The 54,810-nt window shown below is 64.2% G+C and carries 57 protein-coding genes and 1 riboswitch (2 of these 58 cut by a window edge); of the genes, 28 read left to right on the top strand and 29 right to left on the bottom strand.

Annotation, left to right across the window (positions count from 1 at the left end):
- The 3 genes from argH to lysA all read left to right on the top strand — a co-directional run.
- A protein-coding gene (gene argH, locus EJ070_RS12905; RefSeq protein ID WP_126091708.1) for an argininosuccinate lyase crosses the window boundary here: on the top strand, positions 1-1,216 show its 3' portion. The gene continues 185 nt to the left of window position 1, outside the view; the window shows 1,216 of its 1,401 coding nt (coding positions 186-1,401); the start codon falls outside the window, past its left edge; the stop codon is at positions 1,214-1,216.
- 70 nt (positions 1,217-1,286) lie between these two features.
- Positions 1,287-1,493: a hypothetical protein gene (locus EJ070_RS12900; RefSeq protein ID WP_126091707.1), complete on the top strand. Its 207-nt coding sequence runs from the start codon at positions 1,287-1,289 to the stop codon at positions 1,491-1,493.
- A gap of 52 nt (positions 1,494-1,545) precedes the next feature.
- Positions 1,546-2,814, top strand: a complete 1,269-nt coding sequence (gene lysA / locus EJ070_RS12895; protein ID WP_126091706.1) for a diaminopimelate decarboxylase — start codon at positions 1,546-1,548, stop codon at positions 2,812-2,814.
- A gap of 135 nt (positions 2,815-2,949) precedes the next feature.
- Here the strand turns inward: lysA and EJ070_RS12890 are convergent, their stop codons facing one another.
- Positions 2,950-3,252 carry a metalloregulator ArsR/SmtB family transcription factor gene (locus EJ070_RS12890; RefSeq protein ID WP_126091705.1) on the bottom strand — a complete coding sequence of 101 codons (303 nt, stop codon included), beginning with the start codon at positions 3,250-3,252 and terminating at the stop codon, positions 2,950-2,952.
- Positions 3,253-3,302: 50 nt separating this feature from the next.
- Between EJ070_RS12890 and EJ070_RS12885 the strand changes: the two genes are divergently transcribed.
- Positions 3,303-4,259, top strand: coding sequence for a threonine/serine dehydratase (locus tag EJ070_RS12885; RefSeq protein ID WP_126091704.1), 957 nt, complete (start codon positions 3,303-3,305; stop codon positions 4,257-4,259).
- Between the two features lie 111 nt (positions 4,260-4,370).
- Positions 4,371-6,974, top strand: a complete 2,604-nt coding sequence (locus EJ070_RS12880) for a TIGR02302 family protein (RefSeq protein ID WP_126091703.1) — start codon at positions 4,371-4,373, stop codon at positions 6,972-6,974.
- Positions 6,975-7,005: 31 nt separating this feature from the next.
- On the opposite strand, the gene EJ070_RS12875 is transcribed toward EJ070_RS12880, so the two are convergent.
- Entirely contained in the window at positions 7,006-7,884 is an 879-nt protein-coding gene (locus EJ070_RS12875) for a LysR substrate-binding domain-containing protein (RefSeq protein ID WP_126091702.1), read from the bottom strand.
- Between the two features lie 189 nt (positions 7,885-8,073).
- Here EJ070_RS12875 and EJ070_RS12870 point away from each other — a divergent pair, with 189 nt between their 5' ends.
- Complete coding sequence (locus EJ070_RS12870; protein WP_126091701.1) at positions 8,074-9,024, top strand: DMT family transporter; 951 nt, start codon at positions 8,074-8,076, stop codon at positions 9,022-9,024.
- 4 nt (positions 9,025-9,028) lie between these two features.
- Here EJ070_RS12870 and EJ070_RS12865 read toward each other — a convergent pair whose 3' ends face one another.
- The 3 genes from EJ070_RS12865 to EJ070_RS12855 all read right to left on the bottom strand — a co-directional run bounded on the left by EJ070_RS12865 (position 9,029) and on the right by EJ070_RS12855 (position 10,923).
- Positions 9,029-9,400, bottom strand: a complete 372-nt coding sequence (locus EJ070_RS12865; RefSeq protein ID WP_126091700.1) for a response regulator — start codon at positions 9,398-9,400, stop codon at positions 9,029-9,031.
- Between the two features lie 82 nt (positions 9,401-9,482).
- The gene (hpt, locus tag EJ070_RS12860) at positions 9,483-10,025 is read right to left on the bottom strand and encodes a hypoxanthine phosphoribosyltransferase (RefSeq protein WP_126091699.1); all 543 of its coding nucleotides are present in this window, start codon (positions 10,023-10,025) and stop codon (positions 9,483-9,485) included.
- 250 nt (positions 10,026-10,275) lie between these two features.
- Positions 10,276-10,923 (bottom strand): hypothetical protein, encoded by a 648-nt coding sequence (locus EJ070_RS12855; RefSeq protein ID WP_126091698.1) that lies wholly within the window; start codon positions 10,921-10,923, stop codon positions 10,276-10,278.
- Between the two features lie 180 nt (positions 10,924-11,103).
- On the opposite strand from EJ070_RS12855, the gene ftsE reads away from it, so the two are divergent.
- The 3 genes from ftsE (at position 11,104) to EJ070_RS12840 (ending at position 13,657) form a co-directional block, all read left to right on the top strand.
- Complete coding sequence (ftsE, locus tag EJ070_RS12850) at positions 11,104-11,763, top strand: cell division ATP-binding protein FtsE (RefSeq protein WP_126091697.1); 660 nt, start codon at positions 11,104-11,106, stop codon at positions 11,761-11,763.
- Positions 11,756-12,745 carry an ABC transporter permease gene (locus tag EJ070_RS12845; protein ID WP_126095729.1) on the top strand — a complete coding sequence of 330 codons (990 nt, stop codon included), beginning with the start codon at positions 11,756-11,758 and terminating at the stop codon, positions 12,743-12,745. Before ftsE ends, EJ070_RS12845 begins: the two co-directional genes overlap by 8 nt.
- A gap of 159 nt (positions 12,746-12,904) precedes the next feature.
- A complete protein-coding gene (locus EJ070_RS12840; RefSeq protein WP_126091696.1) occupies positions 12,905-13,657 on the top strand; it encodes a YdcF family protein in 753 nt (250 codons plus the stop codon).
- Here the strand turns inward: EJ070_RS12840 and EJ070_RS12835 are convergent.
- Positions 13,647-14,264 (bottom strand): pyridoxamine 5'-phosphate oxidase family protein, encoded by a 618-nt coding sequence (locus tag EJ070_RS12835; protein WP_126091695.1) that lies wholly within the window; start codon positions 14,262-14,264, stop codon positions 13,647-13,649. The two genes, EJ070_RS12840 and EJ070_RS12835, sit on opposite strands and share 11 nt — an antisense overlap.
- A 101-nt stretch (positions 14,265-14,365) precedes the next feature.
- Here EJ070_RS12835 and EJ070_RS12830 point away from each other — a divergent pair, with 101 nt between their 5' ends.
- Together EJ070_RS12830 and EJ070_RS12825 are read left to right on the top strand one after the other, a co-directional pair.
- On the top strand, positions 14,366-15,268 hold the full coding sequence (locus tag EJ070_RS12830) for a LysR family transcriptional regulator (protein ID WP_126091694.1): 903 nt from the start codon (positions 14,366-14,368) through the stop codon (positions 15,266-15,268).
- An 80-nt stretch (positions 15,269-15,348) separates the two neighbouring features.
- Entirely contained in the window at positions 15,349-16,149 is an 801-nt protein-coding gene (locus EJ070_RS12825; protein WP_126091693.1) for a 1-acyl-sn-glycerol-3-phosphate acyltransferase, read from the top strand.
- 3 nt (positions 16,150-16,152) lie between these two features.
- On the opposite strand, the gene EJ070_RS12820 is transcribed toward EJ070_RS12825, so the two are convergent.
- The 3 genes from EJ070_RS12820 to EJ070_RS12810 all read right to left on the bottom strand — a co-directional run bounded on the left by EJ070_RS12820 (position 16,153) and on the right by EJ070_RS12810 (position 18,709).
- Positions 16,153-16,773 carry a LysE family translocator gene (locus EJ070_RS12820; protein WP_126091692.1) on the bottom strand — a complete coding sequence of 207 codons (621 nt, stop codon included), beginning with the start codon at positions 16,771-16,773 and terminating at the stop codon, positions 16,153-16,155.
- Positions 16,774-17,102: 329 nt separating this feature from the next.
- Positions 17,103-18,050, bottom strand: coding sequence for an aldo/keto reductase (locus EJ070_RS12815; RefSeq protein WP_126091691.1), 948 nt, complete (start codon positions 18,048-18,050; stop codon positions 17,103-17,105).
- 122 nt (positions 18,051-18,172) lie between these two features.
- Positions 18,173-18,709: a gamma-glutamylcyclotransferase gene (locus EJ070_RS12810; RefSeq protein ID WP_126091690.1), complete on the bottom strand. Its 537-nt coding sequence runs from the start codon at positions 18,707-18,709 to the stop codon at positions 18,173-18,175.
- Positions 18,710-18,831: 122 nt separating this feature from the next.
- Between EJ070_RS12810 and EJ070_RS12805 the strand changes: the two genes are divergently transcribed.
- Positions 18,832-19,830, top strand: a complete 999-nt coding sequence (locus tag EJ070_RS12805) for a DUF2125 domain-containing protein (RefSeq protein ID WP_126091689.1) — start codon at positions 18,832-18,834, stop codon at positions 19,828-19,830.
- An 8-nt stretch (positions 19,831-19,838) separates the two neighbouring features.
- Positions 19,839-20,786, top strand: coding sequence for a sugar kinase (locus tag EJ070_RS12800; RefSeq protein WP_126091688.1), 948 nt, complete (start codon positions 19,839-19,841; stop codon positions 20,784-20,786).
- 3 nt (positions 20,787-20,789) lie between these two features.
- On the opposite strand, the gene EJ070_RS12795 is transcribed toward EJ070_RS12800, so the two are convergent.
- From EJ070_RS12795 to EJ070_RS12780, 4 genes are all read right to left on the bottom strand, one after another.
- A complete protein-coding gene (locus EJ070_RS12795) occupies positions 20,790-21,728 on the bottom strand; it encodes a prephenate/arogenate dehydrogenase family protein (RefSeq protein ID WP_189350515.1) in 939 nt (312 codons plus the stop codon).
- Positions 21,729-21,734: 6 nt separating this feature from the next.
- Positions 21,735-22,838: a histidinol-phosphate transaminase gene (gene hisC, locus EJ070_RS12790; RefSeq protein ID WP_126091686.1), complete on the bottom strand. Its 1,104-nt coding sequence runs from the start codon at positions 22,836-22,838 to the stop codon at positions 21,735-21,737.
- Positions 22,839-23,036: 198 nt separating this feature from the next.
- Positions 23,037-23,468, bottom strand: coding sequence for a hypothetical protein (locus EJ070_RS12785; RefSeq protein ID WP_126091685.1), 432 nt, complete (start codon positions 23,466-23,468; stop codon positions 23,037-23,039).
- On the bottom strand, positions 23,465-23,719 hold the full coding sequence (locus tag EJ070_RS12780; RefSeq protein WP_126091684.1) for a hypothetical protein: 255 nt from the start codon (positions 23,717-23,719) through the stop codon (positions 23,465-23,467). The genes EJ070_RS12785 and EJ070_RS12780 overlap by 4 nt, the downstream gene beginning before the upstream one ends.
- 155 nt (positions 23,720-23,874) lie before the next feature.
- A riboswitch (SAM riboswitch) is annotated at positions 23,875-23,952 on the top strand.
- A gap of 92 nt (positions 23,953-24,044) precedes the next feature.
- Here EJ070_RS12780 and EJ070_RS12775 point away from each other — a divergent pair.
- The 4 genes from EJ070_RS12775 to EJ070_RS12755 all read left to right on the top strand — a co-directional run bounded on the left by EJ070_RS12775 (position 24,045) and on the right by EJ070_RS12755 (position 28,115).
- Complete coding sequence (locus EJ070_RS12775) at positions 24,045-25,214, top strand: homoserine O-acetyltransferase (protein WP_126091683.1); 1,170 nt, start codon at positions 24,045-24,047, stop codon at positions 25,212-25,214.
- A gap of 91 nt (positions 25,215-25,305) precedes the next feature.
- A complete protein-coding gene (gene metW / locus EJ070_RS12765) occupies positions 25,306-25,920 on the top strand; it encodes a methionine biosynthesis protein MetW (protein WP_126091682.1) in 615 nt (204 codons plus the stop codon).
- A 67-nt stretch (positions 25,921-25,987) separates the two neighbouring features.
- Positions 25,988-26,980: a glycosyltransferase family 2 protein gene (locus tag EJ070_RS12760; RefSeq protein ID WP_126091681.1), complete on the top strand. Its 993-nt coding sequence runs from the start codon at positions 25,988-25,990 to the stop codon at positions 26,978-26,980.
- Positions 26,981-27,179: 199 nt separating this feature from the next.
- Complete coding sequence (locus tag EJ070_RS12755) at positions 27,180-28,115, top strand: glycosyltransferase family A protein (protein ID WP_126091680.1); 936 nt, start codon at positions 27,180-27,182, stop codon at positions 28,113-28,115.
- Positions 28,116-28,137: 22 nt separating this feature from the next.
- Here the strand turns inward: EJ070_RS12755 and EJ070_RS12750 are convergent, their stop codons facing one another.
- From EJ070_RS12750 to EJ070_RS12740, 3 genes are all read right to left on the bottom strand, one after another.
- Positions 28,138-28,938, bottom strand: a complete 801-nt coding sequence (locus EJ070_RS12750; protein WP_126091679.1) for a DUF1194 domain-containing protein — start codon at positions 28,936-28,938, stop codon at positions 28,138-28,140.
- A 52-nt stretch (positions 28,939-28,990) separates the two neighbouring features.
- Positions 28,991-30,814, bottom strand: a complete 1,824-nt coding sequence (locus EJ070_RS12745) for an ABC transporter ATP-binding protein/permease (RefSeq protein ID WP_126091678.1) — start codon at positions 30,812-30,814, stop codon at positions 28,991-28,993.
- A 107-nt stretch (positions 30,815-30,921) separates the two neighbouring features.
- Positions 30,922-31,701 carry a methyltransferase domain-containing protein gene (locus tag EJ070_RS12740; protein WP_126091677.1) on the bottom strand — a complete coding sequence of 260 codons (780 nt, stop codon included), beginning with the start codon at positions 31,699-31,701 and terminating at the stop codon, positions 30,922-30,924.
- A 99-nt stretch (positions 31,702-31,800) separates the two neighbouring features.
- Here EJ070_RS12740 and gloB point away from each other — a divergent pair, with 99 nt between their 5' ends.
- Positions 31,801-32,568, top strand: a complete 768-nt coding sequence (gloB, locus tag EJ070_RS12735) for a hydroxyacylglutathione hydrolase (protein ID WP_126091676.1) — start codon at positions 31,801-31,803, stop codon at positions 32,566-32,568.
- A 67-nt stretch (positions 32,569-32,635) separates the two neighbouring features.
- Entirely contained in the window at positions 32,636-33,067 is a 432-nt protein-coding gene (locus EJ070_RS12730; protein WP_126091675.1) for a cupin domain-containing protein, read from the top strand.
- Here EJ070_RS12730 and EJ070_RS12725 read toward each other — a convergent pair.
- The 3 genes from EJ070_RS12725 to EJ070_RS12715 form a co-directional block, all read right to left on the bottom strand.
- Positions 33,064-33,732 carry a lysoplasmalogenase gene (locus EJ070_RS12725; protein WP_126091674.1) on the bottom strand — a complete coding sequence of 223 codons (669 nt, stop codon included), beginning with the start codon at positions 33,730-33,732 and terminating at the stop codon, positions 33,064-33,066. The genes EJ070_RS12730 and EJ070_RS12725 overlap by 4 nt on opposite strands.
- Positions 33,729-34,616: an EamA family transporter gene (locus EJ070_RS12720; RefSeq protein WP_126091673.1), complete on the bottom strand. Its 888-nt coding sequence runs from the start codon at positions 34,614-34,616 to the stop codon at positions 33,729-33,731. The genes EJ070_RS12725 and EJ070_RS12720 overlap by 4 nt, the downstream gene beginning before the upstream one ends.
- 91 nt (positions 34,617-34,707) lie before the next feature.
- On the bottom strand, positions 34,708-35,499 hold the full coding sequence (locus EJ070_RS12715) for a DUF3108 domain-containing protein (protein ID WP_126091672.1): 792 nt from the start codon (positions 35,497-35,499) through the stop codon (positions 34,708-34,710).
- Positions 35,500-35,753: 254 nt separating this feature from the next.
- Between EJ070_RS12715 and rpmB the strand changes: the two genes are divergently transcribed.
- The 4 genes from rpmB to EJ070_RS12695 all read left to right on the top strand — a co-directional run bounded on the left by rpmB (position 35,754) and on the right by EJ070_RS12695 (position 39,494).
- Positions 35,754-36,050 (top strand): 50S ribosomal protein L28, encoded by a 297-nt coding sequence (gene rpmB / locus EJ070_RS12710; RefSeq protein ID WP_126091671.1) that lies wholly within the window; start codon positions 35,754-35,756, stop codon positions 36,048-36,050.
- Positions 36,051-36,165: 115 nt separating this feature from the next.
- Positions 36,166-36,846, top strand: coding sequence for a queuosine precursor transporter (locus tag EJ070_RS12705; protein ID WP_126091670.1), 681 nt, complete (start codon positions 36,166-36,168; stop codon positions 36,844-36,846).
- Positions 36,847-36,911: 65 nt separating this feature from the next.
- Positions 36,912-37,586 carry a hypothetical protein gene (locus EJ070_RS12700; protein ID WP_126091669.1) on the top strand — a complete coding sequence of 225 codons (675 nt, stop codon included), beginning with the start codon at positions 36,912-36,914 and terminating at the stop codon, positions 37,584-37,586.
- A gap of 129 nt (positions 37,587-37,715) precedes the next feature.
- Complete coding sequence (locus EJ070_RS12695; protein WP_126091668.1) at positions 37,716-39,494, top strand: GtrA family protein; 1,779 nt, start codon at positions 37,716-37,718, stop codon at positions 39,492-39,494.
- A 13-nt stretch (positions 39,495-39,507) separates the two neighbouring features.
- On the opposite strand, the gene EJ070_RS12690 is transcribed toward EJ070_RS12695, so the two are convergent.
- From EJ070_RS12690 to EJ070_RS12665, 6 genes are all read right to left on the bottom strand, one after another.
- The gene (locus EJ070_RS12690; protein WP_126091667.1) at positions 39,508-39,993 is read right to left on the bottom strand and encodes an SRPBCC family protein; all 486 of its coding nucleotides are present in this window, start codon (positions 39,991-39,993) and stop codon (positions 39,508-39,510) included.
- A complete protein-coding gene (locus EJ070_RS12685) occupies positions 39,990-40,346 on the bottom strand; it encodes a metalloregulator ArsR/SmtB family transcription factor (RefSeq protein WP_126095728.1) in 357 nt (118 codons plus the stop codon). The genes EJ070_RS12690 and EJ070_RS12685 overlap by 4 nt, the downstream gene beginning before the upstream one ends.
- 244 nt (positions 40,347-40,590) lie before the next feature.
- Positions 40,591-41,613, bottom strand: coding sequence for an esterase-like activity of phytase family protein (locus EJ070_RS12680; RefSeq protein ID WP_126091666.1), 1,023 nt, complete (start codon positions 41,611-41,613; stop codon positions 40,591-40,593).
- A complete protein-coding gene (gene cobT / locus EJ070_RS12675; RefSeq protein ID WP_126091665.1) occupies positions 41,610-43,508 on the bottom strand; it encodes a cobaltochelatase subunit CobT in 1,899 nt (632 codons plus the stop codon). The genes EJ070_RS12680 and cobT overlap by 4 nt, the downstream gene beginning before the upstream one ends.
- Positions 43,509-43,543: 35 nt before the next feature.
- Complete coding sequence (gene cobS, locus EJ070_RS12670) at positions 43,544-44,530, bottom strand: cobaltochelatase subunit CobS (protein WP_126091664.1); 987 nt, start codon at positions 44,528-44,530, stop codon at positions 43,544-43,546.
- Between the two features lie 124 nt (positions 44,531-44,654).
- Positions 44,655-45,278, bottom strand: a complete 624-nt coding sequence (locus EJ070_RS12665) for a J domain-containing protein (RefSeq protein WP_126091663.1) — start codon at positions 45,276-45,278, stop codon at positions 44,655-44,657.
- A 135-nt stretch (positions 45,279-45,413) separates the two neighbouring features.
- Between EJ070_RS12665 and EJ070_RS12660 the strand changes: the two genes are divergently transcribed.
- Entirely contained in the window at positions 45,414-45,716 is a 303-nt protein-coding gene (locus tag EJ070_RS12660) for a BolA family protein (protein ID WP_126091662.1), read from the top strand.
- Positions 45,717-45,719: 3 nt separating this feature from the next.
- Here the strand turns inward: EJ070_RS12660 and EJ070_RS12655 are convergent, their stop codons facing one another.
- Positions 45,720-46,532: an alpha/beta hydrolase gene (locus EJ070_RS12655; protein WP_126091661.1), complete on the bottom strand. Its 813-nt coding sequence runs from the start codon at positions 46,530-46,532 to the stop codon at positions 45,720-45,722.
- Positions 46,533-46,846: 314 nt separating this feature from the next.
- On the opposite strand from EJ070_RS12655, the gene EJ070_RS12650 reads away from it, so the two are divergent.
- The 4 genes from EJ070_RS12650 (at position 46,847) to EJ070_RS12635 (ending at position 52,504) form a co-directional block, all read left to right on the top strand.
- The gene (locus EJ070_RS12650; RefSeq protein ID WP_126091660.1) at positions 46,847-47,212 is read left to right on the top strand and encodes a hypothetical protein; all 366 of its coding nucleotides are present in this window, start codon (positions 46,847-46,849) and stop codon (positions 47,210-47,212) included.
- A gap of 440 nt (positions 47,213-47,652) precedes the next feature.
- Positions 47,653-49,602: a PrkA family serine protein kinase gene (locus tag EJ070_RS12645; RefSeq protein ID WP_126091659.1), complete on the top strand. Its 1,950-nt coding sequence runs from the start codon at positions 47,653-47,655 to the stop codon at positions 49,600-49,602.
- A 19-nt stretch (positions 49,603-49,621) separates the two neighbouring features.
- Positions 49,622-50,932 (top strand): YeaH/YhbH family protein, encoded by a 1,311-nt coding sequence (locus EJ070_RS12640; RefSeq protein WP_126091658.1) that lies wholly within the window; start codon positions 49,622-49,624, stop codon positions 50,930-50,932.
- A 27-nt stretch (positions 50,933-50,959) separates the two neighbouring features.
- Positions 50,960-52,504 carry a SpoVR family protein gene (locus EJ070_RS12635; protein WP_126091657.1) on the top strand — a complete coding sequence of 515 codons (1,545 nt, stop codon included), beginning with the start codon at positions 50,960-50,962 and terminating at the stop codon, positions 52,502-52,504.
- Between the two features lie 51 nt (positions 52,505-52,555).
- Here the strand turns inward: EJ070_RS12635 and EJ070_RS12630 are convergent, their stop codons facing one another.
- The 3 genes in view from EJ070_RS12630 to EJ070_RS12620 are tightly spaced (each overlapping or abutting the next) and all read right to left on the bottom strand, a layout consistent with a single transcriptional unit that may run on beyond the window.
- Positions 52,556-53,446 (bottom strand): transporter associated domain-containing protein, encoded by an 891-nt coding sequence (locus EJ070_RS12630; RefSeq protein ID WP_126095727.1) that lies wholly within the window; start codon positions 53,444-53,446, stop codon positions 52,556-52,558.
- Complete coding sequence (gene aroB / locus EJ070_RS12625) at positions 53,443-54,588, bottom strand: 3-dehydroquinate synthase (RefSeq protein ID WP_126091656.1); 1,146 nt, start codon at positions 54,586-54,588, stop codon at positions 53,443-53,445. Before aroB ends, EJ070_RS12630 begins: the two co-directional genes overlap by 4 nt.
- A protein-coding gene (locus tag EJ070_RS12620) for a shikimate kinase (protein ID WP_126091655.1) crosses the window boundary here: on the bottom strand, positions 54,585-54,810 show its 3' portion. Its footprint extends 386 nt past the window's final position; the window shows 226 of its 612 coding nt (coding positions 387-612); its start codon lies off the right edge, out of view; it ends in the stop codon at positions 54,585-54,587. The genes aroB and EJ070_RS12620 overlap by 4 nt, the downstream gene beginning before the upstream one ends.

The raw sequence follows: 54,810 nt of genomic DNA, 5'->3' as shown, positions 1-54,810 counted from the left end.
AGAAAAAATCGCTCACGGGCTGAACACGGTTCTGAAAGAGATCGAGGCCGGCAAGTTCGAATTCTCGACCCGGCTGGAAGACATCCACATGAATGTCGAGGCGCGGCTTGCCGACCTGATCGGCTCGGCTGCGGGGCGCCTGCACACCGCCCGCTCGCGCAACGACCAGGTGGCCGTCGACCTCAGGCTGTGGGTCAAGGAAGAATGCCAGCGCGTCGCTGAGGCGCTGAAGGGCCTGATCGCCGCTTTCCTGGAGCGCGCCGAGGAGCACGCCGCGACGGTGATGCCCGGCTTCACCCATATGCAGGCCGCGCAGCCGGTGACCTTCGGGCACCATTGCATGGCCTATGTCGAGATGTTCGGTCGCGACCTCTCGCGCGTCCGCGATGCCATCGAGCGGATGGACGAAAGCCCGCTGGGCGCCGCCGCTCTTGCCGGCACCAGCTTCGGCATCGACCGTCACATGACGGCCAAGGCTCTCGGCTTCCGCGAGCCGATGCGCAATTCCCTCGACAGCGTGTCGGACCGCGACTTCGCGCTCGAGTTCCTCTCGATCGCCGCGATCTGCGGCACGCATCTGTCGCGGCTCGCCGAGGAGATCATCATCTGGTCGACCCCGCAATTCGGCTTCATCCGGCTCTCGGATTCGTTCTCCACCGGCTCCTCGATCATGCCGCAGAAGAAGAACCCCGACGCCGCCGAACTGGTGCGCGGCAAGACCGGCCGCATCAACGGCCATCTCGTCGGCCTGCTGACCGTCATGAAGGGCATGCCGCTGACCTACGGCAAGGACATGCAGGAAGACAAGGAATCGGTCTTCGACGCCGCCGAGACGCTCGACCTGATGCTGGCCGCGACCACCGGCATGGTGCGCGACATGACCGTGAACGCAGCGGCCATGAAGAAAGCCGCCGGCGCCGGCCATGCCACCGCCACCGACCTTGCCGACTGGCTGGTTCGCAATCTGGGCCTCCCCTTCCGCGAGGCCCACCATGTCACTGGCCGCGCCGTGGCGCTGGCCGAGGACAAGAAGGTCAGCCTGGAGAAGCTGTCGCTGAAGGACTTGCAGTCGATCCATCCCGGCATCACCGACGGCATCTTCTCGGTGCTTGCGGTGCAGAATTCGGTGAAGAGCCGCACAAGTTTCGGCGGCACCGCGCCGTCCGAGGTGAAGAAGCAGATCCGCTATTGGAAAAAGCGGCTCGCCAAGGCGTAATGCCGGGATGCAATACGCCGAAAACTCGGATAAAAGCGCAGCACGCAAACAGTTTCGGACGGATGGATCGATGACCGGAAGCAGGATTTTGGTGACGCTCGCGCTGCTCGCGGCGATGGTTGCCGTCACGGCCTGCGGCCGAAGGACCGGCCTCGACACGCCTTACGAGGCGGCCGTGCAGGCGCGCAAGGATGCGGAGAAGGCGAAACAGCCGCTGCCGCCGGAGCCGGAGAAACCGGTCAAGGACAAGAAGTTCATTCTCGATCCTTTGCTCTAGAGCCGATGAGATCGTCCGATCTCATCGTGCTCCAATTTCGGAACCACCGCACGTGAACCATTTCGATTACCGCGACGGCGTGCTTCACGCCGAGGACGTCGCAATCCCCGACATCGCCAGGCAGGTCGGCACGCCCTTCTACTGCTATTCGACCGCGACGCTGACCAGGCATTTTCGCGTCTTCAAGGAGGCTTTCAGCGACCTCGACGCACTCGTCTGCTACGCCATGAAGGCGAACTCCAACCAGGCCGTGCTGAAGACGCTGGCCAGGCAAGGCGCCGGCGCCGACGTGGTGTCGGAAGGCGAATTGCGCCGCGCCTTGGCCGCCGGCATCCCGGCCGACAAGATCCTGTTTTCGGGCGTCGGCAAGACCGCGCGCGAGATGGACTTCGCGCTCGCCGCCGGCATCCTCTGCTTCAACGTCGAGTCCGAGCCGGAGCTGGAATTGCTTTCTCAGCGCGCGACCGCGCTCGGCAAGGTGGCGCCGATTTCACTGCGCATCAATCCCGATGTCGACGCCAAGACCCACAAGAAGATCTCGACCGGCAAGGCGGAGAACAAGTTCGGCATTCCCTGGCAGCGGGCACGCCAGGTCTATGCCCGCGCGGCCGAGCTGCCCGGCATCAGGGTGACCGGTATCGACACCCATATCGGCAGCCAGATCACCGAGTTGCAGCCCTTCGACGACGCCTTTGCGCTGCTGGTGGAACTGGTCGGAACGCTGCGCGCCGATGGGCATAGGATCGAGCATGTCGATCTTGGCGGCGGTCTCGGCATCCCTTACCGCGTCGACAACAGCCCGCCGCCGCTGCCCGATGCCTATGCCGAGATCGTGCGCAAGCACGTCACCAAGCTCGGCCTGAAGGTGATGTTCGAGCCTGGCCGACTGATCGTCGGCAATGCCGGCATCCTGGTCTCCGAGGTGATCTTCGTGAAGGAAGGCGACGCCAAGAACTTCCTCGTCGTCGACGCCGCCATGAACGACCTGATCAGGCCGACGCTCTATGACGCATTCCACGACATCAAGCCGGTGGTGCAGCCGCCGGCCGCAACGCCGCGCATGAAGGTCGACGTGGTCGGCCAGGTTTGTGAGACCGGCGACTATCTCGGACACGACCGCGACCTGCCCAGGTTGAAGGCCGGCGATCTCATCGCCGTCGCTACCGCCGGCGCCTATGGCGCGGTGCAGGCCGGCACCTACAACACCCGGCTCCTGGTGCCCGAAGTGCTGGTCGACGGCGACCGTTTCCACGTCGTGCGGCCGCGCCAGACCTATGAGGAGCTGATCGGGCTCGATTCGATCCCGGATTGGCTGACGTAGCCGCGAGCCGCTAGAGCAATCCAGGAAAAGTGTGTAACGGTTAGGCTCGGCGACTTCGCCGTAGCCTTCCGCCCGGAATTGCGTGAAAACAAAGAGATAAAGCGGTTCGCCGTTTCCGTGAAACGGTGAAACGCACTAGATTTTTCGCAGAATGAGCGCCTTGGCTTCGGCGATCCTGTCCTCGTCGCGGCGATAGAAAATCCACTGCCTGGTGCGCTTGGCGCTGAGCAGGCCGGCCTGCGTCAAGACGCGCATATGCTCGCTGAGCGTCGCCTGTGTGATGCCGAGCTTTTCGGCGATCAGCAGGGCGCAGACACCGTCCTGCACCAGATCGCCATCGGCCTGGCGCGGGAAATGCGCGCGTGGGTCCTTCAGCCAATCGAGGATTTGCAGCCGGCGCTCGTTGGCGATCGCCTTGAAAATATCGACCTCTTGCATTTAGCCATTTTGCTAAGTTACTAATTGAAGTCAACCCCAGGGAGCCGCGCATGCTGAACACAAGCCCATTGGACAAAGGGACGATCACACGCGAACGCATTGCCGCCGTGGAGCCGCGCATTCGCCCTTATGTGCGCCACACGCCGGTGATGCGCGTCGACATGGCGGATTTCGGCCGGCCGGCCTTTCCGGTCGACCTGAAGCTCGAATGCCTGCAGCATTCCGGCTCGTTCAAGGCGCGCGGCGCCTTCACCAATCTGCTCGAGCGGCAGGTGCCGGAAGCAGGCGTCGTCGCCGCCTCCGGCGGCAATCATGGCGCGGCGGTTGGCTATGCCGCCATGAAGCTCGGGCACAAGGCCACCATCTTCGTGCCCGAGGTCAGCCCGCCGGCGAAGCTCGAGCGCATCCGCGGCTACGGCGCCCAGCTGATCGTCGGCGGCGAGCGCTATGCCGAAGCGCTGGCCGCCAGCGAGGATTTTGCCGAAAAGACCGGTGCCCTGCAGATCCATGCCTTCAATCAGGAAGAAACGCTCATCGGCCAGGGCACGGTCGGCCTCGAGATCGAAGCCGACCTGCCCGGGATCGACACGCTTCTGGTCGCCGTCGGCGGCGGCGGTCTGATCGGCGGCATCGCAGCCTGGTTCGCTGGCCGCATCCGTATCATCGCCATCGAACCCGAGGGAGCGCCGACGCTTTACCGCGCGTTCGAGGCCGGCAAGCCGGTCGATGCGCCGGCCGAGGGAATTGCCGCCGATTCGTTGGCGCCGAAGCGTGTCGGCGAAATGATGTTCCCGATCGCCGAGGCCTTTGTCGAGCGCTCGATCCTGGTCGGCGACGACGACATCGTGGCGGCGCAGAAAGCGCTCTGGGACCGCGCGCGAATCATTGCCGAGCCCGGCGGCGCCGCCGCCTTCGCGGCGATGCTTTCGGGCCGCTACGAGCCGTCGCCGGACGAGCGCGTTGCCGTTCTGGTCTGCGGCTCCAACACAAATCCCGCGAATTTCTGACCATAACGGGGGCTAACCTCTTCACGATTTTGGAACCCGCCTCGCCTTTGCCGTGTTTGCTGGTATTCTGCTCATGAGGTCCGGGCCATCCCGCCCGGGCAGGAAGGGCCGATGACGGAACGACCCATTTCCAGCGAACGCGGTCTGGCCGGGCGTCTGGCGCTCAGCCGGCTGGCGACGCGAACCTCGATGATCTTCGAGCGTGGCTGGCCGTTGCTGCTGCCGCTGGCAGTCGTCGCCGGCCTGTTCCTCAGCGTCTCGTGGTTGGGCCTGTTCCAGCGCCTGCCGGATCCTGCGCGGATCGGTCTCCTGATCCTTTTTGGCGTATCGGCGCTGGCGGCGCTCTATCCGCTGCGCTTCTTCCGCATGCCGTCCTCCGCCGAGGTCGACCGGCGCATCGAGGCCGCGAACGAGTTGCTGCACAGCCCCGTGCAGGTGCAGACCGACCGGCCGAGCGGCGCGGAGAGTGTTTTCTCGCAGGCGCTCTGGCGTGAGCACCAGAAACGCATGGCGGAGCGGCTCTCCAGCCTCGGCGCCGACAGGCCGCGCACACGCGTGCCGGACTACGATCGCTGGGGCCTGCGAGCACTGGTGGGACTGCTCTTCGTCACCGCCTTCGCCTTCTCGTTCGGGCCTTTCGGCGGCCGGATCAGCGACGGCTTCGTCGCCGGAGCAGCGCGCGATACCGTGCCGCCGCGCATCGATGCCTGGGTGACGCCGCCCGCCTATACCGGCAAGCCGCCGCTGTTTCTGACCGCCGACGCCAATCAGGCCGCACAGACCTTCAGCATCCCGCAAGGCAGCGACGTGTCGCTGCGCGTCACCGGCGGCTCCGGCGAGGAAACGCTGAACTATGCCGATGTGAGCGGCAATGCCCGCGCCATCGAGCCGGCCGCGCCGAAGGGTGTCACGCCCGCCGCCGCCCAGCCGGCGCCCCCAGCCGCTGCCCAGCTCAAAGCGCGCCAGTTCTCCGGCAAGCTGAGCACCGATGGCGTGCTGACGCTGAAGTCCGGTGAGGACGATCTCGGCCACTGGGCGTTTGCCATCATCCCGGACAAGCCTCCGACGATCCGTTTCGTCGGCGAACCGAAGCGCGCCGTCAATGGCGCCATCGAGCTCAACTACCAGATCGATGACGACTATGGCGCGGCTTCTGCCAAGGCTGTCTTCGAGCTGTTGGATCCGCCGCCGGCCGATGCCCATCCGCTCTATGGCCCGCCCGACATGCCGCTGACGCTGCCGCGCCGCGGCGGCAAGGCGAACGCGGCCAAGACGACCAAGGATCTGACCGAGCATGTCTGGGCCGGCAGCACCATAAAGCTGACGCTCACCGCCACGGACGATGCCGGCCACACCGCCACCAGCGAAACCAAGACGCTGGTGATGCCGGAGCGGCCCTTCTCCAATCCGCTGGCCCGCGCCGTGATCGAGCAGCGCCGGCTGCTGGCGCTCGACACCAACGCCAGGCCGCGCGTGCTCGACCTGATGGACGCGATCACGCTGCGCCCCGAGGATACTTTCGACAACATGTCGCATTATCTCGCGATCATGAGCGCGAGGAGCCGGCTGAAGCTCGCAGGCAGCGATGACCAGTTGCGCAACGAGGTGGCCTATCTGTGGGAGATCGCGCTCGGCATCGAGGAAGGCAACCTGTCGGCCGCCGAGCGGCGGCTGCGCCAGGCGCAGCAGGCGCTGCAGGACGCCATCAAGAACGGCGCCAGCGACGAAGAGCTCGACAAGGCGATGAAGGAACTGCGCGAAGCGATGAACCAATTCCTGCAGGAGTTCGCCCAGCGCGCGAAGCAGAACCCGAACGCGCCGCAGATGCAGCAGAACGGCCGGGAACTGCGCCAGAGCGATATCGACCGGATGATGGACGAGATCGAAAACCTCGCCAAATCCGGTGACCGCGACAGGGCCCAGCAGCTTCTGTCGGAGCTGCAGGACATGATGAACAACCTGCAGGCCGGCCGCCAGCAGCAGGGCGGCGAGCAGGACAGCGAGATGCGCCAGCAGATGGACAAGCTGGGCGAGATCATGCGGCGCCAGCAGGAGATGATGAACGACACTTTCCGCCTCGACCAGATGCAGCGCGGCCAGCGTGGCCAAAACGGCGACCAGCAGATGGGCGAGGATGGCGAGCAGGGCCAGTCTCAGGACGGGCAGAAGCCCGGCCCCGGCGACGACCGCGATCCGCTCGGCCGGCCGGGGATGTCGCCAAAGGATCTGGCCGACGCGCTGAAGCAGCTGCAGGAGGGCCAGGGCCAGCTGCAGAGCGACCTCGACAAGCTGAAGAAGGGCCTCGAAGGCATGGGCATGCAGCCCAATGAGGGCTTTGGCGAGGCCGGCAAATCCATGGGCGATGCCGAGCAGTCGCTTGGCGAGGGCAACGGCGACGAGGCCGTCGGCCACCAGGGCCGCGCGCTGGAGGCGCTGCGCCGAGGCGCCAAGGACATGATGAAGCAGATGCAGGCCATGCAGGGCGACCAGGGCGGCAGCGAGCAGGGCGGGCGCCAGCAGGACGCCGACCGCGATCCGCTCGGCCGGCCGCGCGCCACCAAGGGTTCCGACGACGGCAACTCCGTCAAGGTACCGGACGAGATCGACGTGCAGCGCGCCCGCCAGATTCTCGAAGCGATCCGCAAGCGCCTCGGCAACGCGCTGAGCCCGGACATAGAGCGCAGTTATCTCGAGCGGCTGCTCGAACTGAAATAGGCGGTCCCCCCAGATCGCCCGCAGCCGGCATCTATGCTGCCGGCGCGGTTTGCCTGGTCAGCATGAAAGCCTCGCGGATCGCGTTCTCCATGCCGTCGATCGCTTCGCCCGCCGCCAGCGGATTGCGGTGCAGCACCACATTGGAGGAATCGATGTCGCCGAAGCCGTCGGCGGCCGTCAGCTCGCGGCAGTCGGGCGGGATGTTGCTGCGCGAGATCGGCGCGATCGCCAAACCGGAAGTGACCGCGAGCGTCAGGCCGCCATTGGTGTCGCTGGTATAGGCGACGCGGTAGTCGAGACCGCGCTGCTGCAACGATTTGATCGCAAAGTCGCGGCACCAGCCGTCGCGGCTGTAGAGCGCGATCGGCACCGGCCGCTCCTCATGCATATGGTGCAGCATCGATGTCACCCACACCGTCGGATCGTGCATCAGCACCTCGCCGCCGGAAAAACCTTCCCATTCGAACACCACGGCGAGGTCGAGCTCCCCCGCCGCCAGCGCTTTCACCTGCGAGGCCGAATGGGCGTAGCGCACAGTGACTTCCACGCGCGGATGACGCTTGGCGAACTCGCCGAGCGCCCGCGACAGGATCGAGCGGCCATATTCGGCGGGTATCCCGATGCGCACCAGCCCGCCGAGCGGTGGCGCCACCAGCGACGCCGCCGTCTCGTCGAGCAGCGAGACGATGCGGCGGGCATTGGCGATGAGCTCGCCGCCGCGGCGCGTCAGCGCCACGCCGCGCGAGCCGCGCTCGAACAGGCTGTCGCCGACCATGTCCTCCAGCTTCTTCATCTGCATGGAAACTGCCGATTGGGTGCGTCCGGCCTTCTCGGCGGCCTTGGTGAAATTGCCCGTCTCGGCCACCGCCACGAAGGTGCGCAGGAGGTCGCTGTCGAGGGTGGGCTTCATAGGCATCGCCATAAGAAATTTTGATCGCTGATATCATTCCAATTCGTTTGCAACATGTCAAACGCCGCAGGATAGTCACCGCACCCATTGGATATGCGGCCGCGAAATCGGCCGCGGACCAATTCGAAGAGTCCTCACTCGTGCCCGCTGCCCGAAAACGGTGGCGGGCTCTTTTTCGCTGGAACGTCGATGCAGAACCGGATGGTGCTTGGCATCTTGAGCCTCTGCCTGGGCGTTCTGGTGTTTTCGCTGCAGGACCCGCTGGTGAAGGCAGTGTCGGGCGGCTATCCGGTGACGGAGGTGATGGCGATCCGCGCCATCGTCGCGCTGCCGATCCTGATCGTTGTCGTCCATGCCGATGTCGGCCTGAAGGCGCTGCTGTCGAAGCGAGCGGGCATGCTGACGCTGCGCGCCTTCACCCAGTTCTCGTCCTACACGGTCTATTACCTGGCGATCGCCGCCTTATCGCTGGCCGACGCGATAGCGCTTTATTTCATGGCACCGCTCTTCATCATGGCGCTCGCCGGGCCCTATCTCGGCGAGCACGTCTCCTGGCGGACGCTGACGACTGTGCTGATCGGCCTTGTCGGGGTCGTCGTGATGCTGCGTCCGGGCGCCGGAGTGTTCGACTGGGCGGCGCTGCTGTCGCTCGGCTCGGCATTCCTCTACGGCTTCTCGCAGTTGATGGCGCGCCGGATCGGCGACACCGAATCATCGACGGTCATGGCCTTCTACCAGAATGGCGCCTACCTCACCGGCGCTGTGGCGGTCGCCGCCATATTTCATCTTGCCGGCATCACCCACGCGGGCCATCCGAGCCTCGACTTCCTGGTGCGTCCATGGGTGTGGCCGACCATGCCGGACTTCCTCAAGATGGCCGCCTGCGGCCTCGTCGCCTCCGCCGGCATGATTTTGTTGTCGCAGGCTTATCGGATGGCCCCCGCCAACCGCGTCGCCACCTTCGAATATACCGGCATTCTCTGGTCGCCGCTCTGGGGCTTCCTGTTCTTCGCCGAGGTACCGCGCGTGACAACCGTGCTCGGCGCTGCGCTGATCATCGGCGCCGGCCTGCTCGCGCTCAACGGCGAGCGGCACAGGAGCGCCGTACCGACACTCGCGGCAACCGGTGATGCCGTCTAGATGGTCAAGCGAAGCAGCTTAAGGCCCGGCCGACACGGGCGCGTATCTCGGCAAGCGTGAACGGCTTCTGCACCACGTCGAGGATGATGCCGTTCAATTCCTCGGCGCGCTCGCGCTGGTCGGCATAGCCGGTCATCAGCATGATCTTCATCGCCGGGAACTGTTTCGCCGCCGCCGTCGCCATCTCGATGCCATCCATTTCCGGCATGCGGATGTCGGACACCACGAGATCGTAGCCGCCATGCGCCTGCCCGATCAGCGCCAGCCCTTGCGCGCCGTCGGCGGCGATAGTCACGTTGTGCCCGTCGCGCTCCAGCGCGCGGGCGGCGAGGGTGCGGACGGACTCATCGTCCTCGACGATCAGAAGCTTTGCCATGCCGAGATACATGGCGCGGAAACGTTGACTTTTTCTGAAAATTCGAACGGTCGACGGGTCGTCACGGATTCCGCTTCGAGAGTCAGGCGTCGCCCTTGACCACGCCGACGAACGGCAGTTCCCGGAACGCGTGCGCGACATCCATGCCGTAGCCGACGACGAAATAGTCGGGGCAGTCGAAGCCGACATAGTCGGCGTTGAGCGTGGTCTGGCGGCGCATGCGCTTGTCGAGCAGCACCGCGATGGCGCAGCTTTTGGCGCCGCGCGACAGCATGAGGTCGCGGGTGAAGGAAAGCGTCTTGCCGGATTCCAGGATGTCGTCGATCAAAAGCACGTCGCGTCCGACGACCTCGTTGTCGATGTCGCGCAGCACCCTGACCTCGCCGCTGGTGGTGCCGGCGCCGTAGCTGGAAATGAAGATGAACTCGACCTCGGGCGACAGGCCGACATCATGCATGGCGCGGATGAGATCGGCCGCGAAAACGAACGAGCCCTTCAGGATCGAGATCACCAGCAAGTCGTGGTAGTCGCGCCCGGCGATCTCCTTGGCGAGTTCGAGATTGCGGCGGGCAATCGCCGACGCCGAAAACAGGACCTCGATGTCCTTGCCGCGCACAACTGGCATACTTTTTTCCTTCGAAATCGCCCGCATCATCGATCGGTTTAGGTGTGTCGAGATTCAGGTCAGGCCGAGCCGAAAATAGTGGGCTCCGAGAACCGGAGCGGAGCGTACTTTTAGGTACGTGAGCACCGGCCTACGCCGGCCGTAGCCTTAATTTAACTGCCACGCCACTCCTAAGTGCTTCGACCGGCGAGTACCGGAAGCGCAGGAAACCGCCATTTGCAGGCCGGCATCACCTGAATATCAATAGACCCTAGCTGGCGAAGGTGACCGATACGGCCCTCACGCCGTTTCTAGGCACTTCGAGCCGGCTGGAAAAGCCGAATCTTTCGCCGGGCGCCAGCGAGCGGTTGGATGTCCCCAGCCTGTAGCGGATGACATTGCTGGCATTGTCGGTGACTCGGATCTCGAGCGGCGGCAGCGACTGTGCGCTTACCCCGTCATTGGCAGCCTCGCCGTCGACGAACAGGACCGGTTTAAGCCCCGAGGCGTCGATACGCGAGGTGACGCCGGAAATGCTGAACGCGCCTGCGGGCTGCGGGGTCGTCCAGAACGGGCTCTGGCGCACCAGGGCATGTCCGCCCGACACCCAGAAGGCGGCGAGCGCCATGCCGATGCCAGCGATCCAGAAGATCGGGCCGCCGCGCGAGAACCGCGCCGGCGCAGCCTCCGGCTTACGCAGCATGCCCATGCCTTCGATCGGTGGCGTCGAGGAGGTTTGTAGCGGTGCCGACGGCGCCACAGTCGGTTCCGGACGAACAGCGAGACGCGGCAGCACCACATAGTCGGCATCGACGATGTCGGCCGGCGTATCGTGCATGACGCGCTCCGGCGCCGCATTTGCCGCCCGAGCGGTCATGATTTCGCCGGAAACAGGGCGCGCGGTTCGTTTCTCAGCCATTACGGCCCCTGTGAGTCTTGGTAGCTTTTGGGTAAACGGAAATGGTTAACGCTTCCCCACCGGAACAGCCGTGAAACGTCGAAAACGAACCGAAATTAACCGGCGATTAACCATGCCGGCCGATGGTCTTTGTAGAGAACAGGCTGGCAGGACGCCGCCCAAGGTTTCAGGTCGCCGAACGTGATCCGCTTTGAAAATGTCGGCCTCCGCTATGGCATGGGTCCGGAGATCCTCCGCGACATTTCCCTGCACATTCCGGAGCGTTCCTTTCAGTTCCTGAGCGGCCCCTCCGGCGCCGGCAAGACGACCTTGCTGCGCCTGCTCTTCATGTCGCTGAAGCCGACGCGCGGCCTGATCACCATTTTCGGCAAGGACCGCTCGCGCATCTCACGCGGCGAACTGCCGCTGCTTAGGCGCCGCATCGGCGTGGTGTTTCAGGATTTCCGCCTGCTCGACCACATGACGACCTATGAGAACGTCGCGCTGCCTTTGCGCGTGCGCGGGCGCGAGGAGGCAGGCTATCGCACCGACGTGACCGAACTGCTGAAATGGGTCGGCCTCGGCGACCGCATGCATGTGCTGCCGCCGGTCTTGTCCGGCGGCGAGAAGCAGCGCGCGGCGATCGCGCGGGCGTTGATCGAGCAGCCGGAAATCCTGCTGGCTGACGAGCCGACCGGCAATGTCGATCCGCCGCTGGCGCGCCGGCTGCTGAGGCTGTTCATCGAGCTCAACCGGCTGGGCACGGCCGTGGTGATCGCCACTCACGACCTTGGCCTGATGGAGCAGGTCGATGCGCGACGCATGATTCTCGCCGGCGGAAGGCTGGATGTCTATGACTGATCTTCCGGCCGATCACCTGCACGAGGAAGCCGTCGAGACGATGCCGACTATGCGACGCGTCCAGCGCAAGATGGCGCCGATCGTGCCGGCGCAGAACATCGCCGGCCGGGCGCTGGTGCTGGTCATCGCCATCATGACCTTCCTGTCCTGCCTGACCTTCGGCGCCGTGACGCTGGTGCGCGACACCGCCTCGGTGTGGGAGAACCAGATCTCGCGCGAGGCGACGATCCAGATCAAGCCGGTCGAAGGCCTCGACATGGAGGCAGCCCTCGCGCAGGCCTCGCAGATCGCAGGCGAATTCCCTGGTGTGAAGGGCACGAAGATCGTCGACCGCGATGCGACGGCGCGCCTTTTGGAGCCGTGGCTGGGCACCGGCCTCAACATCGATGAGCTGCCGGTGCCGCGCCTCATCGTCGTCACCATCGACGAGGCCAGCCCGCCCGACTTCGCCGCCATGCGCGCCGCGATCACCCCCAAGCTGCCGAGCGCTGCGCTCGACGACCATCGCACCTGGGTCGACCGTTTGGTCGCCATGGCACATACGACGGTAACGATCGGCTTTGCCGTTCTGGCGCTGATATTGTCGGCGACCGTGCTGACGGTGGTGTTCGCCACGCGCGGCGCTATGGCCGGCAACGGGCACATCATCGAAGTGCTGCATTTCGTCGGCGCCGAGGCCCGCTTCATCGCGCGTGAATTCCGCTGGCACTTCCTGGTCACCGGCATGAAGGGCGCCGCCGCCGGAGGCGCTGCCGCCATTCTCGTCTTCATCGTCTTTTCCTGGTGGTCGTCGCGCAACATGGCAACGCCTGAGGCCGATCAGGCGACCGCGCTGTTCGGCAATTTCGCCATCGGCTCCACCGGCTATCTCGGCGTCGGCCTGATGGTGCTGGTGATCGGCGCGCTGACGGCGGCGACCTCGCATGTCACGGTCGTCACCTATCTCAGCGACATCGACATCCGCCAGCCGGAGGCGGGCTGATCATGATCCGACCGGTAGGACAAAACGAAAGCCGGTTTGAAAGCACAGGCAGGACAGCGATCACAGAGTGGGCAACTGCCGTAACGCAATGTGCGCCGCCTTATCTATCAAAGGCCGCATTTCAGGGTTAACCATAGGATGTTTCAGGATTAACCTGGGATGATGGACGCGCGGGACTCGACCGGGACGGCTGGACGGATGCCAGCGGCGCTTGCGCGCGCCGCCGTGCCCGCCAGGCCCGGTCGTCTCAGGTTTGCGCTTCGTATCTGCTGCTTCTTCGTGCTTGCCCTGTTGGCGCTTTTTGCCGGCGGCTTCGGGTGGTTTGCCGACAAGGTCTCCAACATGACGACGCCGGCCAATCCGGCCAAGGCCGATGCCATCATCGTGCTTACCGGCGGCCAGTCGCGGCTCGACGCCGCGATGGATCTCTTAGCGTCGGGCAAGGGCGAGCGGCTCTTGATCAGCGGCGTCCACCCCTCGGCCAGCCGCCGTCAGTTGCAGGCGGCGATGGGCGGTGACAAGCAGTTGTTCTCCTGCTGCGTCGACATCGACCGAGCCGCGCTCGACACGGTCGGCAACGCCGAGGAAAGCGCCAAATGGGTGGAAAGCCACGCCTATGGCAGCGTCATCCTCGTCACCAACAATTATCACATGCCGCGAAGCCTGCTCGAGATGGGCCGACTGCTGCATGGCGCCAGGCTCGAACCCTATCCGGTGGTCAACACCAATCTCGGCAAGGGCGGCTGGCTGACCAAGCCGGAGGCGTTGCGCGTGCTGCTCACCGAATACAGCAAATATGTGCTGGCGCTGGCGCGCGGCATCGTTCCGCTGCGCCCAAGCGCCGAGGGCATCACGCTCGCGGAAGCCTCGGTGGCCAAGGACGAAAAGCAGCCGAGCCACGTTATCCCGTAGCTGCTCCTCCACGCAGGCGCGCGACTTCCTGCTCGAGGCTTGCAATGCGCCGGTCGCGTTCGGCAAGGGCCGCAGCCACGTCCGCCGCCTCGAAGCGCTGCGGAATATGCTGGGGGCAATTGGCATCCCAGGCGCTGACCGTGAACAGGATCGCCTGTTCCGGTCGCGCTTTGTAGTCTGCCGGCATCAGCCTTGCCGTCAGCGCCGCATCGTCCTCGACGACGCGCGCCTTACCCCAGATCTTGATGCGCTGCCGAAGCATGTAGTCGATCAGGAACAGGAAGGCCTGGCCATTGTCCTGCAAATTGCCCTGAGTGATGAACTGGCGGTTGCCGGAAAAATCGGCAAAGCCGATCGTGTGCTCGTCCAGCACCTTGAGGAAGCCGGCAGGGCCGCCGCGGTGCTGGATATAGGGCTGGCCCTCGCCATTGGCCGTCGCCAGGAACACGCTGGTCTGCGCCTCGATGAAGGCAGCGAGATCGGGCGTGATTGTAGCGCGCCAGCCGCCGCGCTCCTCGACGCGCGCATAGGCCTCGCGTGACCCCTTGCGGGACTGGATCGCCTTGACGGTGGGCGTGAAGGCCACATCGCTGGTAAAGGCATTCATGGCGGCGCTCCTCGGACGAACTGGCATGGCATTTAGCTACTTCCACGATCCGGATGCAGAGGGCATACTTGCAATCCATCTTTCCATTTTATGGAAGAATCATGGATCGCCTCGACGCCATGTCCCTGTTCGTCGCCACAGTGGAGGCCGGCAGTCTTTCCGCCGCCGCGCGGCGCGCCGGCATGCCGCTGGCGACCGTCAGCCGCAGGCTTTCCGATCTGGAGAAGCACCTCAAGACGCGCCTGCTCAACCGCTCGACGCGCCGGCTCGCTTTGACTGACGCCGGCCAGTCCTATCTGGCCGCTTGTCGCCGCATCCTTGGCGAGGTGAGCGAGGCCGAGCGCGCCGCCGCCGGCGAATATACGAACCCGACCGGCGAACTGGTCGTCACCGCGCCGGTCGTCTTCGGCCGCCTGCATGTGCTGCCTGTCGTCACTGCTTTTCTGGACGCCTATCCCGACGTCGACATCCGCCTGACGCTGTCCGACCGGATCATCCAATTGGTCGAGGAACATGTCGACCTCGCCGTGCGCATAGGCGAGCTGCCGGATTCAGCCATGGTCGCAAAGCGCATCGGCTCGATCCGCCGCATCGTCTGCGCCAGTCCGGCCTATCTCGCCGGAAACCGCACGCCGATCGAACCGCGCGATCTCGCGGGCCACAACTGCATAACCTTCGAAGGGCTTGCCTCCCCCGCGACATGGAGTTTCGTCAGCGGCAAAAGCGAAATCGCGGTCCCGGTCCGCTCACGGCTGCGGGTCAACACCGCCGAGGCGGCAATCGACGCGGCGATCGCCGGTCTCGGCCTGACGAAGGTGCTGTCCTATCAGGCGGATGCCGCCGTCCGCGCGGGCACGCTTCGTGTGGTGCTGGAGTCGTTCGAGCCGCCGCCATGGCCGGTCAATCTCGTGCATGCCGGCCAGGGCCTGCTGCCGGTGAAGCTGCGCGCCTTCCTCGATTTCGCAGCGCCGCGCCTGAAGGAGCGGCTGGCGCGGTCATTGTAGAGACGCGACCGCCGCGCCGTTTCCTTTTTGCCCGCGCTTGGTGTAACCAACGCACACTTCCACACCGGGCCCTTTCCCGCATGCTTTACATCCGCTCGCTGGCGTTCAACCTCGCCTTCTATCTCAGCCTGGTCGTCCAGATGATCTTCTGGACGCCCTTCTATTTCCTGTCGCCGCGCCACCGCGCCTGGTTCGTGCCGAAATTCTGGTCGCGCACGTCGATGTGGCTCTACGACAAGATCGCCGGCACCAGGAGCGAAATCACGGGCGTCGAGAACCTGCCCGACGGGTCTTTCATCCTGGCGCCGAAGCATCAGTCCTTCTGGGACGCGATCGCCTTTTTTCCTTATCTCGACGACGCGTTGTACATCCTGAAGCGGGAGCTGACCTGGATCCCCTTCTTCGGCTGGTACATCATGAAGATGCGCATGATCCCGGTCGACCGCGGCAACCGCTCGAAGGCGCTGAAGGCGGTCGTTGCCGCCACGAAGGCGGAGATGGCGCGCAATCCCCGCCAGCTCATCATCTACCCCGAAGGCACCCGCCGCCCGCCGGGCGCCGAGCCCTCCTACAAATACGGCATCGTCGAGCTCTATACCCAGCTCGGCGTCCCGGTGGTGCCGGTCGCCCATGTCGCCGGCCTCTACTGGCCGCGCCGCAAATTCCTGCGTTTCCCCGGCACCATCAAGGCCCGCTTCCTGCCGCCGATCCCGCCCGGGCTCGACAAGGAGGAATTCATGCAGCGGCTGATCGGCGAGACGGAAGCCGCCTGCGACGAGCTGCTGGTCGAAGCCTCGCGCGCGCCGAACCCGCCGCCTCTGCCGCCGACGGCGGTGAAGCGGCTGGCGGAACTTGGCACCGCGGCAACGACGAAAGCCTGACCCTCACGGCATCGCCGCCAAGGCGGTGGTCAGCACCAGCGTCGCCGCGAAAACCAGGTTGATAGCCCGCGACGCCAGCGGATTGCGCAGCAGCCGCGCGAAAACCGTTCCGGCGAGAAGCCACACGACATGGATGGCGACGATCATCGCTGCCAGTACCAGCAGCCTGGCCGGCAGGCCGAGCACATCGCCTTGCGCCGAAGCGCCGGCGAACACGGCGCCGATCGCCACATAGGCTTTCGGGTTGGCGACGGCGAGCATGAAGCCGCCAGCGAAGGTGGGACGCGCCGCCTTGTTTCCTCCTTCGGCAAGCGGCGGCGCCGTCGCGATCCTGAAGGCAAGGTAGAGGATGTAGGCGGCCGAAGCGGCTGTCAGCAAAGGCGTCAGCCCCGGCATCGAGGCGAGCACGCCGACCAGGCCGACAGCCACCATGAGAAGCACGGCGACCGTACCAAGAACCACGCCCGAGGTGTAGCGCAGCGAGCGCCGCAGCCCGAAGGCGGCCCCAATGGCGGTGACGCTGATCGTCGCCGGACCGGGACTGCCCATGACGACGGCGGCCGCAACCACCAGAGCCAGCAATTGCTGCCAGGGCTGCGCTCCAGACAGATTTACTCCGGCCATGCCGAACCCCAATTCCTGCCGCGATACGGCAGGAATTATCGCGGGGTTCCCCGCAAGGTCTTGGATGATCGTGCGTCGCCTTACGGTCCTAAGGGTTAAGGCGTGTTGAGATTCAGGTCAGGCCGAGCCGGAGTCGAAGACGGGCGCGAAGCGACCAAACTGGGCGGGTTCCGAGAACCGGAGCGGAGCGTACTTGAAGTACGTGAGCACCGGCCTACGCCGGCCGTAGCCTTAACTGCCACACCACTCACGAGTGCTTCGGCCGGCGAAGGCCGGAAGCGCAGGAAGCCGGCATTTGCAGGCCGGCATCACCTGAATATCAGCACGCCTTAGGCGCTGGCCCGGTCGAGCGCGGCGATGTCATCGGCGGAAAGCTTGAGCGACGCGGCGCGGATCAGGCTGTCCATCTGGGCGGATGTCGTGGCGCTGGCGATCGGCGCGGTGATGCCTGGGCGCGCCATGATCCAGGCAAGCGCCACTTCCGCCTGCTTGGCCGAGTGGCGCCCGGCCGCGGCATCGAGCGCGGAGAGGATGCGCATGCCGCGCTCGTTGAGATATTCGGCCACGTCTTCGCCGCGCTCGCTCTGGCCGAGATCGGCCTTGCCGCGGTATTTGCCGCTCAGGAACCCCTTGGCGAGGCTGAAATAGGTGATGACGCCCAGGCCCTCCGCCTTGCAGAGGTCGAGCAGCGCGCCGTCCAGCGAGGAGCGGTCGTACAAATTGTATTCGGGCTGCAGCACCTCATAACGAGGCAGGCCCCGCAAGCTGGCGACGTCGAGCGCCGCGCGCAATTGCCCGGCATCGAGGTTGGAGCAGCCCGGATAGCGGATCTTGCCCTTTTCGAGCAGGCGCTGATAGGCGCCGAGCGTTTCCTCGTAAGGCGTGGCCGGGTCCGGCCAATGCGACAAATAGAGGTCGATGACATCGGTCTGCAGCCGCTTCAGCGATTGATCGACCGCCTTCTCGATATAGGCCGCGGACAAATCCCGCCTGCCCTGCCCCATGTCGGAACCGACCTTGGTGATGACGACTATTCTGTCGCGGTTGCCGCGGCTCTTCATCCAGTTGCCGATGATGGTTTCGGATTCGCCGCCCTTGTTGCCCGGAGCCCAGCGCGAATAGGCGTCGGCGGTGTCGACGGCATTGAAGCCGGCCTCGGCAAAGCGGTCGAGGAGGTCGAAGGACGTCTTCTCGTCGGCGGTCCAGCCGAACACGTTGCCCCCCAGAACCAGCGGCGCGATGGAAAGGTCGGTGTGACCGAGACGGCGTTTCTGCAAGATTGATCTCCGTGATGCTGGGATGGGCCGGAACGCCCAAGGGGGGAATGGATTGCCGATAAGCTAGGTCGTGCCCTGCCGAGGTCAAAGGCATGGTTTTGCTTTTTGATCGGGCCAGGCCGTCACGAAGGCGCTACCCGCCGCCCCACCTGCTCCAGCCAGTGGTCGCGAATGCCAAGCGCCTCCAGGTGTTCGAGCGTGCTCAAGACATAGTCTTCGTTCCTGCCCGATTGACCGACGGCGCCGCGCACGACTGCCGCGGCATGGCTGGCGTCGAGGCCGCCGGCATATTGCTCATGCGCGCGATCGACGATGTAGGCGACCGCCTCGACCGTTCGGCCTCCTCCCGCCGCGTTCCCATCGAGCCGGACATCGAGCATGCGTTCGAGATAGACGTTGGTCACCAGCTCGCGTTCGCGCAGATAGGAAAGCACTTCGTTCCGCAAGTCGCCGGGCACGCGAAAGGCGAGGCCGATGCAGGAGCCGCCTCGGTCGAGGCCCAGCACCAGGCCCGGTCTTTCACGCGTGCCGCGATGCACGAAGGAATAGACGCAAAGCGACCGGCGATAGCCGTAAAGACGGGCGCGCCGCGTCTCGACATGTGCGAATCCCGGCCGCCAGATCAGCGACCCATAGCCAAAAACCCAAAAATCGCCCATATCGCCAAGCCTGATCGCACTCGAGTGACGACATCGCACCAGTAAGGTGCTTCTTCTGTCCCCGCTGTTGTGCGTGGAATTAACAGCCCGCTCGCTGCACGAGGGGTAACGAGAGCCGCAGCATGACGTCAAGTGACGAGCGATCGCGCAAACCTCGCCGCCGGCTGTTCTGGCTTGCCGCGTTCATCCTGGTGCTGTTCGCGCTCTACAGCGCCGGCTGGTTCTACCTCGCCGGCCGGGTCAAGACCGAGGCCGACCAGGCATCGGCTAAACTCGAGGCCAAAGGCATCGCCGCCGGCTGCGCCAACCTTGCCGTCAGCGGTTATCCGCTGAGCTTCACTGTCTCCTGCGACAGCCTGGCCTATCAGGATGACGCCAAGAACATCGCCGCCTCCACCGGCAACTTCAATGCCGTCGCCCAGATCACGCAGCCATTGTCGCCGGCGGCCGATGTCAGGGGACCACTCAGAACCTTGGCGCCAGGCATGCCGCCGCTTTGGATCGACTGGGACAAGCTGCACGCGACGGTCAGGCTGTCCTGGCCCCTGCCCCGACGCGTTTCGCTGCAGGCCGAAGGATTGTCGGGCCAGACCGACCCGGCAGATGATTCCGATCCGGCCGAGCTGTTCTATGCGGCAAGGGCCGCCGGGCAGTTGGAACCCAAGGGCCAGGATGTGACCTATACCGGCAGTTTCGCCGATCTCGAGATCGACGCCGACGCGATCGGCGGGCGAGCGCTGCCGGCGCTTGACGGCGGCGGCGAGGCGACAGTGAAGAATGGCGTCGCGCTGATCGCGGCGCCGCCGAAAAGCCTGCGCGGCCAGTCGGTCGACATCGCCAAGCTCGACCTGTCGTCGGGGACGGCGCGCCTGACGGTGTCCGGGCCAATCTCTGTCGACGCCGAAGGCCTGATCGACGCTAATCTCACGATCAAGCTCAAGGACCCCAAGGCGGTGGCGGCCATCCTTGCCGGCGCCATTCCCGAGCATAAAAGCGAGATCGAGCAGGGCTTTGCCGGCATTGCCATGCTCGGCAGCGAGCCGTCCATGCCGCTCAAGGTCGTCAAGGGCAAGGCTTCGCTCGGCTTCATCCCGCTCGGCAAGATCAAGCCGGTCGATTAAGGACTGCAATGGCGGGCCCGGTCAAACTGCTCAGCGTCGGCGCATTCACCCTCGACACGATCCTGCGCGTCGACCAGCTTCCCACGCATCAGGGCAAGTTCATCGCCAGCGACGGCGTCCAGATCGCCTCCGGCATGGCGACGAGCGCCGCCTGCGCCGCGCATCGCCTCGGCGCCCACGTGTCGCTTTGGGCGAGCGCGGGAGACGATGCAGTCGGCGACCGGTTGATTGCCGAGATCGAGGCGGAAGGCGTCGACTGTAGCCTGGTCCGCCGCGTCGCCGGCGCGCGCTCGGCGCTGGCCGCGATCCTGGTCGATGCCCATGGCGAGCGCATGATCGTGCCGTTCTACGACGGACAAGCTCAGGCCGACCCAAACACGCTGCCGCTTGCCGATCTTTCCGCCTTCGACGCCGTGCTGGTGGATGTGCGCTGGCCGGGCGCCGCCGCACTTGCCTTGACGGCAGCCCGGGACGCGGGTTGTCCGGCGATCCTCGACGCCGATACAGCACCGGTCGAGGTGCTGGAGCGGCTCTTACCTTTAGCCTCGCATATCGTCGCCTCGGAACCTGCGGCGCGCATCGTCTGCGGCCACGCGCTCGACCCGGAAAGCGCCTGCGCCGATCTTGCTTCGCGCACCGACGCCTTTGTCGCGGTGACCGGAGGCGCTGCCGGAACCTGGTGGCATGACCGGGAAAGCGGCCGCGTCCGACATGTCGAGGCGCCGAAGGTCAAGGCTGTCGACACGCTGGCCGCCGGCGACGTCTTCCACGGTGCTTTTGCCGTCGGCCTTGCCGAAGCGATGCCGCCCGAAAAGGCGCTGCGCTTTGCCAGCGCCGCCGCCGCGCTCAAATGCCTGCGTTTCGGCGGCCGGCTCGGCGCCCCTGACCGGGCCGAAACGCTGGCGATGATGGCGGCCCACCGGCCGCCAGCGCAACAGAGCCGTGAAGGCTGCTGAGATTCAGGTTTTGATGTCGGGGTGCTCGACCGCCTGGCGTCCGAAATCCGGCACGTCGATGTCCTGGCCGGCCTCGATGATCGAGCGGCGGATGGCGCGCGTGCGGGTGAAGAGGTCGAACAGTTTTTCGCCGTCGCCCCAGCGGATCGCCCGCTGCAGCGAGGCCAGATCCTCCGAGAAGCGCGCCAGCATCTCCAGGATCGCGTCCTTGTTGTGCAGGCACACGTCGCGCCACATGGTCGGGTCGGAGGCCGCCAGACGGGTGAAGTCGCGGAAGCCGGAAGCGGAATATTTGATGACTTCCGTCTTGGTCACCGATTCCAGGTCGTCGGCGGTGCCGACGATGTTGTAGGCGATGATGTGCGGCAGATGCGAGACGATGGCCAAGGTCATGTCGTGATGCTGCGGGTCCATCGTGTCGATGTTGGAGCCGCAGCGCCGCCAGAACTCCGACAGCTTCTCCAGCGCCTCCGGGTCGGTGCCCGGCAGCGGCGTGAAGATGCACCAGCGGTTGTCGAAAAGATCGGCGAAGCCGGCATCCGGCCCCGATTTTTCCGTGCCGGCCAGCGGATGGCCGGGGATGAAATGCACGCCCTCCGGCACATGCGGCTCGATCTGCGCGATCACCGAGGCCTTGGTCGAGCCGACGTCGGTGAGGATCGCGCCCTTCTTCAGTGCCGGCGCGATCTCGGCGGCGACCGCGCCGGACGATCCGACCGGCACCGAGACGATGACGAGATCGGCGTCGCGCGCCGCTTCCTTGGCCTCGGTCGTGTAGGAATCGCCGAGACCGAGTTCCTCGGCTCGCTTGAGGGTCGACTTGCTGCGCGTCGCGATGGCGATATGGCGCCCCAGGCCCTCGCGCCGGATGACGCGGGCGAGCGACGAGCCGATCAGGCCGATGCCGACCAGCGCTATTCTTTCGAACATCGGTGATGTCATGGTGCTCTAGCTTTTCAGGAAAGTCGTCAGCGCTTCGACGACGCCGCGGTTGGCCTCTTCGGTGCCGATGCTCATGCGCAGCGCGTTGGGAAAGCCGTAGCCGGTGACGCGGCGCAGGATATAGCCGCGCGCGCTCAGATAGTCGTCCGCGGCCGCCGCCGAATGCCTCTTGTCGTCGGGAAAATGGATCAGCACGAAATTGCCGACGCTGGGCGTCACGCGCAGCCCGAGCAGGGTCACCTGTTCGCTGACCCAGGCCAGCCATTTCTCGTTGTGTGCCACGCTGCGCTCGACATGGGCGCGGTCACGGATCGCCGCGATCCCCGCCTCGATCGCGGTCGCGTTGACGTTGAAGGGACCGCGCACCCGATTGATCGCGTCGACGATATGCGCCGGCCCATACATCCAGCCGATGCGCGCGCCGCCGAGGCCGAGCTTGGAGAAGGTGCGGGTCATGACGACGTTCTCGGAACTGCCCGCCAGCTCGATGCCGGCTTCGTAGTCGTTGCGCCGCACATATTCGGCATAGGCCGCGTCGAGCACCAGAAGCACGTTCTTCGGCAGCGCCGCGTGCAGCCGGCGCACCTCCTGGAACGGCACATAGGTGCCGGTCGGATTGTTGGGGTTGGCAAGGAATACGATTTTCGTACGCGGCGTGACGGCGGCCAGGATCGCGTTGACGTCGGCGCGCTCGTCGGTTTCCTTGACCGCCACCGGCTTGGCGCCCGCCGCCTGGATGTAGATCTTGTAGACCATGAAGGCATGTTCGGTGAACACGGCTTCGTCTCCGGGCGCCAGATATGTCTGCGCCAGGAGGCCCAGGATCTCGTCGGAGCCGTTCGAGCAAATGATGTTTGCCGGGTTGAGGCCATGCACCTCGGCGATCGCCTCGCGCAGCCGGCGGGCGGAGCCGTCGGGATAGACGTCGAGCTTCGCCGCCACCTCGCGCGCGGCCTCGATCGCCTTCGGCGAGGGCCCGAGCGGATTCTCGTTGGACGACAGCTTGTAGACCTTCGTCACGCCGGCGGGCGCGGTGCTCTTTCCCGGCACATAGGCCTCGATGTCCATGATACCCGCGCGGGGCGTCGGACGTGGCTGATCCTGCTTCATGTCACAAATCCGTCGAGAAGGCCTTATTCTGGGCCGCAGCGGGAATACAGGCCGTGACTGGCAATGTCGAGAGGTCTGCCGCATGTCGCCCAAAAGTGTGCAGCGGTTCTGAGACAACGACATGCATCAAAAACAAAGGCTTAAAGCGTAGCGCGTGTATCCGTTTCAGCGCGATGCGCTTTTAGCCAAGTACCGGCGTCAATCGTCGCGGCTGACAACCCGGGCTTTGCGCGCCTGCTGGAGTTGCAGGATTCCACGGCGCAGTTGGTCGAACAAAGCCGGCGGTAGCATTCCATAGGCATAGCTGCCATCGGAACGCTGTCGAACATCATAGCCGGGCCAAAGGAAACGGTTCAATTCATCAAGGCGCAGCCAATGCCGGCCGCCGTCGAGGCCAAGGGTCCGACATACCGCCGGCGGAATCTCGATCGATGCGGAACTATCGGATGGCGGGCGATGCGTAATCGGTGCCACTATCGTGCGGATGTGACCATCCGCCTCACGGGGCGTGGCGACAACGATCGCGCAAGGGCGATCCTTAGCACCTTCGACATCGCCACGGTCGTGTTCAGTGCTCCAAAGAAAACTATAGCGAATGACGAGACCCGGCCTTGGAACCGGCAGCGTCACTTCGGCTCCACGCCATATTCGGCAGTCTCGATGGAGGCGATCGTGTCCTCATCCAACTCGCCCACGATCAGGATTTCGCGCTCGCGGCGCTTCAGCAATTCGTAGTGCTCGAATTCGGCGGCAGAGAGATACGCCCCGACAATCCGGCCATGACTGGTCACATTGATGACCTTCTTGGCGATGGCTTCGTCCTGATACTTCGCGAAATTTCGGGCGAAATCGCTCGCTGGAACTGCGGTGTTGCGTGGCATGTCTGCCTCCATCTGATGCCAGAGAGCGGTCAAGCGACCGAAATAGATCGTGCAGATAGCCGCTAACCTATTATATGTAATCTGCGCAAATTACGCAAGATTGGCGCGCCATACCGCTGCCGTTGACGTTCGTATTCCGCAGACGTAGAAGAGCAATGAACTTCCGTGGTGATTTGGCCGGTCGGCTTGCAGCCACGTTAAACAATTCGCTAAAGGGCCGTTTGCAACCTGTAACCGGCTTTGCGAAGGCAAGCCGGTTTTTTGTTGTCCGCTGCCGGCCGGACACCGCATCTGTGAAGTCGATGCGGACTGGATGGGGAATGGGATGGCCGCTCAGCGCGCTGCAAGGACCAACAACGAGGCCGACCATCCGTCGAGCCCGGTTTTGCAGCTCGGCCCCGACAAGCCGCTGAAGCTCGATGCGGGCACGGTGCTGTCGCCCTTCCAGATCGCTTACCAGACCTACGGCACGCTCAACGACGCCCGTTCCAACGCCATCCTCGTCTGCCACGCGCTGACCGGCGACCAGCATGTCGCCAACACCAATCCGGTGACCGGCAAGCCGGGCTGGTGGGAGGTGCTGATCGGTCCCGGCAAGATCATCGACACCAACCGTTTTTTCGTCATCTGCTCCAACGTCATCGGCGGCTGCCTCGGCTCCACCGGCCCCGCCTCGACCGATCCGGCGACAGGCAGGCCTTATGGCCTCGACCTGCCGATCATCACCATCCGCGACATGGTGCGCGCGCAGCTCATGCTGGTCGACCATTTCGGCATCGAGAAGCTGTTTTGCGTGCTTGGCGGCTCGATGGGCGGCATGCAGGTGCTGGAATGGGCCGCCAGCCATTCGGAGCGCGTGTTCTCGGCGCTGCCGATCGCCACCGGCGCCCGCCATTCCTCGCAGAACATCGCCTTCCACGAGGTCGGGCGGCAGGCGGTCATGGCCGATCCGGACTGGCACGGCGGCAAATATCTCGATTTCGGCAGGCGCCCGGAAAAGGGGCTCGCCGTGGCGCGCATGGCGGCGCATATCACTTACCTCTCGGAAGCAGCGCTGCATCGCAAATTCGGCCGCAACCTGCAGGACCGCGAGGCGCTGACCTTCGGTTTCGACGCCGATTTCCAGATCGAAAGCTATCTGCGCCATCAGGGCATGACCTTCGTCGATCGTTTCGACGCCAACTCCTATCTCTATCTGACCCGCGCGATGGACTATTTCGACCTCGCCGCCGACCATGGCGGGCGCCTGGCCGATGCCTTCGGCGGCACCAAGACACGCTTTTGTCTTGTGTCCTTCACAAGCGACTGGCTGTTCCCGACGGGAGAGAGCCGCTCGGTCGTCCATGCGCTCAATGCTGCCGGCGCCTCCGTCTCCTTCGTCGAGATCGAGACCGATCGCGGCCACGACGCCTTCCTGCTCGACGAGCCGGAACTGTTCGCGGCCATCCACGGCTTCATTGCCTCCGCAGCCCGCGCCAGGGGGCTCAGCCTGTGAGCGGCTCGCGATCCCTGATGCATCTCACCCAAAAGTGCGCAGCGGTTTTGGGAGAGCGACATGCATCAAAACAAAGATCGGAAGTGTGCCCATGAGCGTCAACCGCGCCCAGCGCGTCGATCTCGACGTCGTCAGCAATCTCATTCCGCCGAATTCGCGCGTCCTCGATGTCGGCTCGGGCGACGGCGTGCTTCTGGAGCTGTTGCAGGAGACCAAGCAGGTCGACGGCCGCGGCATGGAACTGTCGCAGCGCGGCGTCAATGAATGCGTGGCGCGCGGCCTCAGCGTCATCCAGGGCGATGCCGACAAGGATCTCGGATTCTACCCCGACAAGGGCTTCGATTTCGTCGTGCTGTCGCAGACCCTGCAGGCGACCCGCAATCCAAAGCTGGTGCTCGACGAGCTGCTCCGGATCGGCAACCGCGCCATCGTCTCCTTCCCCAATTTCGGCCACTGGCGGGTGCGCTTCTCGCTGCTGATCAAGGGCCGGATGCCGGTCACCAAGGACCTGCCCTATTCCTGGTACGACACGCCGAACATCCACTTCTGCACCATCCGCGACTTCGTCAATCTGTGCGAGGAGCTTGGCGCTACCGTCGAGAAGGCGACCGCGCTCGACGCCAACGGCCAGAAGATCGGTCTGTCGATGCCCTGGTGGTTCTGGAACTTCTTCGGCCAGCAAGCGGTGTTTTTGTTGAGGCGATAGGCTCATCGTTGACGGCGGGGCCCAGAGCCTTATAGCGATATGGCTCAGGCAAACTGATTGCGCAACGATGGTCGACAAACGTCCAACCTATTCAATTGTCGTAGAGATGGAAAATGCCCAGTTCATAGACTGGGACGAGATGGGCGTCGGGCTGACCGCCTTGGCGCGCGAGATCGCTGTGGTCTCCTCAACCGGCTTCGCCAGACCGAAAGTCGTTATCTCTCATGCCGGACAAAATGCGGACACCTCATCGTTGCAAAGCCGCATCGAGGCAGAAGCGCCGCAGCTGACACAGGTAGCCGAAGTGACCTTCACGGCCTGCCCCAGCGGCCGGTACTACGAACTCAAGAACCATGGCGTGCGTTTGGCTGAAGGAAAAATCGTCGTCTTCATGGATTCCGACACGGTTCCCCAGCAGGGTTGGCTCTCAGCCCTGCTGGCGCCCTTTCACGATGCCGAACCCATCTGCGTGAACGGCCATACCTACCTTTCGTACGACGATTTCTTTTCGCGGACCTTCGCCTTGATCTGGTTCTTCCCGATGGCCCAGGGGGACGAAAGGTTTGCTTCGAAACGTGCGATCAATGCCAACAACGTTGCCTTTCGACGCGACTGGATTGCCAGCCATCCGTTCCCGGCACACAACGGCTTCAAGGTGTCCTGCACGCTGCTGATGCATCAGCTTTGGCGCGAGGGTCATAGAATCGTCAATGTCGATGCGCGCGCCTATCACTACTCGCCGCGGGGCTGGCGGTTCTTTTGTTGGCGCGCGCTGGTGACCGGCAGGGACGCCGACCGGAAATTCGTCGCGCTTCATGCCCCCAACCGCAGCCAGCGGATCGCGAAGTCGTTCAGCCGATGGGGGACCATGTCGTGGCGCACGACACGACGCGTGATAAGTCATGCGTCGCAGACGGGCATGCCGCCTTGGCAGATTCCGTTTTCGCTGGCGGTAGGGCTGGCCTTTTATACCTTGGCATTTTTCGGCCAATTCAGCCTGGCAGCCCGCCTCGTTCGCGACGAGATCGAAACCGTGCCTGACTTCGTCGGGCACAGTTGAGAATAAATCGCCTGCAAGTGTTGCATTCAAACTGCCTGACTTTGGGGAAATTCGCTCTGACCTTGGGCCGAAGCGACGCTTCAGATGACATAGATCACTCTTTTCTGTAACATTTCGCGAATCCATCCGGGGGCGGACAGGGAGAGGTAGGTACAAGATCCATCTGGATATCGTTTATCCGCCCCGTGACGAAAGTTAGATGCCGACCGCTTCCGACACAGCCCCGCTGATCACCGTGATCACGCCGACCCATAACCGGCGCAGCCAGGTCGTGCGTGCCGTGGAAAGCGTTCTTGCCCAGACATTTACCCGCTTCGAGCACATTGTCGTCGATGACGGCTCGACCGACGGGACTGCCCAGGCCCTGGCCGAAATTCGCGATCCCAGACTGGTCTACGTCGGCGCGAAATGGCGAGGCGCCAATGCGGCGCGCAACGCGGGCATCGAGCGCGCGCGGGCGCCGATCGTCACCTTCCTCGATTCGGACGATGTCTACCTGCCGGATCGCCTTGACCGGACGCTGCCGCACTTCGACAGGAACCCTTCGCTCGAAGTGCTGATCAGTTCCTTCATCTCGGTGAAGGGCAACCGCAGCACCAAATGCATCAATCGCCAGGCCTTGCTCGACAAAAGCACGCTGCAGCGCGCCCTGGTCTCGCAGACGATCTTCATTGCCGGCTCGGCGATCACCGCCCGGCACGACTCGCTGCTTGCGATCGGCGGTTTTGACAGCGACATCACGCGCATGCAGGACCGCGAGCTGCTGCTGCGTTTTGCCAACCGCGGCGGCGCCTTGCTGTCGGAGGATATCGACTGGAAGAAGTACAATTCGGAAAATTCGATTTCCGGCCGCCGCGACGGTTATGTCGAGGCTTATGCCAACCTGATCGGCAAACACCCTTACATCGCCGACCGCTATCCCGACGTGCCGCCCTATATGATCGCGCGGCAGATCATCGCCGACATCCTCAAAGGCAGGCTGCCACAGGCCTTTTCCGGCTATCTCGCCAACCGGTCGTCCAAGGCGCTCGGCTACTCGCCGACCGAACTGGTACGTGGCTATGTCGTCGGCCGGCGCTGGCGCCGCGATTGCTATGACGAGTTCCGCGCCAAATATGGCGCCCGAGCGGCCTGAGCGCCTGGCTTAAAAGAGGTCCTCAGCGGTCCAGTTCCGGGAAATACGGATCGGAAAACCGTCGCCGCAGGCGCTCGCCAAGCAGGCAGTCGGTCGGCGCCTCCGCATCGACGCGAATCCTTCTGGCATCACCGATGCCGCTCACCTCCTGGATCAGCTTGCGGCGGATCGCGGTCGAGAATTCGGACGCCGCATAGATCGGCAGCACGAACGAGCCGGGCCCGCCGGTGACGCAATCGGCGTAGTAGCGATCGAGATGGCTGACGCTCGGCGAAGGACTGATCAGGATCGGCAGGCCGTTAATGATCATGCCCTTGGCTAAAGCGGCATCGCGAGTCACAGCGACGGGCAGCCCGGCATTGTTGGGCCCGTCCCCCGATATGTCGATGACCCGGCGCGGCGCCGAAAAGCCGTTTTTCTCCAAAAGCCCGGCGCCGAAGCCGAGAGCACCCGAGATTGAGGTGCCGCGAAAGCTCCGGAACGGCCGGCCCGCGATCTTGTCGGCAAAGGCGTTGGCGCTGTCTGCGCCGTCAATGATCTGCCAGGCGATCACGCCGTCGTCGCGTACGACGCCCGCCCATTCGAAATAGGCGAGCGCGACGCGACCGCTTTGCCCCGAACGCACCGCGTTGATGAAGTCGGGATGGCGCAGCGCCTCGACATAGCCGGCGCGCTGCAAGGCGAACTCGCCTTCGTCCATCGATTGCGAGATATCGACAGCCAGCACGAGCTCGACATCGACCGGGGCGCCGTCGTCAATCGCGGGCATTGGCGCAGCCTCGGCGCAGGCAAGGCAGGCAAGCAGGCTGAGCAGCTTCGGCATGGCGAGCTCCGACCACACCGGGATTCTTCCCCGCGATCGCGGCGAAATAAAGCTATTTTTTGCGATGGGCGGCAACTGGTGGAGGTTCGATCGCCCCGGCGCGCAGGCGGGCCGGCTTCAGCGCCGATCCGCCGCTGTCCTTGATGATAGTGAGCGCCCGCGGGAAGAACTGGATGTTGTGCAGACCGCGCCCGATATTGAGGATGGCGGCATCCGGCAGCCGGGCCTGCAGCATCGCCAGCACGCGTCGTAACGTGGCGCCGTCGAACGTATCCAGCGCTTCGTCGATGATCACCCATTTCGGCTTCCTCAGCGCGAGCCGGGCAAAGGCGAGCAGCCGCTGTTCGTCGTCGGCCAGTTCATGCTCCCAGCGCGCCGAACGGTCGAGCTGGGACGACAGGCGCTCCAGGCCGACTTCGCCGAGCACCGCCGATATCTCGGCATCGTCGACGTTGACGCCTTCGGCATGGTTGAGCACATCGCGCAGCGTGCCGAGCGGGAAATAGGGCGTGCGCGGCACGAAGAACGGCGTCTCCCCGGCCGGCATGCCGATGCGGCCGCATCCCCAAGGCCAGAGGCCGGCGATGGCGCGGAAGAACAGCGTCTTGCCGGCGCGCGGATCGCCGGTGATCATGACGCGCTCTCCGGCCTTTATCTCGACGGCCGTTTCGGCAAGCCTGGTGCAGCCGTCGGGCGACGCGACTTCGAGTTTGTCGAATGTCAGCGTGCCATTCGCGTTCTCGCCCAACTCGATACAGCTTTCCTTGGCATGCAGGATATCGGTTTCGCCAAGCGCGATGCGGAAGTCGGCGACGCGCATCAGCGTTGCCCGCCAGTCGGCGATGGCGCCGATGTTGTTGATGAACCAGCGCAGCGAGGAATTCACCTGGTTGAAGGCGCCGACCGCCATCATCAATCCGCCGAAGCTGATGTCGCCCGCGAAATAGACCGGCGCCGCGACAAGGATCGGCGCCACCACGGTGATCCAGCCATAGGCATCGGTGACCCAGGACAGGTTGATCTGGGCGCTGTAGATGCGCCGCATGGCGCCGAGCACGGTGCCGAGATCGAGCTCGAGCTGCCGCCTGGCATCCGCCTCGCCATGGGCGAGCGCGATGGCGTCGACATTCTCGTTGACGCGAACCACGGAGGAGCGCAGCTCCGCCTCGCGCGTGTAGCGATCGCTGTTGAAGCGGATCAGCGGCCTGCCCACCAGCCAGCTCAGCCAGGAGGCGATGCCGGCATAGAGGATCGCCGCCCAGACCATGTAGCCGGGTATCGCCAGCGAATGGCCGCCGACATGGAAGACGAAGCCGGAGGAAAGTTCCCACAGCACGCCGATGAAGGACACAAGCAGGATAAAGGATTGCAGCAGGCCGACCCCGAGATCGGTCGAAAGGTCGGAGAGATGCCCGGCGTCCTGCTGCATGCGCTGGTCGGGATTGACGCTGATGGCGCCCGCATGGGTGAGCCGGAAGGCGCGCGCCGGCCGCATCCATTCATCGATCAGGTCCAGCGTCAGCGCTTCGCGCAGCCTCAGCCGGATCGTCTGGTTGAGCCAGGTCTGGCCGACATTGAGCACCAGCAGGCTGCTGGCAATTCCGGCAAAGACCATCAGCTGGTGCAGGAAACCCGGCAGGTCGCGCCGCGCCAGGGCGTCGAAGAAAGGCTGGTTCCAGCGGTTGAGCAGGACCTGCCCGATCGAGGTCGCGACGACGACGCCGACAATGCCGATCGAGACCCACAGGAGTTGCCTGCGCACCGGCGACGTCTTCAGCGCCTGCCTGATCGTCGCCACCTGGTCGGAGAGGCTGCTGGTCTCGACCGAGAACGCGGCCAGTCCGGTGCCCTGCTTGTCATCCGTTTGGTAGTCCATATGCGAAATCCCTGCTTCCGGGAATGGTCATCAGCAACGATGCCGCGCCCCGAGCCCGTCCTTGAGATAGGGTGATGATGACCATGCGATGCAAGGCGTAGCCCCGATCACGAACGCGTCACTCGCCTCGGCGGCACCGGATCGGCAGCCCGGCGCCCGAGCGTCGTCGCGCCCTGCGGCGAGAAGACCGGGACGAAAACGCGACGCGAGGCGCGTTGCGCGACAGGGACGCCCTGGTAGAGCCGCTTCTGCGCTTCGACGACGATGACGCCGGAAAAGATCGGCCAGAATCGCCGGCCGGCGCGCTCCAGCACATTGTGGAACCGCATCATGAAGCGCCGCGGCGACGGCGGGAAGAACAGCGCGTCGGACCATGCGGCGGGCGTGAAATTCGCCTCGCGCAGCAATTCGGTGAGCTGGCCGCGCGAGAACGGCCGGCCGTTGCCGAAGGGCGTGTGCTCGAAGCGCGCCCAGACGCCGCGCCGATTGGGCACGACGATGACGACTCTGCCCGCGGGCGACAGCACGCGCCAAATCTCGTTCAGCGTCTCGCGCGGATTCTCGACGTGTTCCAGCGAGTGGACGAGCAGCATGCGGTCGATGCAGGAATCGACCAGCGGCAGCTCTTCGTCGAAGACGAGCGCGGTCGCCGTCGGTCCGGTCGCCGGCCAGACCACAGCCCCTTGCGTCGCCGGCATGAAGGCGAAGACGCGCTCGGCATCGGTGCCGAACCGCTCCAGCCAGGGCAGCGTGTAGCCCAGGCCGACCAGGCGTTCGTTCGGAACGGTCGCCCATATCGACGACAACGCCATGGTGATCGCGCGCTCGGCCAGGCGGCCAAGCGTGGTCGAATAGAAGGAGCGGAGGTCGACGATATCCGAATGCATCCGCCGGACGGTAGCCGCGATAAATGCCGAGTTCAACAAAGGCGGATGACATCGACGGTCGCCCGCCCTATGTCTGCGGCAACAATGGAGAGCGACGAGATGCCGGTCGAAATCGAACAGTTCATGTGCCGCACCGATAATTTCGGCGTGCTGGTGCACGACCCCGAAAGCGGCCAGACGGCGATCATCGACGCTCCGGAAGAAGCCCCGATCCTGGCAGCGATCAAGCGCACTGGCTGGACGCCGACGATGATCCTGACCACGCATCATCATGGCGACCATGTCGAGGCCAATCTGGCCCTGAAGGAGCGCTTCAAGCTCACCATCGTCGGACCGGAGGCGGAAAAGGCCAAGATCCCCGGCATCGACGAGACCGTCAAGCAAGGCTCCGTCATCCGCCTTGGCGAGGAAAGGATCGATGTCATCGAAACCCCCGGCCACACCGCCGGCCATGTCTCCTACCACCTGCCGGCCTCGAAAACGGCCTTCACCGCCGACACGCTGTTCGCGTTGGGCTGTGGCCGGATCTTCGAGTGCAAGCCGCCCGTGATGTACGAATCGCTGAAGAAGCTTGCCGCTCTTCCGGCCGAGACGGTGATCTATTGCGGTCACGAATACACCTTGGCCAACGCCCGCTTCGCGCTGACCGTCGACCCCACGAATTCGGCCTTGAAGGAGCGCGCCGCCAGGATCGAGGCGCTGCGCGCCGGAAACAAACCGACCCTGCCGACGACGATCGGCGAGGAACTGTCGACCAATCCGTTCCTGCGCTGGCACGATCCGGCGATCCGCAAGCATCTCGGCATGCAGCGGGCGAGCGACGTCGAGGTGTTCGCCGAGATCCGCAAACGCAAGGACAATTTCTGATGCGTGTCGTCCAAAAATGTATGGCGGTTTTGGGAGAGCGACATGCATCAAATAAATACTTCCTTGCATGACCAGCGCCGCTGAAATCATCGCAACGCTGGGTCTCCAGCCGCATCCCGAAGGCGGCTGGTATGCCGAGACTTTTCGCGATGGCTCGGGAGGCAGCCGGGGCCATTCGACCGCGATTTATTTCCTTTTGGAGCAGGGCCAGCTTTCGGCCTGGCACCGGGTGAAGGACGCGGCGGAGGTCTGGCACTTCTACGCCGGCGCGCCCTTGGCGCTCGCCATGCACGAGGAAGGCTCCGGCGCCGTCATCGAACAGGTGCTGGGCGCAGCACTTGCCGCGGGCGAGCGGCCGCAGATCGTCGTGCCGGCCGGCTGGTGGCAGTCGGCGCGCAGCCTCGGCGAATGGACGCTGGTCGGCTGCACGGTGGCGCCGGGCTTCGATTTCGCCGCCTTCGAGCTGGCCGAGCCGGGCTGGCAGCCGAAAACCGCTTAACTCAGCAAGAAACCGAGGGTGATTGCCAACTGCGCCGCGTAGTACAGCACCCAGACCGCGTAGCGCATCCAGACGCGATGCGGCGAGATCGCGGCAAGCAGGAAGCGCTCCGCCGCCAGCAGCCCGTCCGAGGCCATGAACAGCACCGCGCCGGCGATGACCCAAGCGTAGAAGGTGGTGAGCGCCGAGATGCCCATGGCGAGGATCGCGGCGACATAGACGGCGATCGGGATACGCAGGGATGGGCCGACGCGACGCCACAGCGCGGCGAGCATCAGGACAACGAACACAGCCATCGCCAGCGCGACCGCGCCGCGCCACGGTTCGGCGGCGAGCAGCCCGATCCCGCCACCCACCTCCAGGAACAGGGCGATATAGGCGACATGCGCGACGAGGAAGCTCGCCAACCCGCCAAGGAAGGCCTTTTCGCCGTCGCGCGACAGGAACGCGTCGCCGGCGGCGCTGAGCGCCAGCGCCGCGACGAGCAGCAGCGGACCGCCCTGCATGACGGCGAGCGCCGCCAGCAAGGCGACGGCCAGCGTCTTCGCGGCGGAACGGGCAAGGCGCGTCAGTTCGAGCGCAAGGGCATAGATCGCAGCCGCGGCGATCGAGAACAAAAGCGTCGCGTTCGGGTTGGCGTCGATGCCGCCCGCAAACGGCATCATGCGCCAGCTCCGCCGGTCGCCGGCTTGCGCAGCAAGAAGGACTTGGCGGCAAGCGCCGCTCCGCCGGTGATGAGCACGCAGGCCGCGAGGATGCGCAGCGACGGCTCGGCGACACCTGCCGCAATCAGCACCAGCGTCGACAAGAGCGGCGCGGCGTAGCTTGCCGCCCCCAGCACCTGGATGTTGCCGCGCTTGACGCCGATATCCCAGGCATAAAAGGCGGCTCCCACCGGCATCAGACCGAGCCCGACGACCGCCAGCCACTGCCCTGGACCCTCGGGCAGCACGGTTTTTTCGAGCAACAGATGGCAGACGAGCGAAAGCGCCGACGTGGCGGCACAGAACCATGTGACGATCGAGGTCGGCACCGACGGGAACCGCCGCGACAGGAGCGAATAGGACGACCAGACAAGCGCGCAGACGCCCGCCATCGCATAGCCGAAGGCGTAGCGTGCGTCGAAGGCTAGTCCGCCGCCCTTGGTGACGATCAGGAAGGTACCGGCAAGCCCCAGCAGCGCGCCGACGACATGGTTCCAGGCCAACCTTTCGCCCGGCATCAGCGCCGAGCCGAGCACGATGAAGAGCGGCCACAGATAAGCGATCAGGCTCGCCTCGACGGCAGGCGCATTGCGCAGCGCCGTGAAGTAGAAGAAGTGGTAGCCGAACAGGCCGGCAATCCCGATCAGCCACACTTGCGGCGGTATTTTCCGGCGCTTGTCGGGAGCTGGCATCACCAGCCTTGCAACAAGCCCGACACAAGTGCCGATGGCGAAGGTGATGGCGGACAAAAGGAACGGCGGCACCTGCCCGGAGGCGTCGGTGAGCAGCGCGAGCAGCGCCCACATGGCTACCGCCGAAAAACCGATCAGTGTCGCGCGCCCCATACCTGCCCCCCGGCGGCGCGCCGCGGCGCCCCTAAAAGCAATTCCAGGAAAAGTGCGTAGCGGTTTTTCCGTCCGGAATTGCGCAAAAAAACTATTCGACTGCTTCGAACCGTCTCGCGCTGATGGTCAGCGGACCGATCTGGGTCCCGACCGTGGCGCGGATCGGCGCATATACGCCGGATTGGCCGAGCGGTGCAAACGTCACCATCATGCGGCTCTTGTTCTTGAGGAACTCCAGCGCCTTGCGGCCCTTGCGATAGCCCGCCACGGGCTCGAAGCCCATCCTGCAGGTGACGGTGTCGCCCTTGTAGCCGGGCACCGAGATCGAGCCTTTCGAGGCATAGGTCAGCGACAGGTTGGCGCGCATTTCGCCGTCATAGAATTTGACGGTCCGCCCGCAGACCTTGTCCAGGCTGTCGGCATGGATGACGGTCGCCGCCATCGGATCGAGCACCGACTTCAGGTCGCCGTCGCCGACCGGCACCCAGCTCTTGGGATCGCGCTTCTTCGGCGGCGGAATGACTTCGGTCGAGGCGACACCGCCATTGGCGAAGCGGATGTCGACGACAGACGCCTTCTTGCCGGAGGTATAGTCCGCCCTGAAGGCCCTCGGCTGCATCTGCTGGCCGGAAATCGTGCCTTTCGACGAGATCGTGCCCTTGGTGTCGTCGAACAGCCTGCCGAGGCCTGCGGCCGAGACCGTGCCGTCGATCGCATAGGCGTCGCCCTCGTAGCGGCTCGAAAACGTCGCCCTGGCGATCGAAAGGCCGAGGAACGATACCGTATATTCACCCTTGAAGGCCTGCGGCGAGGCCGCGGCGAAACTCGTCGTCGGGACGGTGAGGGCGAACAGCGCGACAATTGCGCGGGATGGTCGAAGCATGGCGGGCGGCGAGTCCTTGATCCTGGCCGGAAACGCTTTGCTCCAGCCTGGCAATCCCTTCGCGAAGGGCTTATACGGCAAAATCCGGCCTTAATATGGAGCGCGTCACGTCACTACGCACGCGCCGGAGCTTGACGCAGTGGCGAAATGCAACTAAGGAACGCCAACTTTTCCAAAGGCCGCCTGACCGAGACCGCGCGCCGCCTGGCGCGGGCAGAATGGTTTGGCAGGTTAAGAACTGAAGGTTAGACAAGATGTCCCGCACCTGCGAGCTCACTGCCAAGGCAGTCCAGACCGGCAACAATGTGAGCCATGCCAACAACAAGACCAAGCGCCGCTTCCTGCCGAATCTGGTCAACGTGACGCTGATTTCCGAAGCGCTGAACCAGAACGTGCGCCTGCGCATTTCGGCCAACGCGCTGCGTTCGGTCGAGCATCGCGGCGGTCTCGACGCGTTCCTGACCAAGGCCGACGCCAAGGAGCTGTCGCAGCGCGCCCGTCTCCTGAAGAAGCAGATCGCCAAGAAGCTGGCCGAACAGCCGGCCGCTTAAAGCGCCCTTATCAGGCGGGGGACGAAAGCCTCGAGCCCCGGCCCAGACCGGTGCTCAAAACATGAGCGAGCGCTGGACATGGCGCTCGGCTGGTTCCATTACCCAGGATAAAAAAATGAATTTCCTGACGCGATACCTGCCTTTCGTGGCCGCCATGGCGCTTGTCGTCGTGGCGTCGAACATCCTTGTCCAGTTCCCGATGCAGGGCCAGATCGGCGGCCTGTCGCTGGCCGACCTGCTCACCTGGGGCGCCTTCACCTATCCCTTCTCCTTCCTCGTCACCGACCTTGCCAACCGCCGCTACGGGCCGGCCGTGGCGCGCAAGGTGGTGTTCGTCGGCTTCATGACGGCGGTGACCTGCTCGATCCTCGTTCCGCCCTTCCTGTTTCGCCACGGCCTGATCGAATTCGAGACCGCGGCCGACCGGCTGGTGCGGATCGCGGCCGCTTCCGGTGCCGCCTTCCTCATCGCGCAACTGCTCGACGTCACGGTCTTCAACCGGCTGCGCCGGCAGAGCTGGTGGCGCGCGCCGATCCTTGGCACCTTGGCCGGTTCTATCTTCGACACGGTCGTGTTCTTCGGCGTCGCCTTCTCTGCCGCGTTTGCCCTTGTCGGGCCGAATGACAGCTTCGCGCTGGAAACGGCGCCGCTGATGGGCGTTCTGCCTGTCGAGACCATGCGCTGGGTCTCCTGGGCGCTCGGCGATCTCTCGGTCAAGCTGATCATCGCCGTTGTCGCGCTGATCCCCTACCGGCTGGTCGCCGCCCGCTGGAGCCAGCCGGCGCTCGCGGTCTAGAGCATGATCCCAAAAAGTGGGAACCGGTTTTTGGAACAGATCATGCTCCAACAAAAAGAGAGCGCATGATCCCCTGGGTTCAGCTTGCTTCGGCCCGCACGCCCGACGGCGCTCAAGAGCTTCGCCTGAAGCAGCGCGGTGCTGAATTCTCGATCATGCTGGGCACCAATGAGCTGATGAACAGCCGCCTCAGCGGCTCCGAAGAGGCGCTCGCCAAGCTTTCCTGCGAGCGTATCGCTGGCCGCAAGCAGCCAAGAATCCTTATCGGCGGGCTCGGCATGGGCTTCACCTTGCGCGCCGCCCTTGCCGCGCTTGATGGGGACGCCGCCGTCACCGTTGCCGAACTGGTCCCCGAGGTCGTCGCCTGGGCACGCGGTCCCATGGCCGGAGTTTTCGACGGCTGCCTCGACGATCCCCGCGTCACCATTCGCGAGGCTGATGTCGGTCAGTCGATAAGGGCGGAAGCGGCCGCTTGGGACGCCATCCTGCTCGACGTCGACAATGGTCCCGAAGGCATCGTCTACAAGGGAAATGACTCGCTCTATAGCGCGGCAGGCCTCGCAGGCGCGCGCGCCGCATTGAAGCCCGGCGGCGTCCTGGCCGTTTGGTCGCAAGGACCGGATAGCGGCTTCACGCGGCGGCTGAAGCAGGCGGGCTTCATTGTCGCGGGGATCAATGCGCGCGCCCGCGGCAAACGCGGCGCCCGTCACGTGATCTGGATCGCAGCCGCCGGGCAGTGATCCCTATCGGCCGCTCGCCGCTCGGGCCAGCCCGCCTGACGATCCCGGCTATCCGTCTCCATCGGCTTTACGCTTTGTTACGGCTGTTGGTGCAGGATCGCGAAAACGATCCAGGACATCGCCGCCAGCATGACCATCCAGGGCACCGGTTGGAAACATGATTTCCTGCTCGCGCTCTGCGCGACGCTGCTCGTGCTGGCGATCAATGCGATCTCCGGCTTCCCGACGATCGCGGACCTTGGCGCCGACAACGACAGCATGCTGAGGTTGGTCGAGGTCCGCGACCTGCTGGCAGGCCAGAGCTGGTTCGATCTCCACCAGTACCGGATGGGCCTCGCCGGCGGCTTCCTCATGCACTGGTCGCGACTGGTCGATGCGCCGATCGCGCTGATCATCCTCGCCTTCCAGGCGCTGGGCGCCGGCACCGCCGCCGCCGAGAGAGCGGCGCAGATCATCTGGCCGCTCTCGCTTTATGGGCTCACCATATTCGTCATCCTGCGCGCCTCGCGGCGCTTTGCCGGCGCCGACGTGGCGATGCCGTCGCTGGTGCTGGCGACCGCGGCGCTGTTCTTTCTCGGCATTTTCAACCCCGGCACGCTCGACCACCACAATATCCAGCTCCTTTTGACGGCGGCCGGCCTCTGGCTTCTGATGGAGGCGCCCTTCTGGCGGCCGGCGGCCCTTCTGTCCGGCCTGTGCGCGGGCCTCACGCTCGCCGTCGGTATGGAGACGGCGCCCTATGTGGCGACGCTTGGCGCCTGCGCCGCTGTGCTCTTCATTCTCGACGAAAAAGAGCGCCCGACGGCGCGCGGCTTCGGCATCGGATTTGCCGCGATAGCCTCGGCGGTCCTTGTCGCCACCATACCGCCGTCGGCCTGGGGCGTGGCCCAATGCGATGCCTTCTCGGCCTTCCAGTTCGTGCTCGCGGCGCTGTCCGGCTTCGGCCTGGCGGCGATTGCGGGCTTGTCCGGGCAATCGACGGCCGGGACACGACTCGTATGGATGTCGGCGCTGGCCGTCGCGGTTGCGGCCGTCGCGATCGTGTTCTTCCCGCAATGCCTGGCATCGCCTTATGCCGGCATGGACGAGCGAATTCGCACCTATTGGCTGAACGACGTCGTCGAGGCGCAGCCCTTCCTCAGCGTGGCCGTCAAGCAGCCGAAGCTGATGGCGGCGCGCTATGTGACGCCCTTCATCGCGATGCTGTTGATCGGTCTTCAGCTCCGTAGCCGCCGCCTGCGTCGCGAGGAAGCCCTTGTCGCCACGCTGCTGGTCGTCGCTTTCGCCTTAAGCCTCTGGCAGGTGCGCGGTTCGACCTTCTCGGTCGCCTTCGCAGTGCTGCCGCTCTCGGCCTGGATTGCCGGGCTGCGCCTGCAGGCAAGCGCCGCGCAGTCATGGCGCGTCTCCACCCGCATCGCGGCGGGATGGCTGGTGTCGCTCAACGCGACCTGGGCCGGCGTCGCGGTGGCGGCGCAGTCCGTGGTCCACAAGGCGCCCACGGGCATCAATTCCGACGCGGATCATGCCTTGACCTGCGGCAAGGCCGCGGACTTCGGCGATCTGGCCGTCATGCCGGCAACGACGGTGCTTGCGTCTTCCAATCTCGGCTCGGCCATAGTGATGTTTACCGGCCACAGGGCGTTGGCCGGCCCCTACCACCGCAATGTCGGCGGCAATCTTGCCATGCTCGACGCCTTCATGGGGACGCCGGACGCCGCCCGCGCCATCGTCGAGCGCGAGCATGTCGGGCTTATCGCCATATGCCGCGGCAATTCGGAAGAGCTGTCGCTCGCCGCCGAGGCTCCCGCAGGCCTGGTCGCGCGGCTGCTGCGCGGAGACGTGCCGGATTGGCTGGAATTGGACAGCTCGACCGCCGGCAAGCCGATCGAGCTGTACAAGGTCCGCTGACCGGCTGAGCTGTCTATTTCGATTTGTCCAGGTAGGCGGCAAGCGCTTCGAGCAGGCCACGCGTACCCTCCTCGCGCCCCTTCGCCGAATCGGCGCCGTCGAAAAAGGCGCCTTGTTCGGTATAGGTCAGCCGTGTGCCCTCGCTCGATGGGGTCAGTTCGACCGTGGTCAGCGACACCGACAGCGGCTGAGGTCCGATCGCCATCTTGTAGGTGAAGACGATACGCTGGTTCGGCACAATGTCCTGGAATTGCGCGTCGAGCCTAATCTCAGGCCCACCCGCGTAGCTGAAGCGTGAAACTTCGCTACCGCCAACGCGGAAGTCGAAGCTGAACTCGGAGATGGCAAAGCCGTCGCCTTCGATCCGCCATTGCCGCACGGTCGCCTTGTCGGCAAATGCGAAGAACACACGTTCGGGCGATTGCGGGTAGGTCCGTTCGATAGTGAAGGTAGAGTGGATGACGGAATGTTCGTCTTTCACGGAGGTTATCTGGTTCATTGCTTCTGGTCCTGATTCTTCTTAGGTGATTGGTCCGTCTCGGCCAAGATCTGGCCGAGGCGATCAAGCTGGCGTTCCGCAGGTATGCGGCGTTCCGCGATCCAGTCGGCGAGCGGAGCGAGCCCGCCCGGTTCGATCCGGCAGGTGCGCACCCGCCCGATCTTTTCGCTGCGGATCAGCCCGCAGGCCTCCAATGTCTGCAGATGTTGCAGCACGGCGGCGAAAGTCATGCCGAACGGTTCGGCCAACTGGCTGACCGTGGCCGGCCCTCGGCTTAATCTTTCCAGGATCGCCCGTCGCGTGGGTTCGACGAGAGCCCTTAGAATATCGTCGATCTCGGAATAGTTAAGCATTGACTTGAGTATTGACGGAGCACGATAAATTGTCAAGTATCGGCTAAAGTATTTTGAGCAAAAGGCAGGAAAATGCAACGATATCAGTTATTTATGAAATGCGCAGGACGAGCGCGAACCGGTTTCCCTCCCCGGAATTGCGTCAAAGCGAAGAGATAAAAGGCGTCCTGCGTTTCTAAGAAGCGATGAATCGTTATAAGCGTCCGCCGACCAGCAAGGCCGGAATTTAGCCGCCGAGCTTTGCTCAATCCTGGTGCAGGATGAATTCCAGATAGAGATTGCGCTGCAGGATCGAGTGATTGTCGTCCGACATCAGTGAAACCATCAGCGCGCCGTCATCGCGGGTCCAGACGTCAAGCCCTTCCATATTGTCGATCTGGTAGCCCATGTCGGCTTCCATCAGCACCGGTCCGTCGGCGACCGCGCCCTTCTCGACGCTCTCGCCATAGATGCGCCGCAGCCGCATCTTCACCCCGCGCGCCATCGAGAAGCTGCGCTCGAGCAGAAGCAGGTCGCCATCCGGCAGGAAGGCGCCGTCGGTGATGTGGAAATCGCCGTTGCGCCTGATGGTGAAGACGCCCTTCTTCGGTCCCTCGATGAGGGCGGCATAGATATTGCCGGCCTTGTCGAGGCTCTTTTCCGAGACCACGACCAGGCCACCTTCGTGCTGGCCGTAAGGATTGGCATGCGTGACCGTCTCGAAGCCGCGGTTCTGGCGCAGCTCCCGGGCCGGAACCAGATAGTCGAGCGTCTTGAAGGGCGCCTTCATGTTGTCCGGGTCGATCTTGAACTGGACGACGCGCTGCTCGCGCTCGAAACCGACGGTGGCGATACCGTCCTTGACCGCGAGGCCTTCCGCATCGACCTTCCACTTCTCGTCGATCGGCCGGCCCGAAGCGTCGACCATCTGCTGCATGCGGAAATTCGACACGCCCGATGGGCGCTTGTCGGCATCGTGGCTGATGGTGCCGAAGAACCAGAAGCCGGTGTCGGCGACGCCAATGAAGTCGCTGCCCGCTTTCAGAAAGCGAAAGGCCGACAGCGCGCCGAAATCGCGTGACGGCGAGGTCATCTCCAGCCCGCCGACGAACTCGAGTGGCCCGAACTGTTTCTGGTCGCGGCCGACGTGGAACTCTGTGATCGGCCGCGCCGAAATCTCGATCGCCTCGACCGGGGCTCGCTGGGCCGCAATCGCCGGCGAAACCACCGCGCAGGTCAGCATGCAGGCGAAAACCGTCAACCGGAATCCGCCTCGCGAAAAGATCATCCGGCGCGCCGCAGGCCGCCGCGCCGCGTATCGCGCGCGCTCTCCTCGCCGAACAGCGAGGCCAACTGCTCGGTCATGGCGCCGGCCAGTTCCTCCGCATCGACGATGGTGACGGCGCGGCGATAGTAGCGCGTGACGTCGTGGCCGATGCCGATGGCGAGCAATTCGACCGGCGAGCGCGTCTCGATCAGCTCGATCACCGCGCGCAGGTGCCGCTCCAGATAGTTGCCGGGATTGACCGAAAGCGTCGAATCGTCGACCGGCGCGCCGTCCGAGATCATCATCAGGATCTTGCGCTGCTCGGGCCGGCCGATCAGCCGGTTGTGCGCCCAAAGCAGCGCCTCGCCGTCGATGTTCTCCTTGAGCAGGCCCTCGCGCATCATCAGGCCGAGATTGCGCCGCGCGCGCCGCCACGGATGGTCGGCGGACTTGTAGATGATGTGACGCAGATCGTTGAGCCGGCCCGGATTCGGCGGCTTGCCGTCCTTCAGCCATTTCTCGCGCGCCTGCCCGCCTTTCCAGGCGCGGGTGGTGAAGCCGAGGATTTCCACGGAGACACCGCAGCGCTCCAGCGTGCGCGCCAGGATATCGGCGCAGGTTGCGGCTACCGTGATCGGCCGGCCACGCATCGAGCCCGAATTGTCGAGCACCAGCGACACCACCGTGTCGCGGAACTTGGTGTCGCGCTCCTGCTTGAAGGACAGCGGCTGCATCGGATCGATGACGACGCGCACCAGCCGCGCCGGATCGAGATAGCCTTCCTCCAGGTCGAAATCCCAGGAGCGGTTCTGCTGCGCCATCAGCCGGCGCTGCAGCCGGTTGGCAAGCCGGCCGACCACGCCGGAGAGATTGGCGAGCTGCTTGTCGAGGAAAGCGCGCAGCCGGTCGAGTTCCTCTTCCTCGCAAAGATCCTCGGCGCCGACCGTCTCGTCGAAGGCCGTGGTGAAGACCTTGTAGTCGATTTCCTTCGGCAGGTTGAGGAACGGATTGTCGTTGCGGCGCGCCTCGCCCGGCGTCTCGGCATCGGAATCGTCCTCGTCGGAAAGATCGTCCGATGTGGCGTCCGTCGCTTCCGTCTCGGCCGACTCTTCCTCGTCGGCGGACGCCTCGGCATCTTCCGACTGCGACTGATCCGAGCCGGAATCGTCCTCGCCGCCCTCCTCGCTCTGCTCCTCGCCCTGCTGCTCGTTCTCCTCGTTGTCCTCCGTGTCCTCGGTTTCCTGGTCGTCGCCGAGTTCCTCGGCCATTTCCATGGAGACGAGCATGTCGCGCACGATGCGCGCGAAAGCCTGCTGGTCGTCGAGCTTGGACGACAGGCCGTCGAGATCGGTGCTGGCCTTCTCCTCGACCCAGGGGCGCCACAGATCGACAAGCCGCTCGGCGCTCTTCGGCACGGGACGGCCGGTGAGCTTCTCGCGCACCATCAGAGCCACCGCCTCCTCGAGCGGCGCATCGGCCTTGTCCTTGACGTCGACGAGATTTGCCTTGGCGTATTTGTCTTCCAGCATCGAGCCGATGTTGTCGGCCACGCCCTGCATGGCGCGGCTGCCGATCGCCTCGACGCGCGCTTGTTCAACGGCATCGAAAATAGCCCGCGCGAGCTTGCCCTCCGGCGCCAGCTTAGTGTGGATACGCTGATCGTGGCAGGCGCGCTTCAGCGCCATGGAATCGCCGATGCCGCGGGTGATGGCGATGTCGTTGCGGGAAGCCTTCTTCGGCAGTTCGGGCAGACGGGCGCGGTTTCCGGCCAGCGCCGGCCGATCCTTGGCGAAGCCGACCTCGAGGTCCTTGTCGCCGGCAACGGCGCGCATGCACACCGTGACGGCGCGCTTGAAGCTGTCGGCTTCAGACCCGTTCTTCGGCTTGTTGCGCGTGTTGTCGCCCGGACCCGCCATCGATCATTCCCTGCGCGAAGCCTGCCGGTACGCGCTTACCCCAGCACCACGTTGGCGGCACTCTCCGGCAGATCCTCGCCGAAGGCGCGCTGATAGAATTCGGCCACCACCGAACGCTCCAGCTCGTCGCATTTGTTGAGGAAGGTGAGCCGGAACGCCATGCCGATATCGCCGAAGATCTCGGCATTCTCGGCCCAGGTGATGACCGTGCGCGGGCTCATCACCGTCGACAGGTCGCCATTGATGAAGGCCGAGCGCGTCATGTCGGCGACGCGCACCATCTTGTTGACGATCTCCTTGCCCTTGTTGTCGCGGTAGTGCTTGGCCTTGGCCAGCACGATGTTCACCTCGTTGTCGTGCGGCAGGTAGTTGAGCGTGGTGACGATCGACCAGCGGTCCATCTGCGCCTGGTTGATCTGCTGCGTGCCGTGATAGAGGCCGGTGGTGTCGCCGAGGCCGACCGTGTTGGCGGTGGCGAACAGGCGGAAGGCCGGATGCGGGCGGATGACGCGGCTCTGATCGAGCAGCGTCAGACGACCGGACGATTCCAGCACGCGCTGGATGACGAACATCACGTCGGGGCGGCCGGCATCGTACTCGTCGAAGCAGAGCGCCACATTGTGTTGATAGGCCCAGGGCAGGATGCCGTCGCGGAATTCGGTGATCTGCAGGCCTTCCTTGACGACGATGGCGTCCTTGCCGACGAGATCGATGCGGCTGACATGGCTGTCGAGGTTGACGCGCACGCAGGGCCAGTTGAGGCGGGCGGCGACCTGCTCGATATGCGTCGACTTGCCGGTGCCGTGATAGCCCGACACCATGACCCGGCGGTTGTAGGCAAAGCCGGCGAGGATCGCCAATGTCGTCGCCCTGTCGAACAGATAGTCCGGGTCGATGTCCGGCACATGCTCGGACGACACCGAATAGGCGGGCACCACCATCTTGGAGTCGAAGCCGAATTTCTCCCTCACCGACACCGTCGTGTCCGGCAAGTTGGCGATGTCGCGATCGACCTTGTTCATCACTATCAACGTCTCCACGTGCGAAACGACGGCGTTTCGCCGGCAATCGATTTTGTTCGGGGGCGGTCTTAGAGCCTTTTCCAACCTTATGAAAGTTGGAAAACGACACGGACCGTAGGGCCGCTCAGCACAATCCTGCTTGCTTGAGCACGCGATAGGCCTGCAGCACATCGCGGAACCGGTCTTCCGAACCCCTGTCGCCACCATTCGCATCAGGATGGTGGCGCTTCACGAGTTCCTTATAGCGCGCCTTGATATCCTTGCCAGTCGCCTTTGTATCAAGGCCAAGCGTTTCCAGCGCCTTGGCCTCAAGCGGCTTCGCCTTGCGCTCGCGTGCCTCGCGCGGCCCGCCGCCGAACAGGTTGAAGGGGTCGCGCATGCGGTTGTAGTAACCGGCGCGGCCGGAGCGTTGTTGCGCGAAATCCGGCGCAGAACGCATCCCGCCGCCATTGGCGCCCATGCGCCAGGTCGGCCGGTGGCCGGTCAGCGCCTCCTTTTGGAAGCGGGCGATCTCGGTGTCCGACACACCCGAGAAGTAATTGAAGCTCTTGTTGTATTCGCGCACATGCTCGAAGCAGAAGCGGAAATACTCACCCTCCTTCAGCCGTCCGACCGGCGCCCGATGCGTGCCGGCCTCCTTGCAGCCATCCCACTGGCAGACCGGCGCGCGCGACTTCAGCTCCGCGTCCTTTTCCGGCCGGATGCGGATTTTCTCGAAATATTTGGGATACGGTTTCATCTCACCCATTTATGGGCTGTTCGCTAGTGCGAAACAAGAATTGACATTTGGCAGATGATCGCCCTAACCGCTGAATCGCGGCTTAAAGCGGTCGAAAATGCAGATTTTACGGCGATGCCGTAGATGTGGTGAAGGGAAGCCCCGATGTCCATACAGTCGACGATGGAAAGCAAGCTGAAGGCGGCGTTTTCGCCCGAAAGGCTCATCGTCATCAACGAAAGCCACCTTCATGCCGGCCATCATCATGTCGAGTCCGGTCACCACGCCACCTTCGACGGCACCGGCGAGACGCATTTCCGCGTCCGCATCGTCTCGCCGAATTTTTCCGGCATGAGCCGCGTCGACCGCCACCGCGCCGTCAACGAGCTGCTTGCCGACGAGTTGAAGGCCGGCGTGCACGCGCTCGCGATCGAGCCGGCCGCGCCCGGCGAGAAGACCCTCTGGTAGGGTTCAGGCGACCGTCGCCTTCAGGAAAGCCATGACCGCGGCGGTCAGCGCATCGCCGTCCTCGCCGAAGCGCCGGTTGATCGCCATGTGCGAATAGGCGCTGCCGTCGAACAGTGTGACCTTGTTGCCGGCCGTCCGCAGCCGATCCGCGAAGTCATGCGCAGCGGTCGCGCGGATCGGCGCGTTCGAATAGGCGACGAACACGGGCGGGTGCTTGGCCGTCCCGATATAGGTCGCGGGTGACAGCGCGCGCCACTGGCCTGGATCCGAAAACGCCTGCGCGTAGATCGGCCGCAGCCTGCCGCCCTGCGCCCTGGCCAGAGCCTCGATGTCATAGGCTTCGGTATCGTCGAGCACCAGCGCGGCGACGCCGGGCAAGCCGCCGCGAAGTCCTGTCAGTGCCGCCAGATGGCAGCCGGCCGAGTGACCCATCACCACGATGCGGTCCGGATCGCCGCCATAGCTGGCGATATTGGCGCGCACATAGGCATAGGCCTCTTCCACGTCGCCCGCCTGGGCGGCGACGTCGGCCTTGGGCAGCATGCGGTAATCGATCGAGACGAACAGGAAGCCGTTGGCGAGCAGGAAGCCCGGCTTGGCGTTGACGTTGTTGCGGTTGCCGATCCGCCAGGCGCCGCCATGGATGAAGAAGACGACCGGATCACCCTTGGCGCCTTCTCGGGCGTAGATATCGAGCTTGGCTGGCCCGTAGTCGACGGTTTGCGGCGCCGGCTGGCGCAGCCGCCAGGCTGCCGACGCCCCTGCCGGCAGCAGCGCGGCAACGGACGCAAGGACAAAACACCGCCGATCGATCATCGTCATCTCCTGACCACCCCCAGCTCTGATCGCCCTCGGCAAAGAGTGCACGCGAGCGCGGCAGGCGTCCAGTTAAGGATTGTTCAGGGGCTGCAAGGGGTTGGCTCGCCAACAGTGGACCCGCACCCCTCTTGCGCCATCGAAAAATGCGCGGGCGCTCGACTGGGCCGCGTGAACAAGATCATGGAACATTTTCCCTGGTCTGGCAGTTTGCTTGACGGCCCGGTTCTGGAGGAAGCGCTCATCCATGCCGGGCGGATTGTTAGCCAGACCGGAGAGCCGATGCGACTGGCGCCTCCGAGGGGTGACCACCCATGAAGACGACGTATCGAGCTCCAGCCGGGCATGGTAATGGGTGCTCAGGCAGTTTGCAGCCTTTGCGGCTGTTTCCGGCGATTGCCTTGGCGGCCTTCCTCTCGGCTCCGGCCGCCGCGCATCAGGCGCCCAAGGGCTGGCAGTACGACAGCTCATGCTGCGCGGGGTTGGACTGCTATCAGGCACCCGCGGCCGACGTGAAGGAAACGCAGTATGGATACCAGCTCTCCACCGGGGAGCTCATTCCCTACACCGACAGGCGGATCAAGCGCTCGCGCGACGAGTTCTTTCACGAGTGCAAGCCCGGCGGCGACGTAAACTCTCAGCATTCGTTCTGTCTCTACGTTCCCGACCACGACATGTAGGTGCGAAAAACCAATACGAGATCCTTCCTTGAAGCTCTCAGGCAAGCATTCTGTCCGCATAGGGCGCTTTGCCGCCTCGATGCCCGATCGAGCGTCCGCTGCGCTGGCTCGCGCCGCCGCAAGGCGGTCGATGCAGCGGCAGTCGGTACCACTGCCGGTTACCTTGCGGCGACATCACACCGCAGCGTCGGCACTTCTGTTTTGTGTTGGCAAATGGGTCGACCGAGCGCACACTGATCTTGGCTGTCGATTCGGGGTGGGCGACTAGAGTTCACATCGGGATGCGCGACGCGGCGCTTGTTTCGGCCACGCGGAGTGGTTCCCTCACACCTCGGTGATCGAAGCTGACGATTAGCGTTTGTCGGGAACAAAGAGCGCTTTCCGGCAGTTGAAGAGACGATGAGCCGATTGGCAGCCTATCGGCTCCGAGGCAAAGCATCATGCGCGAGAATCAATCAGACGTCTTCGACCTGTTTTCGGAGATTTACTCGAACGCGGCCCAGGAAGAGATCAGCCTTCAGCAGTATCTGCTTGCCTGCCGTGAAGACAAATCCATGTACGCCTCAGCGCCCGAACGCATGGTCGAGGCAATAGGCGAGCCGAACCTTGTCGACACCAGCAAGGACGAGCGGCTCGGGCGTATTTTTTCGAACCGTACGATCAAGATCTATCCCTCCTTCTCGGACTTCTACGGAATGGAGGATACGATCGAGCGCATTGCGGGATATTTCCGCTATGCCTCGCAGGGGCTCGAAGAGCGCAAGCAGATCCTCTATCTGCTCGGCCCGGTCGGCGGCGGCAAATCCTCGCTTGCCGAACGGCTGAAGAAACTGATGGAACAGCGCCCGATCTATACGCTGAAAGTCGGCAACCAGATCAGTCCGGTCTTTGAATCGCCACTCGGCCTTTTCAATCCCGATCGCATGGGCGATCTGCTCGAGGACAAATACGGGATAGCGCGTCGCCGGCTGAATGGGCTGATTTCGCCCTGGGCGGCCAAGCGCCTCGACGAACTGTCCGGCGACATTTCCAAATTCAGCGTCGTCAAGCTGTCGCCGTCGCGTCTGCGCCAGATCGCCATCACCAAGACCGAGCCCGGCGACGAGAACAATCAGGACGTCTCGGCCCTGGTCGGCAAGGTCGACATCAGGCAATTGGAACACTTCAGCCAGTCCGACCCGGATGCCTACTCCTACAGCGGCGGCTTGAACCGGACCACGCAAGGGCTGCTCGAATTCGTCGAGATGTTCAAGGCGCCGATCAAGGTCCTGCACCCGTTGCTGACGGCGACCCAGGAAGGAAGCTATAACGGCACCGAGAATTTCGGCGCCTTTCCCTATCAGGGCATCGTCGTCGCCCACTCCAACGAATCGGAATGGCAGCAGTTCAAGAACAACAAGAACAATGAGGCCTTCCTCGACCGCATTCTCGTGGTCAAGGTTCCCTATTGCCTTCGCATCACCGAAGAAAGGCAGATTTACGAAAAACTTCTGCGCGAGAGCGATCTGGCGAACAGCCCCTGCGCGCCTGAAGTGCTGGACATCCTCAGCCGCTTCACCGTCTCGACGCGGCTTGCGGAGCACGAGAACTCGCCGCTCTACACCAAGATGCGCGCCTATGACGGCGAGAATCTCAAGGAGATCGACCCGAAGGCGAAGTCGGTCCAGGAATATCGCGATGCCGCCGGCGTCGACGAAGGCATGACCGGGGTCAGCACGCGCTTCGCCTTCAAGATCCTGTCGCAGACCTTCAACTACGACACCAAGGAGGTGGCCGCCGATCCCGTGCATCTGATCTATATCCTGGAGGAGGCGATCAAGCGCGAGCAATTCCCGAAGGAGACGGAAGCTGCCTACCTCGAGTTCATCAAATCGGAGCTCGCGACGCGCTATGCCGAGTTCATCGGTCACGAGATCCAGAAGGCCTATCTGGAATCGTACAGTGAGTACGGCCAGAACCTTTTCGACCGCTATATCGCCTACGCCGATGCCTGGATCGAGGACCAGGACTACAAGGACCCCGATACCGGCCAGATCCTCAACCGCGAGGTCCTGGATAAGGAACTGTCGCAGGTCGAAAAGCCGGCCGGCATCGCCAATCCCAAGGACTTCCGCAACGAAGTGGTCAAATTCACCTTGCGCGCCCGGGCGCGCAACCATGGCCGCAATCCATCCTGGACGAGCTACGAAAAGCTTCGCGAGGTCATCGAGAAGCGCATGTTCGGTCAGGTCGAGGACCTGCTGCCGGTGATCAGCTTCGGCTCCAAGCAGGACAGCGTCACGGAGAAGCGGCACAACGAATTCGTGGAGCGGATGGTGGAACGCGGCTATACTCAGCGGCAGGTGCGCCGGCTGGTCGACTGGTACATGCGCGTGAACAAGGCAGGCTGAGCAAAGCTGGAGCGGTTCCATGCCGATCTTCATCGACCGCCGCCTGAACCCGAAGGACAAAAGCCTGGGCAATCGCCAGCGCTTCCTCAAGCGCGCGCATGAAGAGCTCAAGCGCACCATCCGCGACAAGATCCGGACAAGCGGCATTGCCGAGATAGACCGGGAGCACGCCGTGCCGATGCCTCGGAAAGGCACCAGCGAGCCGACGTTCAGCGACGCCAAGGACAGCGGCCATCGCCAGCACATCCTGCCCGGAAACCGGACGTTCAGCCCCGGCGACCTGATCCCCAAGCCTGGTGGCGGGGGCGCGGGCTCTTCGGCTCCGGGAAACACGGAATCCGAAGACGACTTCCGCTTTGTGCTGTCGCGCGAGGAGGTGCTCGACCTCTTCTTCGAGGACCTCGAACTGCCCGATCTGGTCAAGCTCAATCTCAAGCAGATATTGAGCTTCAAGCCGAGGCGGGCAGGCTTCGCGGCAACCGGGTCGCCGACCAACATCAATGTCGGGCGCACCATGCGAAACAGCCACGGACGCCGCATCGCGCTGAAGCGGCCCAAGCAAGAGGAATTGGATGCGATCGCCCGGCAGCTCTCCGAGCTGGAATCGAAGCCGTCAAACGCGGCAACGCGCGAGCGCATCGCCGTTCTGCGCGAGGAGCTCGAACGGCTCGAGCGCCGGCGAAAGCGGATCGCCTATGTCGATCCGGTCGACATTCGGTTCAGTCGCTTCGACCCCCAGCCCCTGCCGAATGCAAATGCCGTGATGTTCTGTCTGATGGATGTCTCGGGATCGATGGGCGAGCGCGAGAAGGATCTGGCCAAACGCTTTTTCGTGCTGCTGCACCTGTTCCTGACACGGCGCTACGAACGGACCGAGATCGTCTTTATTCGCCACACCCACGAGGCCAAGGAGGTTGACGAGCACACTTTCTTCTACCACACCCAAAGCGGCGGCACCGTGGTTTCCACGGCGCTCGAGGAAATGCAGCGCATCATCGAGCAGCGCTATCCGGCCGCCGAATGGAACATCTACGCCGCGCAGGCTTCCGACGGCGACAACTTCGCCACCGACTCCGAGCGCTGCATCGAACTGCTCGACCGCAGGCTCATGCGCCTTTGCCAGTATTTCGCCTATGTCGAGATCATCGACGAGCGGGAAAGCCACATTTTCGGCTCGACCGAGAACGGGACGTCGCTCTGGCGCGCTTACAGCGCCGTGGACGGGAAATGGCCGAATTTCCAGATGAGGCGCATAGCCGCTCCGGCGGACATCTACCCGGTCTTTCGCGAGCTCTTCGCCAGGCAGCCGGCGCTGCGCAAGAGCGCGTGAGGTTGTGGGTCGATAGGACGGGGGCCGATGGTCAGTCAGGCGCGCAAATCCGAACTTTTGTTTTCCGGGTCTGACTGGGATTTCGCGAAACTGTCGCGGGTCTACGACGAGATCGAGGCGATCGGCAAGGAAGAGCTTCGCCTCGACATCTATCCGGTGCAGATGGAGGTCATTTCCTCCGAACAGATGCTCGACGCCTATTCATCGGTCGGCATGCCGCTGATGTATCGCCATTGGTCGTTCGGCAAGCGTTTCCTCTATGACGAGCTTCTCTACCGCAAGGGCGCGCGCGGTTTGGCCTACGAATTGGTCATCAACTCCAATCCCTGCATCGTCTACCTCATGGAAGAGAACACCATGGCCTTGCAGGCCCTGGTGACCGCCCATGCGGCACTGGGCCACAACCATTTCTTCAAGAACAATCATCTCTTCCGGCAATGGACCGACGCCGGGGGCATCCTGAGCTACCTGGATTTTGCCAAGAGCTACATCGCCCGGTGCGAGGAACGGCATGGCCTGGCCCCCGTGGAGGCCATGCTCGATTCCGCCCACGCGCTGATGGAGCAAGGCGTCTTCCGCTACCACCGGCCGCCGAAGCTGTCATCGGAGCAGCAGCGCGAAGGGCTGCGCGAGCGCCTTGAATACGAGGAGCGTTCCTTCAACGATCTCTGGCGGACGTTGCCGCCCTCCCAGGGAAAGAACAAGCCGGAGGCAGAGGACGAGAGCCTCGCGGAGCGGAAGAAATCGCTCAATCTGCCCGAGGAGAACCTGCTGTACTTTCTCGAGAAGAACAGCCTCGTCCTTCAGCCCTGGCAGCGCGAGATTGTCAGGATCGTGCGTGTCATTGCGCAGTATTTTTACCCGCAGCGGCAAACCCAGGTGATGAACGAGGGCTGCGCCACCTTCGTGCATTACACGCTCATGAACATGCTTTTCGATCGCGGCCGCATCAGTGAAGGCGCCATGCTCGAGATATTGCGCAACCATTCGAACGTGGTCTTCCAGCCGGCCTTCGACGACCCGCGTTTTTCCGGCATCAATCCCTACGCGCTGGGTCTCGACATGATGCAGGATATCCAGCGCATCTCGACCGAGCCGACCGCGGAGGACCGCGACTGGTTCCCGGACATCGCCGGCCGCGGCGACTGGCGCGAGACCTTGCTCGATGCCTGGGCCAACCACCGCGACGAATCCTTCATTCGCCAGTATCTGAGCCCGGCCCTGATCCGGAAATGGCGGCTCTTCGTGCTGGCCGACGGCGCCGACGAGCCGCATTTCGAAGTCGCGTCGATCCACAATGAGCGCGGCTATAGCAAGATACGGTCCGCGCTGGCCCAAAGCTACGACGTGGGGGCGAGACGACCCGACATCCAGGTGGTTGATGTGGATCTCCTGGGAAACCGGCATCTGCGGCTGCAGCACAACGTCAAGGACGGCATCCTGCTCGAGGAGGAAAGTCGCGACGCGACCCTGCGCCATATCCGAAGCCTGTGGGGCTACGACGTCAGCCTGGCGGCTGTCGATGCTGAAACGGGTGCGGTGCTCAGCGAGCGCTCGACGAAGGAAATTTGAGTCAAGACAACTTAAAGCGCGTCGCGCTGAAACGAATTCAGGCGACGCGCTTTAGCCCTCGCCGGCAGGCCGGATCCTCAACCTCGCGATGCGGTTCTTGTCGCGCTTCATCACCACGAAGCGCTTGCCGTGGAAGGTGAAGGCCTGCTTCTCCTCGGGGATCGTCTGCGTCTCGTGGATGACGAGGCCGGCGATCGTCGTGGCCTCCTCGTCCGGCAGGTCCCAGTCGAGCGCCCGGTTGAGATCGCGGATCGGCACCATGCCGTCGACGACCACCGAACCGTCCGCCTCCTGCTTGACACCTTGCATGTCGACGTCGTGCTCGTCGGCGATCTCGCCGACGATCTCCTCGATGATGTCTTCCAGCGTCACCAGCCCTTCCATCTCGCCATATTCGTCCACGACGATGGCGAAATGCGCCTTGCGGCGCAGGAAGGCGTTGAGCTGATCCTGCAAGGTGGTGGTGTCGGGCACGAACCATGGCTTCGACGCGATCTTCATCACGTCGATCTTGGAAAAATCGTTGCCGACCTCGTTGAGCGCCCTCAGCAGATCCTTGGCGTGCAGCACGCCGACGATGTTGTCGAGCGAGCCTTTCCACAGCGGCATGCGCGTATGCGGGCTCTGCAGGATCTCGCGCACCACCATTTCCGGCGGATCGTCGGCATTGACCGAGCGCATGTTGGTGCGGTGGACCATCACATCCGACACTTCGAGTTCCTCGAGATCGAACAGTGCGCCCAGCCGGTCGCGGTCCTCGCGCGCCTGCCCGTTGCGGCGGGTATCGTCGCCGGCCTCGTCCGATTCATCGTCCTCGGGCGCCATCGGCTCGACCGGCCGCAGCGTGTAGCCGAACGCGGCAAGCAGTCGTGTGCGGAACAAAAGCGCCAGCACGACGATGGCGGCAAGGACGGCTGCGGCAATCCAGCCGGCGTCGATCATCTGGAATGGCTCATCTTGGGCCATTCGGGATGGCTCGCCTTGAGGAAGGACAGCACTTCCGAGGGCGGCACGTCCTTGGCGATGAAGGCCTGACCGATACCACGCGTCAGGATGAAGGTGAGCGCGCCGCGCGAAACCTTCTTGTCCTGGGTGATGAAGCCAAGCAGCGCCTCGGCGTCCGGCAGATCGCCTGATATGTCGGCCATCCGCCAGGGCAGGCCGACGGCGCGAAGATGCGCTTCGACACGGCTTGCGTCGTCCGGGCTCGCCAGATTGAGGCGCGCGGAAAAACGGTGCGCCAGGGCCATGCCGATGGCGACGCCCTCGCCGTGGACGAGGCGGGCGCCGTCATAGTTGGTGGCGGCTTCGAGCGCATGGCCGAATGTGTGGCCGAGATTGAGCAACGCGCGGTCGCCGGTCTCGAACTCGTCGCGGGCAACCACGTCGGCCTTGGCGCGGCAGGCCTCGGCGATGGCTTCGGTCCGCTCCGGGCCGCCGGCGAACACTTTTTGCCAGTTCTCCTCCAGCCAGGCGAAGAAGCCGGGGCGGTCGATCAGCCCGTATTTGGCGAGCTCGGCATAGCCGGCGCGGAACTCGCGGATCGGCAGCGTGTCGAGCACGCCGGTGTCGGCCAGCACCAGCTTGGGCTGGTTGAAGACCCCGACCAGGTTCTTGCCGCGGGCGCTGTTGATGCCGGTCTTGCCGCCGACGGAAGAATCGACCTGCGCCAGCAGCGAGGTCGGCACCTGCACGAAATTCATCCCGCGCCGCACGATGCCGGCTGCGAAGCCGGCAAGGTCGCCGATGACGCCGCCGCCGAGAGCCACGACAACGTCGCGGCGTTCGAGCTTGGCGGCGAGCACGCCGTCGACCACCTCTTCGAGGCGGGCAAAACTCTTGGTCTTTTCGCCGGCAGGCAACGTGATGACGGCCGAATGGATGCCGCCTTTTTCCAGGCCGGCCTTCAGCGTTTCGAGATGCGCGGCGGCGACGTTCTCGTCGGTAACGATGGCCGCGCGGGTGCCGGGAAGGCGGCCCGCGATTTCGGTTCCGGCGCCGGAAAGCAGGCCCGGCCCGATCAAAATGTCATAGGCACGGTCGCCGAGCCCCACCTCGACCTTAACCGGTTCTGTATGGCTCACGGCTCCACCTCGTCGCTGGTGGCGATCGCGGCGACGCCAAGATGGGCGCAAAGCGCGCACACCACCTCGCCGGCGATGACTTCCTTGCGGTCGTCGCGGGTCGGAACGGTGATGTCGGCCGTGGCATAGACCGGATAGCGCTCGCTCATCAGCCGCTCCAGCACGCCGCGCGGATCGGGATTCTTCAGGAGCGGCCGGTTCTGCTTCTTCGAGACCCGCTCC

Source organism: Mesorhizobium sp. M1E.F.Ca.ET.045.02.1.1 (assembly GCF_003952485.1).
In the GTDB taxonomy this organism is placed as follows: Bacteria; Pseudomonadota; Alphaproteobacteria; order Rhizobiales; family Rhizobiaceae; genus Mesorhizobium.
Note: the sequence above shows the minus strand (reverse complement) of the source record. Positions and strands in the feature narration are given on the sequence as shown.

Excerpts from the sequence above, each read along its gene's own strand:
- EJ070_RS12870 (WP_126091701.1), top strand. The coding sequence starts at position 8,074 with ATGCAGAACCGGATGGTGCTTGGCATCTTGAGCCTCTGCCTGGGCGTT.
- rpmB (WP_126091671.1), top strand. The coding sequence starts at position 35,754 with ATGTCCCGCACCTGCGAGCTCACTGCCAAGGCAGTCCAGACCGGCAAC.
- EJ070_RS12695 (WP_126091668.1), top strand. The coding sequence starts at position 37,716 with ATGACCATCCAGGGCACCGGTTGGAAACATGATTTCCTGCTCGCGCTC.
- hisC (WP_126091686.1), bottom strand. The coding sequence starts at position 22,838 with ATGAAGCAGGATCAGCCACGTCCGACGCCCCGCGCGGGTATCATGGAC.
- metW (WP_126091682.1), top strand. The coding sequence starts at position 25,306 with ATGAGCGTCAACCGCGCCCAGCGCGTCGATCTCGACGTCGTCAGCAAT.
- EJ070_RS12825 (WP_126091693.1), top strand. The coding sequence starts at position 15,349 with ATGCTTTACATCCGCTCGCTGGCGTTCAACCTCGCCTTCTATCTCAGC.
- EJ070_RS12885 (WP_126091704.1), top strand. The coding sequence starts at position 3,303 with ATGCTGAACACAAGCCCATTGGACAAAGGGACGATCACACGCGAACGC.
- EJ070_RS12890 (WP_126091705.1), bottom strand. The coding sequence starts at position 3,252 with ATGCAAGAGGTCGATATTTTCAAGGCGATCGCCAACGAGCGCCGGCTG.
- EJ070_RS12730 (WP_126091675.1), top strand. The coding sequence starts at position 32,636 with ATGACCAGCGCCGCTGAAATCATCGCAACGCTGGGTCTCCAGCCGCAT.
- EJ070_RS12755 (WP_126091680.1), top strand. The coding sequence starts at position 27,180 with ATGCCGACCGCTTCCGACACAGCCCCGCTGATCACCGTGATCACGCCG.
- EJ070_RS12880 (WP_126091703.1), top strand. The coding sequence starts at position 4,371 with ATGACGGAACGACCCATTTCCAGCGAACGCGGTCTGGCCGGGCGTCTG.
- EJ070_RS12640 (WP_126091658.1), top strand. The coding sequence starts at position 49,622 with ATGCCGATCTTCATCGACCGCCGCCTGAACCCGAAGGACAAAAGCCTG.
- EJ070_RS12900 (WP_126091707.1), top strand. The coding sequence starts at position 1,287 with ATGACCGGAAGCAGGATTTTGGTGACGCTCGCGCTGCTCGCGGCGATG.
- EJ070_RS12840 (WP_126091696.1), top strand. The coding sequence starts at position 12,905 with ATGATGGACGCGCGGGACTCGACCGGGACGGCTGGACGGATGCCAGCG.
- cobT (WP_126091665.1), bottom strand. The coding sequence starts at position 43,508 with ATGGCGGGTCCGGGCGACAACACGCGCAACAAGCCGAAGAACGGGTCT.
- EJ070_RS12780 (WP_126091684.1), bottom strand. The coding sequence starts at position 23,719 with ATGCCACGCAACACCGCAGTTCCAGCGAGCGATTTCGCCCGAAATTTC.
- EJ070_RS12665 (WP_126091663.1), bottom strand. The coding sequence starts at position 45,278 with ATGGGTGAGATGAAACCGTATCCCAAATATTTCGAGAAAATCCGCATC.
- EJ070_RS12830 (WP_126091694.1), top strand. The coding sequence starts at position 14,366 with ATGGATCGCCTCGACGCCATGTCCCTGTTCGTCGCCACAGTGGAGGCC.
- EJ070_RS12805 (WP_126091689.1), top strand. The coding sequence starts at position 18,832 with ATGACGTCAAGTGACGAGCGATCGCGCAAACCTCGCCGCCGGCTGTTC.
- EJ070_RS12700 (WP_126091669.1), top strand. The coding sequence starts at position 36,912 with ATGATCCCCTGGGTTCAGCTTGCTTCGGCCCGCACGCCCGACGGCGCT.
- EJ070_RS12800 (WP_126091688.1), top strand. The coding sequence starts at position 19,839 with ATGGCGGGCCCGGTCAAACTGCTCAGCGTCGGCGCATTCACCCTCGAC.
- EJ070_RS12820 (WP_126091692.1), bottom strand. The coding sequence starts at position 16,773 with ATGGCCGGAGTAAATCTGTCTGGAGCGCAGCCCTGGCAGCAATTGCTG.
- EJ070_RS12745 (WP_126091678.1), bottom strand. The coding sequence starts at position 30,814 with ATGGACTACCAAACGGATGACAAGCAGGGCACCGGACTGGCCGCGTTC.
- EJ070_RS12660 (WP_126091662.1), top strand. The coding sequence starts at position 45,414 with ATGTCCATACAGTCGACGATGGAAAGCAAGCTGAAGGCGGCGTTTTCG.
- EJ070_RS12645 (WP_126091659.1), top strand. The coding sequence starts at position 47,653 with ATGCGCGAGAATCAATCAGACGTCTTCGACCTGTTTTCGGAGATTTAC.
- EJ070_RS12760 (WP_126091681.1), top strand. The coding sequence starts at position 25,988 with ATGGTCGACAAACGTCCAACCTATTCAATTGTCGTAGAGATGGAAAAT.
- EJ070_RS12865 (WP_126091700.1), bottom strand. The coding sequence starts at position 9,400 with ATGGCAAAGCTTCTGATCGTCGAGGACGATGAGTCCGTCCGCACCCTC.
- EJ070_RS12630 (WP_126095727.1), bottom strand. The coding sequence starts at position 53,446 with ATGATCGACGCCGGCTGGATTGCCGCAGCCGTCCTTGCCGCCATCGTC.
- EJ070_RS12715 (WP_126091672.1), bottom strand. The coding sequence starts at position 35,499 with ATGCTTCGACCATCCCGCGCAATTGTCGCGCTGTTCGCCCTCACCGTC.
- gloB (WP_126091676.1), top strand. The coding sequence starts at position 31,801 with ATGCCGGTCGAAATCGAACAGTTCATGTGCCGCACCGATAATTTCGGC.
- EJ070_RS12705 (WP_126091670.1), top strand. The coding sequence starts at position 36,166 with ATGAATTTCCTGACGCGATACCTGCCTTTCGTGGCCGCCATGGCGCTT.
- EJ070_RS12690 (WP_126091667.1), bottom strand. The coding sequence starts at position 39,993 with ATGAACCAGATAACCTCCGTGAAAGACGAACATTCCGTCATCCACTCT.
- EJ070_RS12835 (WP_126091695.1), bottom strand. The coding sequence starts at position 14,264 with ATGAATGCCTTTACCAGCGATGTGGCCTTCACGCCCACCGTCAAGGCG.
- EJ070_RS12740 (WP_126091677.1), bottom strand. The coding sequence starts at position 31,701 with ATGCATTCGGATATCGTCGACCTCCGCTCCTTCTATTCGACCACGCTT.
- EJ070_RS12795 (WP_189350515.1), bottom strand. The coding sequence starts at position 21,728 with ATGACATCACCGATGTTCGAAAGAATAGCGCTGGTCGGCATCGGCCTG.
- EJ070_RS12720 (WP_126091673.1), bottom strand. The coding sequence starts at position 34,616 with ATGGGGCGCGCGACACTGATCGGTTTTTCGGCGGTAGCCATGTGGGCG.
- cobS (WP_126091664.1), bottom strand. The coding sequence starts at position 44,530 with ATGAACAAGGTCGATCGCGACATCGCCAACTTGCCGGACACGACGGTG.
- EJ070_RS12635 (WP_126091657.1), top strand. The coding sequence starts at position 50,960 with ATGGTCAGTCAGGCGCGCAAATCCGAACTTTTGTTTTCCGGGTCTGAC.
- EJ070_RS12750 (WP_126091679.1), bottom strand. The coding sequence starts at position 28,938 with ATGCCGAAGCTGCTCAGCCTGCTTGCCTGCCTTGCCTGCGCCGAGGCT.
- hpt (WP_126091699.1), bottom strand. The coding sequence starts at position 10,025 with ATGCCAGTTGTGCGCGGCAAGGACATCGAGGTCCTGTTTTCGGCGTCG.
- EJ070_RS12875 (WP_126091702.1), bottom strand. The coding sequence starts at position 7,884 with ATGAAGCCCACCCTCGACAGCGACCTCCTGCGCACCTTCGTGGCGGTG.
- EJ070_RS12725 (WP_126091674.1), bottom strand. The coding sequence starts at position 33,732 with ATGATGCCGTTTGCGGGCGGCATCGACGCCAACCCGAACGCGACGCTT.
- EJ070_RS12650 (WP_126091660.1), top strand. The coding sequence starts at position 46,847 with ATGAAGACGACGTATCGAGCTCCAGCCGGGCATGGTAATGGGTGCTCA.
- EJ070_RS12810 (WP_126091690.1), bottom strand. The coding sequence starts at position 18,709 with ATGGGCGATTTTTGGGTTTTTGGCTATGGGTCGCTGATCTGGCGGCCG.
- EJ070_RS12655 (WP_126091661.1), bottom strand. The coding sequence starts at position 46,532 with ATGATCGATCGGCGGTGTTTTGTCCTTGCGTCCGTTGCCGCGCTGCTG.
- EJ070_RS12855 (WP_126091698.1), bottom strand. The coding sequence starts at position 10,923 with ATGGCTGAGAAACGAACCGCGCGCCCTGTTTCCGGCGAAATCATGACC.
- EJ070_RS12845 (WP_126095729.1), top strand. The coding sequence starts at position 11,756 with ATGACTGATCTTCCGGCCGATCACCTGCACGAGGAAGCCGTCGAGACG.
- EJ070_RS12775 (WP_126091683.1), top strand. The coding sequence starts at position 24,045 with ATGGCCGCTCAGCGCGCTGCAAGGACCAACAACGAGGCCGACCATCCG.
- EJ070_RS12685 (WP_126095728.1), bottom strand. The coding sequence starts at position 40,346 with ATGCTTAACTATTCCGAGATCGACGATATTCTAAGGGCTCTCGTCGAA.
- EJ070_RS12680 (WP_126091666.1), bottom strand. The coding sequence starts at position 41,613 with ATGATCTTTTCGCGAGGCGGATTCCGGTTGACGGTTTTCGCCTGCATG.